The 56,557-nt window shown below is 60.2% G+C and carries 54 protein-coding genes and 2 tRNA genes (1 of these 56 cut by a window edge); 25 read left to right on the forward strand and 31 right to left on the reverse strand.

The genetic code is table 11. From position 1 onward, the window contains the following. Positions 1-247: 247 nt before the first annotated feature. From BFW87_RS05345 to colR, 5 genes are all read right to left on the reverse strand, one after another. Entirely contained in the window at positions 248-475 is a 228-nt protein-coding gene (locus BFW87_RS05345; protein WP_078738915.1) for a hypothetical protein, read from the reverse strand. After that, on the reverse strand, positions 472-1,191 hold the full coding sequence (locus tag BFW87_RS05350) for a lipopolysaccharide kinase InaA family protein (protein ID WP_078738916.1): 720 nt from the start codon (positions 1,189-1,191) through the stop codon (positions 472-474). The genes BFW87_RS05345 and BFW87_RS05350 overlap by 4 nt, the downstream gene beginning before the upstream one ends. 4 nt (positions 1,192-1,195) lie before the next feature. After that, a complete protein-coding gene (locus tag BFW87_RS05355) occupies positions 1,196-1,876 on the reverse strand; it encodes a class I SAM-dependent methyltransferase (RefSeq protein WP_078738917.1) in 681 nt (226 codons plus the stop codon). 188 nt (positions 1,877-2,064) lie between these two features. Beyond that, the gene (locus tag BFW87_RS05360) at positions 2,065-3,345 is read right to left on the reverse strand and encodes a sensor histidine kinase (RefSeq protein WP_078738918.1); all 1,281 of its coding nucleotides are present in this window, start codon (positions 3,343-3,345) and stop codon (positions 2,065-2,067) included. Continuing rightward, a complete protein-coding gene (gene colR, locus BFW87_RS05365; protein ID WP_003175870.1) occupies positions 3,335-4,018 on the reverse strand; it encodes a two-component system response regulator ColR in 684 nt (227 codons plus the stop codon). The genes BFW87_RS05360 and colR overlap by 11 nt, the downstream gene beginning before the upstream one ends. A 201-nt stretch (positions 4,019-4,219) precedes the next feature. Here colR and BFW87_RS05370 point away from each other — a divergent pair, with 201 nt between their 5' ends. The 4 genes from BFW87_RS05370 (at position 4,220) to BFW87_RS05385 (ending at position 8,844) form a co-directional block, all read left to right on the forward strand. Continuing rightward, positions 4,220-6,169: an LTA synthase family protein gene (locus BFW87_RS05370; protein ID WP_078738919.1), complete on the forward strand. Its 1,950-nt coding sequence runs from the start codon at positions 4,220-4,222 to the stop codon at positions 6,167-6,169. 78 nt (positions 6,170-6,247) lie between these two features. Further along, complete coding sequence (locus BFW87_RS05375; protein ID WP_078739004.1) at positions 6,248-6,946, forward strand: response regulator transcription factor; 699 nt, start codon at positions 6,248-6,250, stop codon at positions 6,944-6,946. Beyond that, on the forward strand, positions 6,936-8,234 hold the full coding sequence (locus tag BFW87_RS05380; RefSeq protein WP_078738920.1) for a sensor histidine kinase: 1,299 nt from the start codon (positions 6,936-6,938) through the stop codon (positions 8,232-8,234). The genes BFW87_RS05375 and BFW87_RS05380 overlap by 11 nt, the downstream gene beginning before the upstream one ends. A 232-nt stretch (positions 8,235-8,466) precedes the next feature. Further along, complete coding sequence (locus BFW87_RS05385) at positions 8,467-8,844, forward strand: hypothetical protein (RefSeq protein WP_254865852.1); 378 nt, start codon at positions 8,467-8,469, stop codon at positions 8,842-8,844. A 75-nt stretch (positions 8,845-8,919) separates the two neighbouring features. Here BFW87_RS05385 and groL read toward each other — a convergent pair whose 3' ends face one another. The 5 genes from groL to BFW87_RS05410 all read right to left on the reverse strand — a co-directional run bounded on the left by groL (position 8,920) and on the right by BFW87_RS05410 (position 13,559). After that, positions 8,920-10,566, reverse strand: coding sequence for a chaperonin GroEL (gene groL, locus BFW87_RS05390; protein ID WP_078738921.1), 1,647 nt, complete (start codon positions 10,564-10,566; stop codon positions 8,920-8,922). A 50-nt stretch (positions 10,567-10,616) separates the two neighbouring features. Continuing rightward, the gene (locus BFW87_RS05395) at positions 10,617-10,913 is read right to left on the reverse strand and encodes a co-chaperone GroES (RefSeq protein WP_003175874.1); all 297 of its coding nucleotides are present in this window, start codon (positions 10,911-10,913) and stop codon (positions 10,617-10,619) included. Positions 10,914-11,160: 247 nt separating this feature from the next. Next, the gene (locus BFW87_RS05400; protein WP_078738922.1) at positions 11,161-11,637 is read right to left on the reverse strand and encodes an FxsA family protein; all 477 of its coding nucleotides are present in this window, start codon (positions 11,635-11,637) and stop codon (positions 11,161-11,163) included. An 81-nt stretch (positions 11,638-11,718) separates the two neighbouring features. After that, the gene (locus tag BFW87_RS05405; RefSeq protein ID WP_078738923.1) at positions 11,719-12,435 is read right to left on the reverse strand and encodes a HugZ family protein; all 717 of its coding nucleotides are present in this window, start codon (positions 12,433-12,435) and stop codon (positions 11,719-11,721) included. Positions 12,436-12,551: 116 nt separating this feature from the next. Next, positions 12,552-13,559 carry a DUF481 domain-containing protein gene (locus tag BFW87_RS05410; RefSeq protein WP_078738924.1) on the reverse strand — a complete coding sequence of 336 codons (1,008 nt, stop codon included), beginning with the start codon at positions 13,557-13,559 and terminating at the stop codon, positions 12,552-12,554. 202 nt (positions 13,560-13,761) lie between these two features. Between BFW87_RS05410 and BFW87_RS05415 the strand changes: the two genes are divergently transcribed. From BFW87_RS05415 to BFW87_RS05430, 4 genes are all read left to right on the forward strand, one after another. Then, complete coding sequence (locus BFW87_RS05415; RefSeq protein WP_439848377.1) at positions 13,762-14,076, forward strand: MGMT family protein; 315 nt, start codon at positions 13,762-13,764, stop codon at positions 14,074-14,076. A 43-nt stretch (positions 14,077-14,119) separates the two neighbouring features. Then, positions 14,120-15,652: an AmpG family muropeptide MFS transporter gene (locus tag BFW87_RS05420; protein ID WP_078738926.1), complete on the forward strand. Its 1,533-nt coding sequence runs from the start codon at positions 14,120-14,122 to the stop codon at positions 15,650-15,652. A gap of 178 nt (positions 15,653-15,830) precedes the next feature. Further along, positions 15,831-17,546, forward strand: a complete 1,716-nt coding sequence (locus tag BFW87_RS05425) for a proline--tRNA ligase (protein WP_078738927.1) — start codon at positions 15,831-15,833, stop codon at positions 17,544-17,546. Between the two features lie 21 nt (positions 17,547-17,567). Then, complete coding sequence (locus BFW87_RS05430; protein ID WP_078738928.1) at positions 17,568-18,530, forward strand: hypothetical protein; 963 nt, start codon at positions 17,568-17,570, stop codon at positions 18,528-18,530. 122 nt (positions 18,531-18,652) lie between these two features. Here BFW87_RS05430 and dinB read toward each other — a convergent pair whose 3' ends face one another. Continuing rightward, the gene (dinB, locus tag BFW87_RS05435) at positions 18,653-19,711 is read right to left on the reverse strand and encodes a DNA polymerase IV (RefSeq protein ID WP_078738929.1); all 1,059 of its coding nucleotides are present in this window, start codon (positions 19,709-19,711) and stop codon (positions 18,653-18,655) included. 280 nt (positions 19,712-19,991) lie between these two features. Here dinB and BFW87_RS05440 point away from each other — a divergent pair. The 4 genes from BFW87_RS05440 to BFW87_RS05455 all read left to right on the forward strand — a co-directional run bounded on the left by BFW87_RS05440 (position 19,992) and on the right by BFW87_RS05455 (position 24,559). Then, positions 19,992-20,068 (forward strand) — tRNA-Met (locus BFW87_RS05440). 206 nt (positions 20,069-20,274) lie between these two features. Further along, positions 20,275-20,351, forward strand: a tRNA-Met gene (locus tag BFW87_RS05445). A gap of 279 nt (positions 20,352-20,630) precedes the next feature. Next, positions 20,631-23,273: a bifunctional lysylphosphatidylglycerol flippase/synthetase MprF gene (gene mprF, locus BFW87_RS05450; protein ID WP_078738930.1), complete on the forward strand. Its 2,643-nt coding sequence runs from the start codon at positions 20,631-20,633 to the stop codon at positions 23,271-23,273. Beyond that, positions 23,273-24,559 carry a virulence factor family protein gene (locus BFW87_RS05455; RefSeq protein ID WP_078738931.1) on the forward strand — a complete coding sequence of 429 codons (1,287 nt, stop codon included), beginning with the start codon at positions 23,273-23,275 and terminating at the stop codon, positions 24,557-24,559. Before mprF ends, BFW87_RS05455 begins: the two co-directional genes overlap by 1 nt. 202 nt (positions 24,560-24,761) lie before the next feature. Here BFW87_RS05455 and recJ read toward each other — a convergent pair whose 3' ends face one another. Next, on the reverse strand, positions 24,762-26,471 hold the full coding sequence (gene recJ / locus BFW87_RS05460) for a single-stranded-DNA-specific exonuclease RecJ (protein ID WP_078738932.1): 1,710 nt from the start codon (positions 26,469-26,471) through the stop codon (positions 24,762-24,764). Between the two features lie 175 nt (positions 26,472-26,646). Next, positions 26,647-27,189: a YaeQ family protein gene (locus BFW87_RS05465; protein WP_078738933.1), complete on the reverse strand. Its 543-nt coding sequence runs from the start codon at positions 27,187-27,189 to the stop codon at positions 26,647-26,649. Positions 27,190-27,337: 148 nt separating this feature from the next. On the opposite strand from BFW87_RS05465, the gene BFW87_RS05470 reads away from it, so the two are divergent. After that, positions 27,338-28,537: a CaiB/BaiF CoA transferase family protein gene (locus BFW87_RS05470; RefSeq protein WP_078738934.1), complete on the forward strand. Its 1,200-nt coding sequence runs from the start codon at positions 27,338-27,340 to the stop codon at positions 28,535-28,537. Continuing rightward, on the forward strand, positions 28,537-29,421 hold the full coding sequence (locus BFW87_RS05475) for a TIGR02285 family protein (RefSeq protein WP_078738935.1): 885 nt from the start codon (positions 28,537-28,539) through the stop codon (positions 29,419-29,421). Before BFW87_RS05470 ends, BFW87_RS05475 begins: the two co-directional genes overlap by 1 nt. A gap of 170 nt (positions 29,422-29,591) precedes the next feature. Here the strand turns inward: BFW87_RS05475 and BFW87_RS05480 are convergent, their stop codons facing one another. Beyond that, the gene (locus BFW87_RS05480) at positions 29,592-29,876 is read right to left on the reverse strand and encodes a DUF3509 domain-containing protein (protein WP_078738936.1); all 285 of its coding nucleotides are present in this window, start codon (positions 29,874-29,876) and stop codon (positions 29,592-29,594) included. A 314-nt stretch (positions 29,877-30,190) separates the two neighbouring features. Here BFW87_RS05480 and BFW87_RS05485 point away from each other — a divergent pair, with 314 nt between their 5' ends. Next, a complete protein-coding gene (locus BFW87_RS05485) occupies positions 30,191-30,412 on the forward strand; it encodes a hypothetical protein (RefSeq protein WP_078738937.1) in 222 nt (73 codons plus the stop codon). Between the two features lie 81 nt (positions 30,413-30,493). On the opposite strand, the gene thrC is transcribed toward BFW87_RS05485, so the two are convergent. The 9 genes from thrC to ffh form a co-directional block, all read right to left on the reverse strand. Further along, on the reverse strand, positions 30,494-31,903 hold the full coding sequence (gene thrC / locus BFW87_RS05490; protein ID WP_078738938.1) for a threonine synthase: 1,410 nt from the start codon (positions 31,901-31,903) through the stop codon (positions 30,494-30,496). A 67-nt stretch (positions 31,904-31,970) separates the two neighbouring features. Continuing rightward, the gene (locus BFW87_RS05495) at positions 31,971-33,275 is read right to left on the reverse strand and encodes a homoserine dehydrogenase (RefSeq protein ID WP_078738939.1); all 1,305 of its coding nucleotides are present in this window, start codon (positions 33,273-33,275) and stop codon (positions 31,971-31,973) included. Between the two features lie 129 nt (positions 33,276-33,404). Continuing rightward, positions 33,405-34,136: a disulfide isomerase DsbC N-terminal domain-containing protein gene (locus tag BFW87_RS05500; protein ID WP_078738940.1), complete on the reverse strand. Its 732-nt coding sequence runs from the start codon at positions 34,134-34,136 to the stop codon at positions 33,405-33,407. A gap of 151 nt (positions 34,137-34,287) precedes the next feature. Then, positions 34,288-35,184 carry a site-specific tyrosine recombinase XerD gene (xerD, locus tag BFW87_RS05505; RefSeq protein ID WP_078738941.1) on the reverse strand — a complete coding sequence of 299 codons (897 nt, stop codon included), beginning with the start codon at positions 35,182-35,184 and terminating at the stop codon, positions 34,288-34,290. A gap of 180 nt (positions 35,185-35,364) precedes the next feature. Further along, positions 35,365-35,715, reverse strand: a complete 351-nt coding sequence (gene rplS / locus BFW87_RS05510; protein ID WP_003175895.1) for a 50S ribosomal protein L19 — start codon at positions 35,713-35,715, stop codon at positions 35,365-35,367. Positions 35,716-35,760: 45 nt separating this feature from the next. Continuing rightward, the gene (trmD, locus tag BFW87_RS05515) at positions 35,761-36,534 is read right to left on the reverse strand and encodes a tRNA (guanosine(37)-N1)-methyltransferase TrmD (RefSeq protein WP_176159712.1); all 774 of its coding nucleotides are present in this window, start codon (positions 36,532-36,534) and stop codon (positions 35,761-35,763) included. Further along, positions 36,516-37,052 (reverse strand): ribosome maturation factor RimM, encoded by a 537-nt coding sequence (rimM, locus tag BFW87_RS05520; RefSeq protein ID WP_078738942.1) that lies wholly within the window; start codon positions 37,050-37,052, stop codon positions 36,516-36,518. The genes trmD and rimM overlap by 19 nt, the downstream gene beginning before the upstream one ends. Before the next feature lie 5 nt (positions 37,053-37,057). Beyond that, positions 37,058-37,309, reverse strand: a complete 252-nt coding sequence (gene rpsP / locus BFW87_RS05525; RefSeq protein WP_016971935.1) for a 30S ribosomal protein S16 — start codon at positions 37,307-37,309, stop codon at positions 37,058-37,060. Positions 37,310-37,560: 251 nt separating this feature from the next. Then, entirely contained in the window at positions 37,561-38,937 is a 1,377-nt protein-coding gene (gene ffh, locus BFW87_RS05530) for a signal recognition particle protein (protein ID WP_078738943.1), read from the reverse strand. A gap of 234 nt (positions 38,938-39,171) precedes the next feature. Here ffh and BFW87_RS05535 point away from each other — a divergent pair, with 234 nt between their 5' ends. The 3 genes from BFW87_RS05535 (at position 39,172) to BFW87_RS05545 (ending at position 42,903) form a co-directional block, all read left to right on the forward strand. Beyond that, positions 39,172-39,984, forward strand: a complete 813-nt coding sequence (locus tag BFW87_RS05535; protein WP_078738944.1) for a cytochrome C assembly family protein — start codon at positions 39,172-39,174, stop codon at positions 39,982-39,984. A 12-nt stretch (positions 39,985-39,996) separates the two neighbouring features. After that, a complete protein-coding gene (locus BFW87_RS05540) occupies positions 39,997-41,235 on the forward strand; it encodes a transporter associated domain-containing protein (RefSeq protein ID WP_078738945.1) in 1,239 nt (412 codons plus the stop codon). 357 nt (positions 41,236-41,592) lie between these two features. After that, positions 41,593-42,903, forward strand: a complete 1,311-nt coding sequence (locus BFW87_RS05545; protein WP_078738946.1) for an MFS transporter — start codon at positions 41,593-41,595, stop codon at positions 42,901-42,903. Between the two features lie 127 nt (positions 42,904-43,030). Here BFW87_RS05545 and purT read toward each other — a convergent pair whose 3' ends face one another. The 5 genes from purT to BFW87_RS05570 all read right to left on the reverse strand — a co-directional run bounded on the left by purT (position 43,031) and on the right by BFW87_RS05570 (position 46,287). Continuing rightward, positions 43,031-44,212, reverse strand: coding sequence for a formate-dependent phosphoribosylglycinamide formyltransferase (gene purT, locus BFW87_RS05550; protein WP_078738947.1), 1,182 nt, complete (start codon positions 44,210-44,212; stop codon positions 43,031-43,033). Positions 44,213-44,281: 69 nt separating this feature from the next. After that, positions 44,282-44,749, reverse strand: coding sequence for a VUT family protein (locus BFW87_RS05555; protein ID WP_078738948.1), 468 nt, complete (start codon positions 44,747-44,749; stop codon positions 44,282-44,284). Between the two features lie 163 nt (positions 44,750-44,912). Further along, positions 44,913-45,128: a DUF1289 domain-containing protein gene (locus BFW87_RS05560; protein ID WP_078738949.1), complete on the reverse strand. Its 216-nt coding sequence runs from the start codon at positions 45,126-45,128 to the stop codon at positions 44,913-44,915. Next, positions 45,125-45,649, reverse strand: a complete 525-nt coding sequence (locus BFW87_RS05565; RefSeq protein ID WP_078738950.1) for a gamma carbonic anhydrase family protein — start codon at positions 45,647-45,649, stop codon at positions 45,125-45,127. Before BFW87_RS05565 ends, BFW87_RS05560 begins: the two co-directional genes overlap by 4 nt. A 35-nt stretch (positions 45,650-45,684) precedes the next feature. Further along, complete coding sequence (locus BFW87_RS05570; protein ID WP_017736785.1) at positions 45,685-46,287, reverse strand: CoA pyrophosphatase; 603 nt, start codon at positions 46,285-46,287, stop codon at positions 45,685-45,687. Positions 46,288-46,433: 146 nt separating this feature from the next. Here BFW87_RS05570 and BFW87_RS05575 point away from each other — a divergent pair, with 146 nt between their 5' ends. The 7 genes from BFW87_RS05575 to nagE all read left to right on the forward strand — a co-directional run bounded on the left by BFW87_RS05575 (position 46,434) and on the right by nagE (position 54,934). Next, positions 46,434-46,982: an NUDIX hydrolase gene (locus tag BFW87_RS05575; protein WP_078738951.1), complete on the forward strand. Its 549-nt coding sequence runs from the start codon at positions 46,434-46,436 to the stop codon at positions 46,980-46,982. A 35-nt stretch (positions 46,983-47,017) separates the two neighbouring features. Continuing rightward, positions 47,018-47,521 (forward strand): L,D-transpeptidase family protein, encoded by a 504-nt coding sequence (locus BFW87_RS05580; RefSeq protein ID WP_078738952.1) that lies wholly within the window; start codon positions 47,018-47,020, stop codon positions 47,519-47,521. 262 nt (positions 47,522-47,783) lie between these two features. Continuing rightward, complete coding sequence (locus BFW87_RS05585; RefSeq protein ID WP_078738953.1) at positions 47,784-48,542, forward strand: GntR family transcriptional regulator; 759 nt, start codon at positions 47,784-47,786, stop codon at positions 48,540-48,542. A 10-nt stretch (positions 48,543-48,552) separates the two neighbouring features. Then, on the forward strand, positions 48,553-49,659 hold the full coding sequence (nagA, locus tag BFW87_RS05590) for an N-acetylglucosamine-6-phosphate deacetylase (protein ID WP_078738954.1): 1,107 nt from the start codon (positions 48,553-48,555) through the stop codon (positions 49,657-49,659). Continuing rightward, on the forward strand, positions 49,652-50,662 hold the full coding sequence (locus BFW87_RS05595) for an SIS domain-containing protein (RefSeq protein ID WP_078738955.1): 1,011 nt from the start codon (positions 49,652-49,654) through the stop codon (positions 50,660-50,662). Before nagA ends, BFW87_RS05595 begins: the two co-directional genes overlap by 8 nt. Positions 50,663-50,691: 29 nt before the next feature. Then, complete coding sequence (gene ptsP / locus BFW87_RS05600) at positions 50,692-53,202, forward strand: phosphoenolpyruvate--protein phosphotransferase (protein WP_078738956.1); 2,511 nt, start codon at positions 50,692-50,694, stop codon at positions 53,200-53,202. Between the two features lie 25 nt (positions 53,203-53,227). Beyond that, positions 53,228-54,934, forward strand: coding sequence for an N-acetylglucosamine-specific PTS transporter subunit IIBC (gene nagE / locus BFW87_RS05605; RefSeq protein ID WP_078738957.1), 1,707 nt, complete (start codon positions 53,228-53,230; stop codon positions 54,932-54,934). Positions 54,935-55,035: 101 nt separating this feature from the next. Here the strand turns inward: nagE and BFW87_RS05610 are convergent, their stop codons facing one another. From BFW87_RS05610 to BFW87_RS05620, 3 genes are all read right to left on the reverse strand, one after another. Then, a complete protein-coding gene (locus BFW87_RS05610) occupies positions 55,036-55,314 on the reverse strand; it encodes a DUF6124 family protein (RefSeq protein ID WP_078738958.1) in 279 nt (92 codons plus the stop codon). A gap of 364 nt (positions 55,315-55,678) precedes the next feature. Beyond that, the gene (locus BFW87_RS05615) at positions 55,679-56,131 is read right to left on the reverse strand and encodes a hypothetical protein (protein ID WP_078738959.1); all 453 of its coding nucleotides are present in this window, start codon (positions 56,129-56,131) and stop codon (positions 55,679-55,681) included. Continuing rightward, positions 56,115-56,557: the 3' portion of a DUF6036 family nucleotidyltransferase gene (locus BFW87_RS05620; protein ID WP_176159714.1), read on the reverse strand. It continues 196 nt past the right edge of the window; 443 of the gene's 639 nt are visible here — the last part of the coding sequence; its start codon lies beyond the right edge, outside the window — the gene reads right to left on this strand; it ends in the stop codon at positions 56,115-56,117. Before BFW87_RS05620 ends, BFW87_RS05615 begins: the two co-directional genes overlap by 17 nt.

Consider the following 56,557-nt stretch of genomic DNA (forward strand, 5'->3'; position numbering starts at 1 on the left):
CCAAGGATGGCCCATCGCGGCGGCCCACGGATTCAAGCCGGAGTGAGGGCACACCGAGCCTAAGCGAGGTGCCGAGTGTTGGGGCAAGAGCCTTTTGGTTACTTTTGGGCTCTTTTCAAAAGTGACCCGCCGTAAGGGCGGAACCAATCCAAGCCATCACCCAACCAACGGATATACCCCCCCACCAAAACCAAAGCAAAAAAAAGGGCCTCACATCGCAAGGCCCTTCCCGTTTTTTTGAATCGATTCAACTCTGCGGCCTCATGCCCTGAGACATCCCGAACATGAACAGCAACAACTCATGATCAGGTTTCGCCGCCACACTCACCTTCGCAACGCGTGGCAGCGGGCATTGCCCACCGCCTTGCACTGCATGAAGGACCTGTGTGCGAGGCAGTTCCCAAGCGACCAGAGCCAAGGCTGCAATGCCCAACGCCCCGACCAGGAACAAACCTCGTGCTATTTCTAGCTTCATCTGGTTAAACCCTTGATAGCGCTGCCAAACGCCGTCTCGTAAAAGTAGCTGAGTTTTTTCCAGTCGGTATCGTTGAACGACGAATGGCGGCGCAATTGCAGCATATCGTGGGAGGCCGCCCGATAAGCGGTCAGGCGCTGGCGGCACTTCTCAAAATCCAGCAGCGCCACTTCCACAGTCGCCGAGTCGCCTTCGCCAGTCACCCGTACAAAGACGTGCTTGATGTACAGGCAACCATGCTGCCAACGCCCCTTGTGCATACGCGCCAGGGTCTCAGCCATTTCCTTGAGCAAGCGCTCATGCACCGCTTCGCCAAACCGTTCGCGGCCACCGGCGGCGTACCAGTTTTCGATTTCGTCGAAACCATCGAGCGACGCGGTCACCAGCAAGGCTTTCCACTGATGCTCCGGGTCGCGACGTGCCTCGCAGAACACCATCTCCGGCACACGCACATTCAGCAAACGCAGGCCCTTGAGCGCATCGCGCTCACGCAACACGGTCGGACGCCCAAACGGGTGCAGCCAACTGCGGTAGATATGCCCGGTCTGGCGTTTGCTGTAGAGCAAACGGCCATTTGGACTTGTCACGCGTTGCACACCGCTTTCACCGCCGCGTCGACGGTTAGGCTCCTCGACCCACTCACCCTGCAGACGCCAGAAAAAATCAAATCGTTCTTCGGGAGCTACATGACTGCCTACTACGCACTCAACTGCCATCCTGTTACCTCTTACGCAATACATACACTCGCCACATGGCGTAGAGCGGTATGAAGTCCAGAGATTCCTGAACACGAAAACCGGCCTGCTCGAACTCTGCCTCAACAGTAGCAGCCGGTAACACAAACCGGTTTTGGTAACCTTCCTGCTCACCTTTTTTGCGACGCTTCACTTCGGCGCGCTTGCGTTTCCAGGCCTTGAAATTGCCATCGACCCACAGCGAAATAATCACGCTGTCGCGGCTAACACGCTGAAACTCCCGCAGTATCGCCAGCCTGTTTTCCGGATCGCCAATATGGTGCATCAAGCGCATACAGAAAATACTGTCGACCGAGTTATCTGGCAAATCGATATCAAAGGCAGAGGTGTGCAAGGGGCGTACCCGTTTCACCACGTCTGCGGGTTGAGCGCCTGTAGCGACTTTCAACATCGACTCCGAATTGTCGGCACCGATGATCACACGGTTGGGCTTCTCGGCCAACAACGGCCAGAAACGCCCTGCCCCACAAGGAAGATCCAGCACCAGGCCTGGCTCACCGGCCATAGCCAGTGCACCGCGCGCCAGTTGCTCGTCGCGTTTGTGGGACAACCGGCGAGCCAGATTATCCTGATGCTTGCGCAAATATTTCTGCGCATGCCGGTCGTCGTACTTTTCAGAAAATTCGAGCTTGGTCGGGGTAGACATCAACGGATCTCCAGTAGCTGATGCCTACAACCTTAAGCAGCCAACTGTGATCAACAGGTCAACCCGTTGTGAAAAACTTGTCCTGTCCAATCTCATACATTTCAAGACTTTACAGACACAAGAGATGGCATGGGGCCATCTTCGCCGAATTGCCGCGACCCTTGGCAGGATAGCGGCAAGGCGAACGGTCAGGGCTTGACCTGGCTTAACTCAACATGAAAGCGGCAGCCGTTAGGCTCCATGGTGCTCAAGCTGACGCTCCAGCCCTGGCTTTCACAGATGCGCTGCACCAGCGACAATCCCAGGCCCAGGCCATCACCGCGCTTTTCACTGCCACGTACGAAGGGCTCGAACATCGCTTCGCGTTTGTCTTCCGGAATGCCGACGCCGGAGTCTTCCACCACAAAACCGCTGGGTTCCAGAGTCAGGCGGATAAACCCCTGCTCGGTGTAATGCAGGGCATTGCGCAACAGGTTGCCCATCACCGCGTGCAGGAAGGTGGTGTTGTAGCGCGTATCCAGCGGGTTGCCCGGCTGATAGCTCAATTCCAGGCCTTTTTGCTCAATAGGATCACGCCAGATGCCGAGTAAGTCCTCGGCGACCTGAGTCAGGCTGACCTGCGGCGACATGGCCGAATCGTCGTGCTTGGCGCGCGCCAGCATGAGGAAGGTCTGCACCAGCTCACGCATTTCTTCGCAGGCACGGGCAATGCGCAGCACCTGGTTGCGGCCACGCTGATCGATCGCCGGGTTTTCCAGCAACAGCTCGCACGAGCTGGCCAGCACCATCAGGGGCGTGCGCAATTCATGGCTGACGTCGCTGGTGAACATTTGCTCGCGGGACAACGCCTGGCGCAAACGGCCCAAGGTGGCGTCAAAGGCCACGGCCAACTCGCCGACTTCATCAGCCGCGTAATCCGGCGCCAGGGGCGGGGCCAGGCCAAGCAATTGGTCGCGGTGCCGCACCTGGCGAGCCAGACGCACCACTGGCGCCATCACTTTGCGCGCCAGTACCCAGCCGAGAAACACCGCCAGCGCCAGGCTCAACACGAAGCCAACCAGTACGACCGCAAACAGCACGCGCTCGCGCTCTTCGAAATCGCTCTGGTCTTGCAGCAGCACGTACCGTCGGCCATCCACCACTTCGACCATGGCATGGTACGACAGCGCCTCGCGGAACACCTCATGAAAGCCGGGTTCCAGGTGCCGCAAATCCTTGGGCAGCTCGAAATCCCCGGGGCCGCCGCTGAAATAGAACAGTTGATCCGGCTCGGGTCGGTGGTTCCAGTCCTCGACGCTGTCCATCAGCAGCAAGCGCTGCAAGTCACCGCCCAGGCCCGCCGAGATCAGTTTCTCTTCCACCAGGTGCACGGTCGCGACGATGCCCATGGCGAATGCCCCCGCCACCAACGCACTCATCAAGGCAAACGCGATGATGATCCGTTGGGCAAGGCTTTGCTTAAACTCCATCACGCCCCTCAGCCAGGCGATAACCCACGCCGTGCACCGTTTGCAGCAACGGTTTGGCGAACGGTTTATCGATCACTTGGCGCAGTTGGTGGACGTGGCTGCGCAGGCTGTCGCTGTCCGGGCAGTCATCGCCCCACAAGGCTTCTTCGAGAATTTCCCGGCGCAGCACGTGCGGGCTTTTCTGCATCAACACGGCCAGCAGCTTGAGGCCAACCGGGTTGAGTTTGAGCAGGCGCCCTTCGCGGGTCACTTCGAGGGTGTCGAGGTCGTAGCTCAGGTCGCCGACTTGCAGCGCACGACGCCCGCCGCCTTGGGCACGGCGCAGCACGGCTTCAATGCGCGCAGCCAGCTCCGACAAGGCAAACGGTTTGAGCAGGTAATCATCGGCACCCGACTTAAAGCCCTGCAGCCGGTCATCCAACTGGTCGCGCGCGGTGAGCATGATCACCGGCGTGTCGCGGCGCGCGTCTTCGCGCAGACGTTTGCACAGGGTGTAGCCATCGATGCCCGGAAGCATGATGTCGAGCACGATCAAGTCGTAATGTTCGGTGGCGGCCAGGTGCAGGCCCGACAAACCGTCCTGCGCACAGTCCACGGTGTAGCCTTTTAGCCCCAGGTAATCGGCCAGGTTGGCCAGAATATCGCGGTTGTCTTCAACCAGTAGAATTCGCATGGGCAGTGTCTCCGTACGCGGTAACGGCCGTGTTGGCTCGCGCAGCTTAAGGCCAAGTGGGGCTCAGGGATAGACCTGAGACGGCCGCCTATAAAGGTTTTCAACCAATTGTCAGGCTGAACGAGATTTTCACTATAGCTTCACAAACTGACTACAGTGTCAGGGCGAAGATCGCCGCCCATCGATATAAGGAACATGGACATGGGGTTTCTCAAAACGGCGCCTGCGCGCTATTTGCTGTTGGTGACCGGTGCCTGGCTGGTAATTTTCCTGCTCACGCGCAGTGTGCTGCTCATCACGCACCTGGACGAAGTCGGTGGCAACCTGCTGCCGGTGTTTGGCGTGGGTCTGCTCTACGACTTGGGCTTTTTGGCCTACGCCGCCCTGCCGCTGGGCCTGTACCTCCTGCTCTGCCCGCCCGCCCTGTGGCGCCGCCGGGGCCATCGCTGGTTTTTGCAGGCGGTACTGACCGTCAGCCTGTTCGCCATGCTGTTTACTTCGGTGGCCGAATGGCTGTTCTGGGATGAGTTCGGCGTGCGCTTCAACTTTATCGCCGTCGACTACCTGGTGTATTCCGATGAAGTGCTGAACAACGTGCTGGAGTCTTACCCGATCGGCAAGCTGCTCAGTCTGTTGGCGATGCTCGCGATTGTGTTGAGTGTGGTCCTGCGTAAACCGTTCAACGCTGCGATGAGCGCCCCGCTCCCGCCACTGCGCGGCCGCTTGCTCAATGCCGTCAGCCTCTTGGTAGTCGCCGGCCTCAGCCTGCAACTGATCAGCCAGGACAGCCCGCGAGCCCAAGGCGGTAATGCCTATAAGAACGAGCTGGCAAACAACGGCCCGTATCAGTTTTTTGCCGCGTTCCGTAACAATGAACTGGACTACACCCAGTTTTACCAAAGCCTGCCCGCCGACGTGGTCGCCAAACAACTGCGCGCAGAGCTCAGCGAACCCAACGCACGCTTTATCGGCAAGGACCCGCTGGATATCCGTCGCGCCATCGACAACCCGGGCACGCTTCGCAAACCCAACATCGTGCTGGTGACCATCGAAAGCTTCAGCGCCAAATACATGGGCAGCAACGGCGACGGGCGAGACCTCACGCCCAACCTCGATGCCTTGCGCAAACAAAGCCTGTACTTCAATAATTTCTACGCCACCGGCACCCGCACCGACCGTGGCCTGGAAGCGATCACCCTGGCGATTCCACCCACGCCCGGGCGCTCGATCGTCAAGCGTATCGGCCGTGAAAGCGGTTTCGCCAGCCTCGGTCAACAACTCACCGCCATCGGCTACGACAGCGTGTTCGTCTATGGCGGGCGCGGTTACTTCGACAATATGAACGCGTTTTTCAGCGGCAACGGCTATCGCGTCGTCGACCAGAGCAGCGTGCCTGAAACCGAAATCTCCTTCAAAAACGCCTGGGGCATGGCCGACGAAGACCTGTACCGCCAGACCCTGAAACTGGCCGATGCCGACTACGCCAAGCAGCAGCCGTTTTTGCTGCAACTGATGACCACCTCCAACCATCGCCCCTACACCTACCCGGACGGGCGCATTGATATCAAATCCGGCAATGGCCGCGACGGCGCGGTGAAGTACACCGACCATGCCATTGGCGAGTTCCTTGAGGCGGCGCGTCACAAACCCTGGTTCGACAACACGATCTTTGTGTTCGTCGCCGACCACACCGCCGGCAGCGCGGGCAAGGAAGACCTGCCCATCACCAACTACCAGATCCCGCTGTTCATCTATGCGCCGAAGATGATCGATGCCCGGGAAACCGCGCAGCTGGCCAGTCAGATCGACCTGGCGCCGACCTTGCTCGGCCTGATTAACCTGAGCTACGAATCGACCTTCTTTGGCCGCAACCTCTTGCAAGACAACCCGTTACCACCGCGCGTGGTCGTCGGCAACTACCAGCACCTGGGGTTGTTCGACGGCAAGGACCTGGCAATTCTCAGCCCGCGCCAGGGCCTGCGCCGCCACGACCAGGCACTGGCCGAAAGCCAGGAGTTACGCGTGGGCAGCGATGACCCGTTGATCCTGCGTGCAATCACCTACTACCAGGCCGCCAGCTATGGGTTCAAACAGCAGTTGCTGAGCTGGAAAGCCCCGAAGGAAGCGGCGCCGGTGATTGGCGTACGCTGAAGGTAGGCCCTTGCCCTTGCCTACCCCAGGGCAAGGGCGTAACACTTGCGCCCATTCTCCGGCGACGACGCCCTGTTCATGTCCAATACCCTGCTGCTGATTGAAGATGATCGCCCGCTGGCCGCGCTGACGGCCGAGTTCCTGCGCGCCGAAGGTTTCACCGTTGCGGTGGAGCACCGCGGCGACCGCGCGGCCCAACGCATTCACGACGAACAACCCGCGCTGCTGATTCTGGACGTGATGCTGCCGGGCATCGACGGCTTCACCCTGTGCCGGCAGATTCGCGACAGCTACCCCGGGCTGATCCTGATGATGACTGCGCTGGATGAAAATGCCGAACAACTGACCGGGTTCGACGTCGGGGCGGACGATTACGTGGTCAAGCCCGTCGACCCGCTGCTGTTGCTGGCGCGCATTCGCTCGTTGCTGCGCCGTCACCCGCAAGCGCCACGCGCGTCTTACCAATGGGGCGGGTTTCGGCTGGACCTAAACAGTCATTTCGCCTGGCTCAACGACACGCCTTTGCAGTTCTCGGTGGCCGAGTTCGAGTTGCTCGCGATCTTCGCCCGCCATTGCGGCGTATTGCTGACCCGGGAAAAACTCCTGCAAAGCTTGCGCGGCCTGGAGTACGACGGCCTTAACCGCTCCGTGGATATGCGCGTCTCGCGCCTGCGCAAAAAACTGATGAGCCTGGAATGCCCGGTGACTATCCAGACCATCACGGCCCAGGGCTATCTGTTTGTCGAAATCCCCCAGGGCACCTCGCATGCTGACTAAAGTGCGCCCCTGGATGGCAGCCGTGGCGGGTACAAGCTGGGCCGCCGTGACGTTTTATCTGCTGTGGCTGTGCGCCAACGCGGCGGTGTACATCGGCGACTACAGCTTTTTGCGCTTGATGGCCGGGCCGGCGTACCTGGTGGCCGAAGAGATCAAAGCCCTGCCCGCCGAAAAGCGCGAAGCGCGTATGGATGCGCTGCGTGCACGCTTTCAGTACCCACTGAAGCTGGTGTCGATGGATGACCTCGAACTGCCACCCGAGGCGTTGGTGATGCTCAAGCATCAGCAACCGGCGCAGAACAGTGACGAGGACACCACCTATTTCCCGCTGGACGCCAACACGCTGATCCAGTTCGGGCCAATGTGGGGAACGGCCGCCGCCAAAGACCTGATGCAAATGCCCGTTTACTGGGTGACCGCAGGCGTCGCGAGCCTGCCGCTGGTGATGTTGCTGTGGCTCGGTTCACGTTCACGCCGTCGGCGGCGCACCGAACTGGCCGCGATCAACGCTTGCCTGGCCACGCTGGCACGCTCACCCAATGCCATGCTGCCGGCCATGGGCAAGGAATGGACGCCGCTACTGTTGACTCTGCAACAGCACGCCCAGGACATCAGCGCCATGAACGACCGTCATCGCGAAGTTTCCCAGGCCGTGTCCCACGAACTGCGCACGCCGCTGGCGCGCATGCGGTTCGCCTTGACGCTGCTGGGCAAAAGCGACGACCCGCCCACCCGCACGCGCCTGCAGGAACGCTTGCAAACCGACGTCGAAGAACTCGAAGCTCTGGTGCGCGCCAGCCTGGCGTTTGCTCGCCTGGCCAGCGCGCCCACCGATCTGCAGCATGAGACGATTATCCTGCGTGACTGGCTGCACCAGGAGTTTGCCTTGCTGGACGGGCACCATCGGCAACTTAGCCTGGAGACCGAACCTGCGGACCTCGCACTGATCGGCGACCGTGCCTTGCTGCACCTGATTGTGCGCAACCTGCTGAGCAACGCCATCACCTACGCCCGCGACCAGGTGTGCGTCAGCGCGGCCTACCAGGGCGAGCACCATTTGGTGTTGCATGTGGACGACGACGGCCCCGGCGTACTGGCGGAAAACCGCGAAAAAATCTTCGAGCCCTTTGTGCGGCTTTCCATGGGCGGTGACGAGCCCGGTGGCTTCGGCCTCGGCCTGGCGCTGGCCAAACGCGCGACCCAATGGCATCGCGGCGAACTGTCGGTGACCCGCAGCCCGCTGGGCGGTGCACGCATGAGCCTGATTCTGCCACTGCGGCCTTTGTAGTCTTAAGGCAACGAACAACCCGTGGCGAGCGGGCTTGCCCCGCGCTGGGCTGCGAAGCGGCCCTAAAACCTGACGACGCGAATCATCTGTTGCACCGCGCCGCTTTAATTGGGAGCGCTTCGCACTCCAACGCGGGGCAAGCCCGCTCGCCACAATGTTACAGCCTGTGACAGTGAGGCATTCCCATCTCTCGTAACCTGCGCACCAGAATTTAAGGTTGGAGAGCCCATTCATGCGTACCCCGAAAAAGCCTTTGCCACGGCTGATGTTGTCGCTGTGCATCGCAGCCAGCGCGTTGCTCGCTGGCCAGGCGTGCGCCCTTAACCCGGTGGCGCCTTTGCTGCCCACCCAATGCGGTGACCACCCTGCCATCAAGGTCAACGCCCAGGACTACTACGCCAGCACCTTGAAACGGCTGGGTATCGTGGTGGCCGGCAATTGGGAGCGTCCCAGGCGCGCCTGCTCTGAAAAACTCGCGCACCTGCCTGTCCCTCGCCCACTCAACCAAACTGTTGCACCGCAACCCCTGGCACTTATGCCGGCTGCCGGATTAACCCTGGCGCGCGGCATGACCTTCAAGAAGTTGCTGCGCCGCCGCTCAATCGGCTGAACGTTTGAACCCCCATAAAAAAACCCCGCCTGCATCACTGCAGGCGGGGTTTTTTAAGTGCCGGGTAAGGCTGGCTTACATCATGCCGCCCATGCCACCCATGCCGCCCATGTCTGGCATACCGCCGCCGCCAGCGCCTTCAGCCTTCGGCTTGTCGGCAATGGCTGCTTCGGTGGTCAGGATCAGACCGCCGATGGAAGCTGCGGCTTGCAGCGCGGAACGGGTTACCTTGGTAGGGTCCAGGATGCCCATTTCGATCATGTCGCCGTAGACGCCAGTCGCAGCGTTGTAACCGTAGTTACCTTTGCCGTTCTTGACTTCGTTGACCACAACGCTTGGCTCGTCGCCGGAGTTGGCAGCGATCTGGCGCAGCGGTGCTTCTACTGCGCGACGCAGTACAGCGATACCCACGTTCTGGTCAGCGTTGTCGCCGGTCAGGTTGGTCAGGGCTTCCAGAGCACGGATCAGTGCTACGCCACCGCCAGGTACCACGCCCTCTTCAACGGCTGCGCGGGTTGCGTGCAGGGCGTCTTCAACGCGGGCTTTCTTCTCTTTCATTTCAACTTCGGAACCAGCGCCAACCTTGATCACTGCAACGCCGCCGGACAGCTTGGCCAGACGCTCTTGCAGTTTTTCACGGTCGTAGTCGGACGAAGTTTCAGCAACCTGGGCACGGATCTGGGTGATGCGCGCCTGGATGTCAGCTTCTACGCCAGCACCGTCAACGATGATGGTGTTTTCTTTGGAGATGGTCACGCGCTTGGCACTGCCCAGGTTTTCCAGGGTAGCGCTTTCCAGGCTCAGGCCGATCTCTTCGGAGATAACGGTACCGCCGGTCAGAACAGCGATGTCCTGCAGCATGGCCTTGCGACGGTCGCCGAAGCCTGGAGCCTTGACGGCTGCGACTTTAACGATGCCACGCATGTTGTTCACAACCAGCGTCGCCAGAGCTTCGCCTTCAACGTCTTCGGAAACGATCAGCAGTGGGCGGCCGGCTTTGGCAACGGCTTCCAGTACTGGCAGCATTTCGCGGATGTTGGAGATCTTTTTGTCGACCAGCAGGATCAGCGGGCTGTCCAGCTCGGCAACCATGGTTTCCGGCTTGTTGACGAAGTACGGGGACAGGTAGCCACGGTCGAACTGCATGCCTTCTACAACCGACAGTTCGTTTTCCAGGCCAGTGCCTTCTTCAACGGTGATCACGCCTTCTTTACCGACTTTTTCCATGGCTTCGGCAATGATGTCGCCGATGGAGCTGTCGGAGTTGGCGGAGATGGTGCCTACCTGAGCGATTGCCTTGGTGTCAGCGCATGGTTTGGACAGGTTTTTCAGCTCGGCAACAATGGCGATGGTCGCCTTGTCGATGCCGCGCTTGAGGTCCATCGGGTTCATGCCGGCAGCGACGGCTTTGTAGCCTTCGTTGACGATGGCTTGAGCCAGAACAGTAGCGGTGGTGGTGCCGTCGCCTGCGTCATCGTTGGCACGGGAGGCAACGTCTTTGACCAGCTGCGCGCCCATGTTTTCGAAACGGTCTTCCAGTTCGATTTCTTTGGCGACGGAAACGCCGTCCTTGGTGATGGTCGGAGCGCCGAAGCTCTTCTCGATGATCACGTTACGGCCTTTAGGGCCCAGGGTCGCTTTTACTGCGTCAGCCAGGATGTTGACACCGGTGAGCATTTTCTTGCGGGCGGAATCGCCGAATTTAACTTCTTTAGCAGCCATGATCGATAATCCTTAAATACTTTGGAGTAACGGGAAAATGAGCGGGGAAATCAGTCTTCCAGAACGGCGAGAATCTCGTTCTCAGCCATAACCAGCAGGTCTTCGCCATCAACTTTCACAGTGTTGCTGCCGGAGTAAGGGCCGAATACAACCTTGTCACCGACTTTAACGGCCAGCGCACGCACATCACCGTTTTCCAGAGTCTTGCCTGGGCCTGCAGCGACGATCACACCGTGGTTGGCTTTTTCAGCAGCCGAACCTGGCAGAACGATACCGCCAGCGGTTTTCTTTTCTTCTTCGCTGCGACGGATTACGACGCGGTCGTGCAGAGGACGAAGCTTGCTCATTGTCGATCTCTCCTAATTGTGTTTTTCATCGGCCGGTATCGGTACCGGCGGGTTGTCTTCCGGCTGTGCCGGTCGCGGCTCGCAGAGCAAGTCGCGGAAGTCTGTCTGGTGTCGCCACCAGAAACCTTGCGGTGACCGTTACATAAGGGCGCATAAGCTTATTACAAGGGGCCATGGCGGAAATTTTTTGTGTCTGCCAACGGCTGAAAAAGGCACGGCACCCTGAGGTGCCGTGCCATTGAAGCGGTTATTTGCTGTCGCGGTGCTCGAACTCGCCTTCGATCACATCACCTTCACGCCCCAGCGGCTGGCGCGGAGCCGGGCCGCCACGGGGTTGCAGGTCGTCGGCGAACGCACGCTGACGAATCGCAGCCTCTTCGGCGCGCTGGCGCATCTTGCCGGCCAGCAGCTTGCGGGTCACCGGCAGCAACATGATCAGGCCGACCACGTCGCTGATAAAGCCCGGCAGGATCAACAGACCACCGGCCAGGGCCATCATCAGGCCTTCCAGCATGGTCTGAGCCGGCAGCTCACCGCGATTCAGGCTTTCACGGGCACGCAGCGCCGTGGCCAGACCGGCGACGCGCAGCACCAGAACGCCAAGCATCGAGCCGAGAATGATCAGCAACAGGGCCGGGAAAAACCCGATCGCGCTGCTGACTTGTACGAATACGAACAGCTCCAACACCGGGAATAGCAGAAAGAGCAATAAAAAAGGGCGCATCAAATGGTTCCTCAACGCAAGAATGCCTTGCCAGTCCACCTTAGATGACGTCGCCATTTCGTGAATTCAAGCGTTGGCGGGTTATTTTTTCGGCCAGACCTCGGCGTGAGCCAATGAAACCAGGGCTTCGCGCACTTGTGTCGGATTGTTGCAAGGCTCTGCAAACGGCAACCAATATAAGGATTGGCCTATACGCAAGTGCATGCCTTCGCTGTCGATACCGGCCAGCTGCGCAGGCTCGGTGGTCGGCAAACCGCTGAGTTCGACGTAATGGGCGATGGCCTTGGTGTGATCGCTGTTCATGTGTTCGATCATGCTGCGCTCGGCCTTGCCCGCGAATGGGTTGGCGAGGGTCAGTTGGTCAACCCAGTGAATCGCGCCGAAGCCGCCGATATAGCGGTGACGTACCGGCTTGAGCACCCAGAAATCAAAATCGTGGGCCTTGTGATAATTGGCCGAGTCCGGGAAGTAACGGTAATAACGCTCGGCTGCTGTTTCAATGGCAGCTTCATCTTCGATTTTCTCGGCTTCGGCCAGGTAAGTCAGGCGCCCCACCGCTTGCACGTCATCGGCCTCACGCTCACCCACCAGCAGCGAGCACTTGGGGTCTTTTTGCAGGTTATGGGTGTGCTGGGCGATGCGGCTGATCAGGATGATCGGCTTGCCCTGCGCGTCCAGGCAGTACGGCACGACCGAGCCAAAGGGAAAGCCGGGCATGGCTTTGGACAGTGTGGAGAGGGCCCCACGGTATTCCTTGAGCAACAGCTCTCGGGCGTTCTTGGCAACGTGCGCGCTCAACGTATGACTCCTCGGATATCGGGCCGCCCAAACCATATGGGAATGGATCTCAACACAAGGTAATCAATATCCGCGCAGGTTGCCAGAGGCCGTCCGGCAGGTTTTGCCAGGCCTTATTACCAGGCCACGCCAAAGCCTGCGGTGTAACGGGTCTTGCTCAGGCTGCTTTGCGAGTCGCCACTGATAATGTCGCGCTCGGCCTTGAGGTTGAGCGACGCCCATTCGGTGACTTTGTAACGCAGGCCCATCTCCGCATCCAGGGAGTAGGCGGCCGGCCCGTCGAGGGGCTTGCCCACTTCACCATTGGTGAAGAACTCCACGGTCTTGCCCACCAGGTAGCGGTTGTAGTTCCACTTCATGGCCAGGGAATAGAAGTTGTCCTTGCCGCCATCGGCATATTCGTAATCGGTGCGGTTAACCAGCGAGCCGAGGGAGAACGCGCCGAGCTCATCATCCCAGAACTGGTAGCCTGGGCCGGTACCCACGGTACGCTGACGGGACAGGTCTTCGACCTTGTCACGCTTGTAAGTCAGGCGGCCTTGCCAGAACCAGTGTTCGGTGATGAAGCGGTCCAGGTCATATTCCAGCGCCCAGTTGTCTGTGGTGGTCACGTCATCCTGGAACTCACGGTTGTATTCGCCTTGAGCGGTGTGGCGCCACTGGCCGTGACGGGCGGTGGTCTTGAAGTCGACGTCGTAATCGTTGGTGTCTTTGTCGGCGCGTTTGTAGTCCAGCGCCAGGTCAACGTTGCCCTTCCACACCAGGTCTTCGATCACAGGTTTGGGTTTGAGGATCTGCTGGATGCTTGCCAGTTCAACCGTCTTGGGCGCCTCGCCGTTGGCCAGCACCACCTTGCCATCATCCGCCGCTTTCAGCGATTTGGCTTTCTCACCGGTGTAGGCGTCCTGCTTGACCAGCAACTCCTGGTCGCTTTCCAGGGTTTTGACCTGCTTCCAGTCCACCGGAATGGCCCCGGCGTAGTCGGTCTGGATCAGCAGTTTACCGCCGTCGAAGACCTTGATCTTGCCGGTCAGGCGATCGCCGTTCTTCAACCAGACGGTGTCGGCCAGCAAGGGCGTGGAGGCACTGAAAACAGCAAGGCACAGCAGGGTTCTGGACAACATAAGCAAGTTCGGGGCTCAAGTTTGACAAAAAAGGCGGCATTATCGTGTTAGATAACGTCTTAGCAAGGACTGACTCAGGTATTTGTATTCAGTTCAGTACTCGCCGCGATATTTACAGACGTTTCTGACAAAAATGCCGACGATCTCAACGGATGTGCCCACAGTGATTCAACCCGCCGAACCCCCGCAAAGCCCCGCCGAAATGCGCCGTACGGCGCTTTACCTGACCCTGGCGCAAGTGCCTGAAGGGTGCGTGGTAAGTTACGGCGAATTGGCGCACCTGGCAGGGCTGGGTCGCGCAGCCCGCTGGGTCGGGCGCACATTGAGCCAGTTGCCGGACGACACAAAGCTGCCCTGGCACCGCGTGCTGGGTGCCGGTGGTCGGATAAGTCTGCCGGTGGGCAGTGCCTCCGGCGACGAGCAACGTGCGCGTTTACGCAGCGAAGGTGTCAGTATCCTGAACAATCGCGTTGATATTCAGCGCCATGGCTGGCGCCCGGTAGAGCACAGCGGTTAGAGTGCGCGCTTTGTTTCCGCAAATCTGAGGCAGACTCCAGCCCATGCCCCGTAAAACCTGGCGCGCCGCGCTCGCCGCCTATGCCAGCCCCTCGACGTTAGTACTGTTGTTGCTCGGTTTCGCCGCCGGCTTGCCTTACATGTTGGTGTTCTCGACGCTTTCCGTGTGGCTGCGTGAGGCCGGTGTGGCCCGCGAGACCATCGGCTATGCGAGCTTGATCGGCCTGGCCTACGCCTTTAAATGGGTCTGGTCGCCGCTGCTCGACCAATGGCGCCTGCCGCTGCTCGGTAAACTGGGGCGTCGTCGCTCCTGGCTGGTGCTTGCCCAGACGCTGGTGATCCTCGGGTTGATCGGCATGGGCTTTTGCGACCCGCAAAAGCACCTGTCCTGGCTGATCGCCATTGCCGTCATCGTCGCGTTCGCTTCGGCCACCCAAGACATCGCGGTAGACGCTTACCGCCTGGAAATTGCCGACGACAGCCGCCAGGCCGCCCTCGCCGCCAGCTATATGTCCGGTTATCGCATCGCCGCCCTGCTCGCGACCGCCGGCGCGCTGTTTTTTGCCGAAGGCTTCGGTTCGACGGGCTTCAACTATAAGCATTCGGCGTGGACCGGCACCTACGTGCTGTTCGGCGTGCTGATGATTCCCGCACTGCTGACCACCCTGTTCATGCGCGAACCCAATGTGCCACTGCGCACCCAGTTGCAGGCCGGGCGCTACAGCTTTGCGCACCAACTGGTCTCGGTATTTGTGCTGATCGTGTTGCTGGTGTCAGTACCGGCGATGTTCACCCAGCTGTACAACACTGATTTTGCCAGCGTGCTGTTCCACGGTGTCAGCCTGTGGGAACTGCTGATGGAAGACCGCGCGTTCCTGCGCGCCATCCTCTATATCATCCTGACCACGCTGTGCCTGTCCGCCATGGGCCGCCGCGGTTTGGCGCCAGTGCTCACACCGGTCAACGACTTTATCCTGCGCTACCGCTGGCAGGCGTTGTTGCTGCTTGGGCTGATCGCCACCTATCGCATGTCCGACACGGTGATGGGCGTGATGGCCAACGTGTTCTACATCGACCAGGGCTTTACCAAGGACCAGATTGCCGGGGTCAGCAAGATCTTCGGCCTGATCATGACCCTGCTCGGCGCGGGCATGGGCGGCTTGCTGATCGTGCGCTTCGGCATTCTGCCGATCCTGTTTATCGGCGGCGTGGCTTCGGCGGCAACCAACCTGTTGTTCGTGATGCTGGCCGACATGGGGCCGGATCTGCAGATGCTGATCTTCACCATTTCCCTGGATAACTTCAGCTCGGGCCTTGCGACGTCGGCGTTTGTCGCCTACTTGTCGAGCCTGACCAACCTCAAGTTCTCCGCGACCCAATATGCGCTGCTCAGCTCGATCATGCTGTTGCTGCCACGTTTGATCGGCGGCTATTCGGGGGTGATGGTGGAGAAGTTCGGCTACCACAACTTCTTCCTGATTACCTGCATGCTGGGTGTGCCGACGTTGCTGCTGATTGCGTTGCATTGGTTTCAGGAGAATCGGCGGGCGAAGTTGAACCCACCCGCCGAGGACTGATCCGACGCGGTCAATGTGGGAGCTGGCTTGCCTGCGATAGCGATGGTGAATCCAACGCCGCTATCGCAGGCAAGCCAGCTCCCACAGACCCCTCTGCATTCTGATGCCTGTACTCCGGCAGCCCACGCCCGTACAATCCAGAGTCATTTCAAGTTCAAGCAACCGACAACGGCCTACCATGCGCACCAGTCAATATTTGCTCGCCACACAGAAAGAAACGCCTTCCGACGCGGTCGTGATCAGCCATCAGCTGATGCTGCGCGCCGGTATGATCCGCAAGCTGGCCTCGGGCCTGTACACCTGGCTGCCCATGGGCTTGAAGGTGATGCGCAAGGTCGAAGCCATCGTTCGTGAAGAAATGAACGCCGCCGGCTCTCTCGAAGTGTTGATGCCGAGCACCCAACCGGCTGAACTGTGGCGGGAATCCGGGCGCTGGGAAGAGTACGGCCCTGAGTTGCTGCGCTTCAAGGACCGTCATGGCCGCGATTTCTGCGCCGGCCCGACCCACGAAGAAGTGATCACCGACCTGATGCGCAACGAGCTGAGCAGCTATAAGCAGCTGCCGCTGAACCTGTATCAGATCCAGACCAAATTCCGTGACGAGATCCGCCCACGCTTCGGTTTGATGCGCGGCCGCGAATTCATCATGAAGGACGCCTATTCGTTCCACGCTGATCAGGCGTCCCTGCAGGTCACTTACGACCGCATGCACCAGGCCTACTGCAACGTGTTCACGCGGCTGGGCCTGAAATTCCGCCCGGTTGAAGCGGACAACGGCTCCATCGGCGGCGCCGGCTCCCACGAATTCCACGTATTGGCCGAGTCCGGCGAAGACGACATCGTGTTCAGCAACGGTTCCGACTACGCAGCGAACATCGAAAAAGCCGAAGCCGTGCCACGGGAAACTTCCCGCGCCGCACCGGCTGAAGAGCTGCGCCTGGTGGACACACCAGAGACCAAGACCATCGCGGCCCTGGTGGAAAAATTCAATCTGCCGATTGAAAAGACCATCAAGACCCTGATCGTGCGCGCCGAAGAAGAAGGCAAGCTGATCGCCCTGGTGATCCGTGGCGACCACGAACTCAACGAAATCAAAGCCGCCCAGCAACCTGGCGTCGCCAGCCCGCTGGTCATGGCCACCGATGCCGAACTGCGCGACGCCATTGGCGCCGGTGCCGGTTCCCTCGGCCCGCTGAACCTGCCTTTGCCGATCATCATCGACCGTTCGGTCGAGCTGATGAGCGACTTCGGTATCGGTGCGAACATCGACGACAAACACTACTTTGGCGTGAACTGGGAGCGTGATCTGCCGGTTCCGACCGTTGCCGACCTGCGCAACGTGGTGGCCGGTGACCCAAGCCCGGATGGCAAGGGCACCCTGGAAATCAAGCGCGGCATCGAAGTCGGGCACATCTTCCAGCTGGGCAACAAGTACAGCAAGGCGATGAAGTGCGAAGTGCTGGGCGAGAACGGCAAGCCGATCACCCTGGACATGGGCTGCTACGGCATCGGTGTTTCCCGCGTGGTTGCAGCTGCCATCGAGCAGAACAACGACGAGAAAGGCATCATCTGGAGTGACGCCCTGGCGCCGTTCCAGATCGCGCTGGTACCGCTGCGCTACGACAACGAGCAAGTGCGCGAAGCCACCGACAAGCTGTACGCCGAACTGACGGCGGCCGGCTTTGAAGTGTTGCTCGATGACCGGGACAAGAAAACCAGCCCGGGCATCAAGTTCGCCGACATGGAACTGATTGGCATCCCGCACCGGATCGTGGTCAGTGACCGCGGCCTGGCTGATGGCAATCTGGAATACAAGAGCCGGACCGAAGCCGAAGCCCAACCGTTGCCGGTGGCTGACGTGCTGTCTTTCCTTCAGGCGCGTATTCGTCGCTGAAAAACCAGATCAAGAGAAGTCATGTTCAAGCGAAACACCAGAGCCCTGGGGGGCGCCGCCTTGTGCGGCGCCCTGCTGGTCAGTGGCTGCGCCAACCAGATGTCGCAACGCAGTGAGCACGAGGAGCGGGTCGAGCGTAAGTTGCTCGACCACAGCCTGCAGATTGATGTAGGCGAACCCAAAGTGCTGGAACTGCCGCAACGCCGGGTGCGCATTCACGAGCAGAAGACCTTTGAGGTCACCGAGTTCGAAGTCACCCGCCGTTACGATCGTTACACCCCCTATCAGCCCTGGCGCAAACTCTATGAGATGCCCCTGGGAGCGGTCGCCCTCGTGGCGGGCGCGGGGGCAAACGTGGCCAACATTTTTGCCCTCGGCAACTTGCCCACCAGCATGACACGTGACTGGCTGAGCTACGGCGTGGACGGCATCAACCCATTCATGAACGTGCAAAGCCACGGCCGTGCGCAACAAAACCTGGCGGGCATCGATGAAGTCCAGCGCGACAAGCGCACGGAGTATTCGAGCCTGCCCTGGAGCGAGCGCCCGGTGCAGGTCACTGCCGGCAAACAAACCTTTGACCTGACCACCGACCGTAACGGCGTGCTGCGCCTGAACCTGTTGGACAGCCCCTTTGCCGAGCACGATCTGAATCGCATCACCACCCTGAAAATCAGCGTGGAAGATGGCCAGGACGACGTGCATTCGGACTCGACCCTGGCGATCAGCAACACCCTGCGCGGCAAGTTGCTGGAAGCCCATGGCCTGATCTATGACGACCTGGAAGATGACGAGGTGAACCAGTGGGTGCACCGGGTCAAGCGTCTGTCGGAGTTGGGCCTGGAAGAAGAGGCCAGCGAGCTGGAACAAAGTTTGATCGAACTGACGCGTAATGATCCGGAGTTGCAGCAGGAGTTTCTGCAAGCGCTGACCAAGGATGCAGGACGGTTGGTCGCGGATCCTGGCGCACGCCAAGCCCCCTGATCAGATGAATGTCTAAATGTGGGAGCTGGCTTGCCTGCGATAGCGGTGGGTCAGCTTGCATTTGTAGAGGCTGACACACAGTCATCGCAGGCAAGCCAGCTCCCACAGGTTTGACCCGGTGTTTACCAGGGAAATTGGAGCTGTTCATTGCCGCTGCTGAGGTCGAGTAGCCTCACGCCAATGCCTAATAGCCGCACCGGTTTGCCCCCGCGATTAAACGCCTGCGTCAGCAGCTGTTGATAACTCTCCAGATCCCGCCCTGCCCCGGCCTGCTCCAACGTCGTCTGGGTAAAGTCATGAAACTTCACCTTCACAAACGGCTTGCCCGCGCGGTAACTGCTGTCGATGCGCGCCATGCGCCCGGCCAGGGTTTCCATCAGTTCCGGCAGTTTCGCCAAACAACTTGAAAGATCCGGCAGGTCCACGTCGTAGGTATTTTCCACACTGATCGATTGCCGACGGCTGTCGTTTTGCACTGGGCGGTCATCAATCCCACGGGCCAGGCTCCAAAGCCGCTCGCCAAAACTGCCGAATTCGCGCACCAGCGCCAGCTTGTTCCACTCACGCAGCTGCAGGCAGTCTTCAATACCCAGCCGCGCCAGCTTGTCTGCAGTCACTTTACCCACGCCGTGCAACTTGCTCACGCGCAGTTGGGAAACAAAATCTTCGACCTGGTCCGGGGTAATCACAAACAGGCCGTTGGGTTTTTTCCAGTCACTGGCGATCTTGGCCAGGAACTTGTTTGGCGCCACACCTGCAGACACGGTGATATGCAGTTGGTTGGAAACACGGCGGCGGATGTCCTGAGCGATGCGCGTGGCACTGCCGCCAAAATGCGGGCTGTCCGAAACGTCGAGAAAAGCTTCGTCCAGCGACAGCGGCTCGATCAAATCGGTGTAATCGCGAAATATCGTCTGGATTTCTTTCGACGCTTCTTTATAGGCATCCATGCGCGGCTTGACGATGGTCAGGTCCGGGCACAGCTTCAAGGCGTGGCGCGATGACATGGCCGAGCGCACGCCATACGCCCGCGCTTCGTAGTTACAGGTGGCGATCACCCCGCGCCGATCCGCCGAACCACCCACCGCTAAAGGCTTTTGCGCCAGGCTCGGGTCATCACGCATCTCGATGGCGGCGTAGAAACAGTCACAGTCGACGTGGATGATTTTGCGCTGCGTCATATAAACAGAGGGTGTAAACCAACGGACGGCCAGTATCGCATTCACCCCTGTATATAGCACCAGTAGTTTGAATCTTCCGCGTAAGCGGTAGGAAGATTCAGCGATGAATTTATTTTCTCAATCGAAATTGGCATCCCGATAGAGCTGAAACCCTCGGCCCGACTGGCTCGGCGCTCTTTTCAAGCCAACCTTGGAGAGCTAACCAATTGAACCACAAGCGCTTTTCTTCAATTCACAGGTTGACACACCTGCGTTCCTCTGTAGAATGCCGACACACAGACGCGGGATGGAGCAGTCTGGTAGCTCGTCGGGCTCATAACCCGAAGGTCGTCGGTTCAAATCCGGCTCCCGCAACCAAACATCAAAAAAGGCTACTCTAAAGAGTGGCCTTTTTTGTGCGCCTCTGTTTTACCTTTGTACAAAATTGTAAGACAAAAAAATCTTTGCCCGTCGCGCACTTACTGCATGCGGGTCACGCAAAGCGGCTATTTCACACTTATTTGACCCATCAGCTTATTAACGGTTGACACCTCGCCGCTGGACTGTAGAATGCCGCCCACAGACGCGGGATGGAGCAGTCTGGTAGCTCGTCGGGCTCATAACCCGAAGGTCGTCGGTTCAAATCCGGCTCCCGCAACCAAACATCAAAAAAGGCTACTCGAAAGAGTGGCCTTTTTTGTATCCGGTAAAAAAGTTCTTCTGAAACAATGACATGGCATCTTTCATGAAACCGTACACGGTTTGTAGAGTCCATCTCATTGCAAGCTATGCTCAATGCTCAAGCGCTACCCTCTACGACCAATGGCCGCAGTCGCCGCACCCGGCGATACGCGTTAATATTTGTAATTATTTTGTCCATAGGGATTGGTAACTTGGCTGGATACCTCCATCCTGTCGCGCACAATCCACGAGGTGATTGATGCGCGCCAACTCGTCTGAACCACAAGACACCGTTACAGCAGAACAACCGATCACTCCCACCCGTTTGCGTTGGCTGGATCTGTTGAGCAAATACCGTCAGCCAATCGGGCTGGCCGTTACCCTGTTGCTGTTCGCAATCGCCCTGATCGCCTGCCGACACCTGTTGCTGGAACTGGACCTTTACGCCCTCCACGACTCGATCCTGGAAGTGCCCAAGCCTGCCCTGCTCGGCGCATTCGGCGCAGCGGTCGCCGGTTTTATCATTCTGTTGGGCTATGAGTTCTCCGGCGCGCGCTACGCCGGGGTGAAACTGCCGGCCAAAACCCTGGCCATGGGCGGTTTCACAGCCTTCGCCATCGGCAACGCGATTGGCTTGTCGATGCTGTCGGGCGGTTCAGTGCGCTACCGTTTATATGCACGCCATGGCATCGGCGCTTCGGAAGTGGCCCACATGACCGTGTTTGCCAGCCTGGCGCTCGGCACTGCCCTGCCGCCGCTGGCCGCATTGGCCACGCTGAGTAACTTGCCGGCCGCCTCCACCTATTTGCATCTGTCCCAGGGTTTGCTTGGCGGCATTGCTGGCGCAGTGCTGCTGTTGTCGATCGCGCTGTGCATCGGCATTTATCGCCGTCGCCTGCCGGATCAGCCTTACCCGGACAACCTGCTGGTCAAGGCCGGGCGCCGTACGTTGCGCTTGCCTGGCCGACGCCTGACCTTCCTGCAATTGATCATCACTGCACTGGACGTCGCCGCTGCCGCCACCGTCCTTTATATGCTGCTGCCGGAAGCGCCACCGTTCGGCCCGTTCCTGCTGGTGTACCTGCTGGCTTTGGCCGCCGGTGTACTCAGCCATGTGCCGGGTGGCGTCGGTGTGTTCGAAGCGATCCTGCTCGCCGCATTCGCCGATAAACTCGGCGCCGCGCCATTGGCTGCCGCCCTGTTGCTGTACCGGATGATCTACGTGGTGCTGCCGCTGTTGATCGCCTGCGTGTTCCTGCTGGTCAACGAGGCCCAGCGCTTGTTCCAGACCCAGCAGAGCCTGCGGGTCGCCTCGGGCCTGGCAGCGCCGGTACTGGCCGTACTGGTTTTTTTGTCCGGCGTGGTCCTGCTGTTTTCCGGCGCCACGCCGGAGATCGATTCACGCCTGGAAAACATCGGCTTCCTGATTCCCCACCGCCTGATTGATGCCTCGCACTTTGGTGCCAGCCTGATCGGCGTGCTGTGCTTGCTGCTCGCTCAGGGCTTGCGTCGACGTCTGTCGGCGGCCTGGATGCTGACCATGGTGCTGCTGCTGACCGGCGCCCTGCTTTCGCTGCTTAAAGGCTTCGACTGGGAAGAAGCCAGCCTGATGATCATGACCGCGGTGCTGCTGGCGATCTTCCGTCGCTCGTTCTACCGCGCCAGCCGCCTGACCGAACTGCCCTTCTCGCCGCTGTACCTGGTGGCCAGCGTGTGCGTACTGGGTGCGTCGATCTGGCTGCTGCTGTTTGCCTATCAAGACGTGCCCTACAGTCATCAACTATGGTGGCAGTTCACCCTCGACGCCAACGCCCCGCGTGGCCTGCGCTCGTTGCTGGGCGCCGCAGTATTGCTGGTGATCGTCTCGCTGACCTGGCTGCTGCGCACCGCGCGCCCGATCATTCACCTGCCGACCCCGGATGAACTGGAGCGCGCCACCAAGATCCTGATGGCCTCCTCCCAACCTGACGGCGGCCTGGCACTGACCGGTGACAAGGCGCTGCTGTTCCACCCCAACGACGAAGCCTTCCTGATGTACGCCCGCCGTGGGCGCAGCCTGGTGGCCTTGTACGACCCGATCGGCCCGACCCAACCGCGCGCCGAGATGATCTGGCAGTTCCGTGACCTGTGCGACATCCATCACGCCCGCCCGGTGTTCTACCAGGTACGCGCCGAGAACCTGCCGTACTACATGGACATCGGCCTGACCGCGATCAAACTGGGCGAAGAAGCCCGCGTGGACCTCAAACGCTTTGACCTGGAAGCCAAGGGCAAAGAGATGAAGGATTTGCGCTACACCTGGAACCGTGGCACCCGGGACGGCCTGTCCCTGGAGATCTTCGAACCGGGCCATGCGCCGATGGATGAATTAAAAGTCATCTCCGACGCCTGGCTGACCGGCAAGAATGTGCGGGAAAAGGGCTTCTCCCTGGGACGTTTCAGCGACGACTACCTCAAGCACTTTCGCATTGCGATTATTCGCTTCGAAGGGCGCCCGGTGGCCTTCGCCAACCTGCTCGAGACCTACAACCACGACCTGGCCAGTCTCGACCTGATGCGTGCGCACCCGGACGCGCCGAAGCTGACCATGGAATTCATGATGGTTGGCCTGATTCAACATTATAAGAACCATGATTACGCCCGCTTCAGCCTCGGCATGGTGCCGTTGTCGGGCTTGCAACCACGCCGTGGTGCCCCGCTGACCCAACGTTTGGGCTCAATGGTGTTCCGCCGTGGCGAGCAACTGTATAACTTCCAAGGTTTGCGCCGCTTCAAAGACAAGTTCCAGCCTGACTGGGAACCCCGTTATATGGCCGTGCCCGCAGGACTTGATCCGCTGGTGGCACTGGCCGACACCGCTGCCCTGATCGCAGGCGGCTTGACTGGATTGGTGAAACGCTGATGATTCGACGCTCCTGGCGGTATGTATTGGCCGTTGTAGTGCTGCTCGCGCTGATCGCGGGCGCTGGCTTCTGGTACTGGAACCGCCCTGCCCCGCAGCCGACCCTGGAGCAATTGCCCCAGGCCGACGGCTCGGTGATGACCCGTGTAACGCCGAACGGCTCGGCAAAAGCCCGCGTGGCCGTCGCCGTGCTGGCCGACGAAACCCTGACCGACAGCCAACTGATTGCCTTGAGCCAGGGCGGCTCGGCGCAAATCGTTCAAGTGATCCTGCCAAAGGACGACTGCAAGCTGCAGGAACAAGCGCTGCAAAGCGCTCTGGCCCAGCTTAAAGGCCCGGCGACCCTGGTCAGCGGCATCGGCCCGGGTGCAAGTCTGGCCTGGCGCTGGTTGGCAGCACAGAACGACGACAAGGCCAACGCCATCTCCGTCGGCTTCGCCATGACGCAGGAAGGGTGTAAGGACCCCCTGCCGAAAACGTCCGCACACGGCAATTGGCTGGTGGCATGGAACGACAACCCTGACGATGATGCCGCCAGCTTCGTACGCGATACCCCGCGTGCAACCACCAGCATCAGCGATTACGACATTCACTACCCGCAAGTGCTGAACAACGAGCTGCGCAAGCAGCTGGTCGGTTCGGACAACGGCGGCCTGGCGATTCCAGTAGTGGAAGTTCCTGCTGGCCAAGCCAAGGACACCGTCACCCTGTTCCTCTCCGGTGATGGCGGCTGGCGCGACCTGGACCGCGACGTGGCCGGTGAAATGGCCAAGATCGGTTACCCGGTCGTCGGTATCGACACCTTGCGCTACTACTGGCAGCACAAGACCCCGGAACAAAGCGCCAAGGACCTCACCGAGCTGATGCAGCACTACCGGCAGAAATGGGGCACCAAACGCTTCGTGCTGACCGGTTACTCGTTCGGTGCCGACGTACTGCCTGCCATCTACAACCGCCTGCCGGAAAACGAACAGCAGCGCGTCGACGCAATCATCCTGCTGGCGTTCGCTCGTACCGGCAGCTTTGAGATCGAAGTGGAAGGCTGGCTGGGCAACGCGGGTAAAGAAGCCGCCACCGGCCCGGAAATGGCCAAGCTGCCGGCTGACAAAGTGGTGTGCATCTATGGCGCCGAAGAAGTCGACGAGAGTGGCTGTACCGACAAGACCGCCGTCGGTGAAGCGGTGAAGTTGCCTGGCGGGCACCACTTTGATGAGAACTACCCGGCGCTGGCTCAGCGGTTGGTGGACATCATCGTGAAGCATCAGGCCAAGGATAAAGCCGAGTAATCTCCACCGCTGTGGCGAACGGGCTTCCGTGGCGAGCGGGCTTGCCCGCGTTGGGCTGCGAAGCAGCCCTAAAACCAGACGCCGCATTCTGCCTGACAGAATGCGGCGTTTTTTATTGGGGCGGCTTCGCCACCCAACGCGGGCAAGCCCGCTCGCCACAACAAGCCAGCTCCCACATTTGTTTTTGCGGTGCCAACAAGATCTAGCGCGGTTCGATGTGCGCAATCATCAACTGCACGGTTTCATTGCCACGAAACTCGTTCACATCCAGCTTGTAGGCCAATTCCACCCACTTCACCGTCGGGTTTGGCCACACCTCGCGGTCCACGCCAAACGCAATGCCATCGAGCTTCACAGCCCCGCATTCGCTCTTGAGCACCACCTTCAGGTGCCGCTCCCCTACCACCCGCTGCTCCACCAACTGAAACACACCGTGAAACAACGGCTCGGGAAAGTGTTGCCCCCAAGGCCCGGCATGCCGCAATGCGCGCGCCAGCTCCAGGTGAAACTCTTCCACCGCCAGCGTGCCATCGGACAGCAGCCGGCCGGTCAGGTCTTCTTCACGCAGTTGCCGACGCACCTCAGCATCAAAGGCTTCGGCAAACAGCGGGAAATTTTCCTCAGGCAATGTAAGGCCTGCCGCCATGGCGTGACCGCCGTACTTGGCGATCAGGTTGGGATGCTGGCTCGCGACCACTGCCAGCGCATCACGGATGTGAAACCCTTGCACAGAGCGCCCTGAGCCCTTGAGCAGGCCATCACCGGCGTCGGCGAAGGCGATGGTCGGGCGGAAATAGCGCTCTTTCATGCGCGACGCAAGAATACCGATCACGCCCTGGTGCCATTCCGGGTCGAACAGACACAAACCATACGGCATTGACTCCACCGGCAAGTCCTTGAGCTGGGCGAGCGCCTCGCGCTGCATGCCTTGCTCGATGGATTTGCGGTCCTGGTTCATGCCGTCCAACTGCGCTGCCATTTCCCGCGCGGCGGCAACGTCGGTGGTGAGCAGGCACTCAATGCCCAGGCTCATGTCATCCAGACGCCCGGCGGCATTCAGCCGTGGACCGAGGATAAAACCCAGGTCGGTGGAGGTAATGCGCGAGGCATCGCGCTTGGCGACGTCGAGGATCGCCTTGATCCCCGGCCGCGCACGCCCGGCGCGAATGCGCTCCAGGCCTTGATGCACCAGGATGCGGTTGTTGGCGTCCAGCGGCACCACGTCGGCGACGCTGCCAAGGGCAACCAGGTCAAGCAGCTCGCCGATGTTCGGCTGCGGTGTGTTGGCGTACCAGCCGAGGCTGCGTAAACGCGCGCGCAAGGCCATCAGCACGTAAAAGATCACGCCCACGCCGGCCAGCGCCTTGCTCGGGAACTCGCAGCCTGGCTGGTTCGGGTTGACGATGGCGTCTGCCGCCGGCAACTCGTCGCCCGGCAAGTGGTGGTCGGTGACCAAGACTTGCAGCCCCGCCGCTTTCGCCGCCGCCACGCCTTCGACGCTGGAGATGCCGTTGTCCACGGTGATCAGCAACTGCGGCGCGCGCTGCAGCGCCACAGCGACGATTTCCGGGGTCAGGCCGTAGCCGTATTCGAAGCGGTTGGGCACTAGATAGTCGACATGTGCTGCACCGAGCAAGCGCAGGCCCAACGTGCCCACCGTGCTGGCTGTGGCGCCATCGGCGTCAAAGTCGCCCACGATCAGAATGCGTTGGCGCTGTTCCAGGGCCGTCACCAGTAAATCCACCGCTGCATCGATGCCTTTAAGCTGCTGATAAGGAATCAACCGCGCCAGGCTTTTGTCCAGCTCGGCTTCGGACTGCACCCCGCGTGCGGCGTAGAGACGGGTCAGCAGCGGTGGCAATTCACCGAGAAACGGCAGGACAGCAGGCAACGGGCGGGGATCGATACGCATGGGGTGACGGAAGCTTCTCTTCTGATAAAACGGTTAAACAGCAATTCTGAACACAACACAGATCAACTGTGGGAGCTGGCTTGCCTGCGATAGCGGTGGGTCAGGTGGCACATCTGCTGCTGATACACCGCTATCGCAGGCAAGCCAGCTCCCACAAAAGCCCGCTTAAGCAGGGTTAATCGCGTTCGCCGACCAGCCATTCCAGCTGCACTTCATGCTGGCCACGGTCGTCGGTCACGAAAATCGTGCCTTCACTGATCATCACGTCCCACTTGATCACGCGGGGCATGTCCTTGGCCAGGGTCTCGAGGACTTCCTGCGGCACAGCGGCGATGTGAACGTTTTTCAGGTTCTTCGCCACCGGCACCACCTTGCCTTCCCACACACGCAAGCTGCCGTAGGCCAGCAGGCTGGTGCGCTCGGTGCGGCGCGAACACCAGGTGAGGCGGTCGGCGTCGGGCTGGCCGACTTCGATCCAGTGCAAAACCCGGTCATCCAGGCTTTTTTCCCACAGGGCTGGTTCGTCTACATCTGACAGACCACGCCCGAACGCCAGTTGCTCGTTGTAAAACAGGGCGTAGGCCAGCAGGCGCACGGTCATGCGCTCTTCGGTTTCCGAAGGGTGGCGAGCGATGGTCTGTTTAACGCTCTCGTACACCGAACGATCGAGGTCGGTGAGGTTGAGTTCGAACTTGTAGGTCGTGGACGGCTGGGCCATGAACGGGCTTCTAGAGACAGGGAAAGGCGGCCAGTCTAACCGATGGTGAGGTCATTCAACGAATACTGCGCTGCATCATCCTTATCCCTGCGCTGCTCGCCTATGTTAAAAGGCATCACACCACCGCACCTGCTTGCCAAGGATCCTCATGTCGTTTAATGCCAAACCGCTTGCCGGCCTGAAAGTCATCGAACTGGGCACCCTGATCGCGGGACCGTTTGCCTCCCGTATCTGCGCCGAATTCGGCGCCGAGGTGATCAAGGTCGAATCCCCGGACGGCGGCGACCCGCTGCGCAAATGGCGCAAGCTGTATGAAGGCACCTCGCTGTGGTGGTTCGTGCAGGCGCGCAACAAAAAATCGTTGACCCTGAACCTCAAGCACCCGGACGGTCTGGCGATTCTCAAGCAGTTGCTGGCAGACGCCGACATCCTGATCGAAAACTTCCGCCCCGGCGTCCTGGAAAAACTTGGATTGAGCTGGGAAACCTTGCACGCCCTGAACCCGAAACTGGTGATGGTGCGCCTGTCGGGTTTTGGCCAGACCGGGCCAATGAAAGACCAGCCGGGCTTCGGCGCGGTGGGTGAGTCCATGGGCGGCTTGCGCTATATCACCGGCTTCGAAGACCGCCCGCCAGTCCGCACCGGGATTTCCATCGGCGATTCGATTGCCGCCCTGTGGGCGGTGATCGGCGCGCTGATGGCGTTACGTCACCGCGAAGTCAACGGCGGGCTGGGCCAGGTGGTGGATGTGGCGCTGTACGAAGCCATCTTCGCGATGATGGAAAGCATGATTCCGGAGTTCGACGTGTTCGGTTTCATTCGCGAACGCACGGGCAACATTATGCCGGGCATTACGCCGTCATCGATCCATACCAGTGCCGATGGCAAGCACGTGCAGATCGGTGCAAATGGCGATGCGATCTTCAAGCGGTTCATGTCAGCCATTGGCCGCGAGGACTTGGCCAACGATCCGGTGCTCTCCAGCAACGATGGGCGTGACAGCCGCCGTGATGAGCTGTACGGCGTGATTGATCGTTGGGTTAACTCGTTGTCGCTGGATGAGGTGGTCGAGGCGCTGAACAAAGCCGAGGTGCCCGCCAGCCGCATCTACAGCGCCGAAGACATGCTGGGCGACCCGCAGTTTCTGGCGCGGGAAATGTTCCTCAAGGCCCAGCTGCCGGGCGGCAAGGACTTCAAAATGCCGGGAATCGTGCCCAAACTTTCCGACACGCCCGGCAGCTGTGAATGGGTCGGGCCGCAACTGGGTGAACATAACAGCGTGGTGCTCAATGACTTGGGTTACGACGCAGCCGCCATTACCCGTCTGCGCGAGGATGGCGCCATTTGATGGTTCGCCATGCCCCGCGCTGGCTGGTTCAGCTGTGCTTCGCCGGCGTGATGGCGGGCGGCTGGCCGGTGCCCGCGAGCGCCGAGCAAACGCTGACCTGGTTGCTGCGCGACTTGCCGCCCGTGACCATCTTCGACGGGCCACAAAAAGGTCTTGGCGTGCTGGATCAGCTGTTGCCGATACTCAGCGAGCGCCTGCCGGAGTACCGCCACGAAGTGATGCACGTCAACCGCGCCCGTGGCATTCAAATGTTACGCGCAGCGTCCCTCACCTGCGACCCATCATTGCTGTGGACGGCCGAGCGCGCCCAGTACATCGTATTTTCCGCTCAGGCCTTCGTAGTGGCCAGCAATGGAGTCACCGTCCGACGCAGCCAGCAGGAAGCAATGGCGCCCTTTATTAAAGAGGGCCAATTTGACTTGCAAGCCTTGCTTCGCGCCCATACAGCGCGCGTGGGTGCAACCGCAGAGCGCAGCTACGGCCCGGTCATTGATGAACAACTCAAGCACGCCGCACCGGATTCAGTGGCGCTGCATTACGGCAATGATGCCCTTGGCAGCCTGCTGCAAATGCAGCGCCTTGGGCGGCTGGAGGCAGTGTTGGGGTATGCGCCCGAAATCCGCTACCACGCGGCGCAGCAGGGCATCGCGACTACAGAGCTGATGTTCTATCCCATCAAGGGCACGGCGCCTTACCAGCACACGCACATCGGTTGCTCGAACACGCCTGAAGGTCGCCAGGCCTTAAAGCGCATCAATCAGGTGTTACGCGACATCCCGCAGGAACCGCTGCAGCAATCCTACGCGGCATGGTTGGACCCGGTGATGCGTGAGCACTACCTGCGCGATAACCCGAGCTTTTTCCAGGATTCTCCTGAGCCGTGACAAATCCCGGGCAAAAAGAAACCCCGAAGAGTGGGGAGACACTTCGGGGTTAAACGTGGCCAACAAAGACCAGTACAACAAGCCACAAACACCGGAGCACAATGTTTGCTCTTGCTGTTAAAAAATCTGACCGGCCATGCTGTAGGAAGTTTCCTCAGATAAACATTTCTTCATGCGCAGGCAGCGCCACGGGTCTGAGCGGCATTACGCAAAGCGGCGATGACCGAGGGTTCCAGGCGCCCTTCGGCGATCTTCAAGTCGCGCAGCAAGCAATCCACCACATCCACCAATACGCGTTTATCCGTCAATTGCGCCCGGTCAACTTCACGCTCGACGACGATAGCGCCAGCGGGGTTCTTCACGGTCACCAAGCACTCGCCCTGCACACCGGAGGTGGTCAGCGTAACCTGATAAGGGCTCAGTGCTTCTTCGAGCAATAGGCTGATACTTTCCATCTCGATCACCACTCAATAGTTCGGGAACAATCGTTTCAACGGGAGCTGCATCTATCCTAAGTGACTGGTTCTGACGTAGGAAAGTTCGCTTTATCGTCTTTATGGGTTCGTCAGGGGGTGACGTAATCCAGCATGCGCTTGCAACATGACAGCCAGAAAACGGCGGCACATAACTGCTTACTCAATAGGTAGGCGTTTTGGGGGGTGCTGGAGGCTGAGACCGAGGGTCGATCCTATACTCGGTGAGTGCTGGTCATGCTGCCAGGCAGAGGAAAGCGCATGTCAAATGGCCCTTATTGCGAAGGATGAAGATGATGGTGGAAAACAAAGAGCAACAGGCAACGATGGAGAAAATGAATGCCGATGTGTGGCGTATTTATGCCGAAATATCACGCATGCAGGCTGAACAAGACAAACTCAAATCTGAATCTTTGAAGATTAATTGCGAGACTTTCTGGTACCCGGTGGCTATCGCAACAGGCTTCTATGCCGCCGTCGGCACCGTGATAGTGGTCGCGCAGAAACTCTTCTCGTAACGCTCGACCGGGCCTGCCATAAACAAAAAACGCCGCTGACCCAAGGAAGGGAAAGCGGCGTTTTTGTCTGTGCAGTTTGCCTTACAACGGCTTACCCCGATTCCCATGCTGGCTCACAAACGCCTGCACAGCCTTCAGGTCATTGGCCAATACAGTGCAACGTTCTTCACGCTCAAACAGATCAGCCAAATGCTCCGGCAACTCCAGCGCCTTGCCGACACCCGCCTTCTCCACTGCTTCCGGGAATTTGACCGGGTGTGCGGTACCGAGAATCACCATCGGGATATCCAGGCTGCGACGGCATTCACGTGCAGCCTTCACGCCGATGGCAGTGTGCGGGTCGAGCAGCTCGCCGGTCTGGGCGTAGACCTCGGCGATGGTTTCGCAGGTCTGCGCATCGTCCACAGCCAGGGAGTCGAATAGCTTGCGAGTTTCGGTCCAGCGCTCTTCCTCCACGCTGAAACCGCCACCGCTCTTGAAGGAATCCATCAAACCAGCAATGGCTGCACCATTGCGGCCGTGCATGTCGAACAGCAAACGTTCGAAGTTCGACGACACCATGATGTCCATCGAAGGCGACAGGGTGGCGTGCAGGGTTTCCTTGACGTACCCATTGCCGCTCATGAAGCGGTGCAGAATGTCGTTGCGGTTGGTGGCGACGATCAACTGGTTGATCGGCAGGCCCATGTTGCGTGCCAGGTAACCGGCGAAGATGTCGCCGAAGTTGCCGGTCGGCACCGAGAACGACACCGAACGCGCCGGGCCGCCCAGCTGCAAGGAGGCGTGGAAGTAGTAGACGATCTGGGCCATGATCCGCGCCCAGTTGATCGAGTTCACCGCAACCAGGCGCGTACCTTTCAGGAAGCTCTGGTCAGCGAAGCTGTTCTTGACCATTTCCTGGCAGTCATCGAAGTTGCCTTCGATGGCGATGTTGTGGATGTTCTCACCGAAGATGGTGGTCATCTGGCGACGCTGTACTTCCGACACACGCTTGTGCGGGTGCAGGATGAAGATGTCGACGTTTTCGCAGTGCTTGCAGCCTTCAATGGCGGCCGAACCGGTATCACCGGAGGTGGCGCCAATAATGACCACGCGCTCGCCGCGCTTTTGCAGCACGTAATCGAGCAGGCGGCCCAGCAGCTGCAGGGCGAAGTCTTTAAACGCCAGGGTCGGGCCGTGGAACAGTTCCAGAACCCACTCATTGCCATTCAGTTGGCGCAACGGCGCGATGGCATTGTGCGAAAACACGCCGTACGTCTCTTCCAGAATCTTCTTGAAGTCCGCATCCGGAATGCTGCCGGTGACGAACGGGCGCATCACCCGGAACGCCAGCTCGTGGTACGGCAGGCCAGCCCAGGAAGCGATTTCTTCCTGGGTAAAGCGTGGCAGGTTTTCCGGCACGTACAGGCCGCCGTCAGTGGCAAGGCCTGCCAGCAAAACGTCTTCGAAATTCAGGGCCGGTGCCTGGCCGCGGGTGCTGATGTAACGCATGACTGGCTCCTCTACAACATTCTCGAACAGAGGCCGCCGCACACACGGGGCCTCTGGAACAGATCGGTTAGTTCAAGTGCTCGACGCGGATGCGCACCACCGGGCCGACCACGCCTTGCAGGGCTTCAAGGGCGGCGATGGCATCGTTCATGTGCTGCTCGAGCACGCGATGGGTCAGCAGGATCATCGGCACCTGGCCGTTTTGCTCCTCGACTTCCTTCTGCATGATCGACTCGATGTTGATACCGCGCTCCGACAGAATGCTCGCCACCTGGGCCAACACGCCCGGGTGGTCCTGAGCCTGGATGCGCAGGTAGTAGGCGCTTTCACAGGCTTCGATCGGCAGGATCGGATGGGCCGACAGCGAATCAGGCTGGAAGGCCAGGTGCGGCACGCGGTTTTCCGGGTCGCTGGTCATGGCGCGAACCACGTCCACCAGGTCGGCGATTACCGACGAAGCCGTCGGCTCCATGCCGGCGCCGGCGCCGTAGAACAGGGTCGAACCGGCAGCATCACCGTTAACCATCACGGCGTTCATCACGCCATTGACGTTGGCGATCAGGCGGTCGGCCGGGATCAGCGTCGGGTGCACCCGCAGCTCGATACCCGCTGGCGTACTGCGCGCCACACCGAGGTGCTTGATGCGGTAGCCCAGGGCTTCGGCGTAGTTCACGTCGGCCGTGGTCAGCTTGGTGATGCCTTCGGTGTAGGCCTTGTCGAACTGCAGCGGGATGCCAAAGGCGATGGACGCCAGAATGGTCAGCTTGTGCGCCGCGTCGATGCCTTCCACGTCGAATGTCGGGTCGGCTTCGGCGTAACCCAGCGCCTGGGCTTCGGCCAGCACGTCTTCGAAGGTACGGCCCTTCTCGCGCATTTCGGTGAGGATGAAGTTACCGGTGCCGTTGATGATGCCGGCGACCCAGTTGATACGGTTGGCGGACAGGCCTTCACGGATCGCCTTGATCACCGGAATGCCACCGGCCACCGCCGCTTCGAACGCCACGATCACGCCCTTCTCGCGGGCCTTGGCGAAGATCTCGTTGCCGTGCACGGCGATCAGCGCCTTGTTGGCGGTCACCACGTGCTTGCCGTTCTCGATGGCCTTGAGCACCAGCTCACGGGCCACGGTGTAGCCGCCGACCAGCTCGATGACGATATCGATTTCAGGGTTGGTTGCTACTTCGAAGACATCGTTGGTAATCGCAATACCGGTCGTTTGGAACTGAGGCTTTGGCGAACGCGTGGCAATTTGCGCCACTTCAATCCCGCGGCCTGCGCGGCGGGAAATTTCCTCAGCATTACGCTGAAGTACGTTAAAGGTGCCGCCACCGACGGTCCCTAACCCACAGATGCCTACTTTGACCGGTTTCACTGAAGAACTCCCCATGAAACGGCCGACGCTAGGTCGGCCGTGGAAAACAGCCGCACAACTGCGGCTTTCAATTAATGACTCGCTGACTGATCAACGGGCCATGATCGTCAAAGGTTCGACGATGCTGGTTTATTTGGCACTCAACGCCAGTTTGGCAACTTGCGGTGCCGGCTGGTAGCCCGGAATCACCTGGCCGTCAGCCAAAACGATGGCCGGTGTACCGTTCACGCCGATCGACTGACCCAGTGCGAACTGCTTGGAAACCGGATTGGCACACTTGGCCGCCTTGATTTCCTTGCCATCGACCATTTTGTCCATGGCAGCTTTCTTGTCGGCCGAACACCACACGGCTTGCAACTGCTCGTCACCCGGCGAACCCAGGCCCTGGCGCGGGAAGGCTACATAGCGCACTTCCACACCCAGCTTGTTCAGCGCAGGCACTTCGGCGTGCAGCTTGTGGCAATACGGGCAGGTGGTGTCGGTGAACACGGTGATGTGGGTCTTGGTCTCGCCGATGGCCGGGTACACCACGGTTTCAGCCACTGGAATGCCGTTGATCAGCTTCGACACACCCAGGCGCTCGGCCTTCTCGGTGAGGTTGACCGGCTTGCCGTCTTTGAGCTGGAACAGGTAACCCTGAACGATGTACTGGCCGTCAGCGCTGGCGTACAGCACGCGGCTGCCCTTGAGTTTGACTTCATACAGGCCGGCCATCGGGCTGGCGCTGATGCTTTCGATCGGGGTGTCGAGCTGCAGGGCGGCCAGGCTCTTGCGGATGGTCTGCTCGGCAGCGTCATCGGCGAAGGCAAGGGTGGAAACCAACGCAATGGCTGCGGCGGCAATAATCTGGGTCAAGCGCATGGGAACTCCTGAAGGCAGATGCAGGGACGGGTGAGGAACACCGCTTGGAAACACGGGCCAGGACCGTCCCCTTTGCTAACCGGCAAAGCCTACCACAATTGGGCCCAAGGGCAGCCCGTGGCGGGCTAATTTGGGTTTTTACAGGATGTTTTCAGCCGCGTGGGTGATGCTTGGCGTGCATATCCTGCAAACGTGCGCGTGCCACGTGGGTGTAGATCTGGGTTGTGGATAAATCGCTGTGGCCGAGCAGCATTTGTACCACGCGCAAATCCGCGCCATGGTTGAGCAAATGGGTGGCAAATGCATGGCGAAGCGTGTGCGGCGAAAGGCTCTTGCCGATCCCGGCGACCCTGGCCTGATGCTTGATCCGGTGCCAGAACGCTTGGCGGGTCATCTGCTCGCCGCGCAAGCTGGGGAACAATACATCGCTGGGCCGCCCGCCGAGCAATTCCCCACGAGCGTCACGCATATAGCGCTCCACCCACACGATCGCCTCCTCGCCCATCGGCACCAGCCGCTCCTTGCTGCCTTTGCCCATCACACGCAGCACGCCCTGGCGCAAGTTGACCTGCTCCAGGGTCAGGCTGATCAGCTCAGTCACGCGCAGGCCGCAGGCATAAAGCACTTCGAGCATGGCACGGTCACGCTGGCCGATGGCTTCGCTCAAGTCGGGGGCGGCGAGCAACGCGTCCACGTCAGCTTCCGACAGGGATTTGGGCAAGGGCCTGCCGAGTTGCGGCATGTCGACTTGCAGGGTCGGGTCGAGAGCGATCAGTTTTTCCCGCAGCAGGTAGCGATAAAAGCCACGCACACCCGAGAGGAATCGCGCCGTCGAGCGGGGTTTGTAGTTCTGCTCCAGGCGCCAGGCCAGGTGGTCGAGGATCAGCTCGCGGCCTGCATTGATCAGCTCGAGGTTTTTTTCCTGCAGCCAACCGTTGAACAGGGCCAGGTCACTGCGGTAGGCCTGACGGGTATTGTCTGACAGGCCTTTTTCCAGCCACAGGGCGTCGAGGAAGCGGTCGATCAGAGGGTGGTCAATGGCGGGCATGGGGACTCAAGCTGATTATTGGGGGCACGGGCAGATCCTATCGCAGGCAAGCCAGCTCCCACAGGGAAATGCATTCCACCTGTGAGATGGCTTGCCTGCGATGGCCGCGACGCTGCAGACAAATTTCAGGCACAAAAAAGCAGCCCGTAGGCTGCTTTTTTCTGCATCGGGAAGCTGGACTTAAGCCAGTTTTTCCTTGATGCGAGCTGCTTTACCGGACAGGTCACGCAGGTAGTACAGCTTGGCTTTACGTACGTCACCGCGACGTTTAACGGCCATGCTGTCGATTTGCGGGCTGTAGGTCTGGAAAGTACGCTCTACGCCAACACCGTTGGAGATTTTACGAACAGTGAAAGCACTGTTCACACCACGGTTACGCTTGGCAATTACCACGCCTTCGAACGCTTGCAGACGCGAACGGTCGCCTTCCTTCACTTTCACCTGAACGACAATGGTGTCGCCCGGGGCAAAGGTAGGGATCTCTTTGGTCATCTGCTCTGCTTCGAGTGCAAGGATGATTTTGTTAGTCATGCTGTGCTCCTAAGGTAAGTCAATGGACCTACCATCGATACGTTGTTAACTATCGTCCCGCGCGAGGATGTATTCCTCGAGCAGCTTCTTCTCTTCTCCAGAAAGCGAGCGGCTTTCCAGAAGATCGGCGCGTCGTTCATAGGTCCGACCAAGGGACTGCTGTAAACGCCAACGCCGGATGTGTGCGTGATTGCCACTTAGCAATACGTCGGGAACACGCTGATCCGCATACACCTCCGGTCGGGTGTAGTGCGGGCAATCCAGCAAACCATCCGTGAAGGAATCTTCCTCCGCGGAGTCCGCATGCCCTAAAGCTCCAGGCAGCAGTCGTGTAACCGCATCTATCAGGACCATCGCCGGCAGCTCGCCGCCAGACAGGACATAGTCCCCAATCGACCACTCTTCATCGACATGAGCTTCAATAAAACGCTCGTCAATGCCTTCATATCGACCGGCAATCAGGATTAAGGCCTCCTCATTCGCCAGTTCGCGGACCCCAGCCTGTTTCAGCTGACGGCCTTGAGGGGACAGGTAAATTACCTTCGCCTTCTCCCCGGCGGCGGCCTTGGCCTGAACCAACGCGTCTTCCAGGGGCTTGATCTTCATCACCATGCCCGGGCCACCGCCAAATGGGCGATCGTCCACAGTGTGATGTCGATCCGTCGTGTAGTCTCGCGGGTTCCAACAGGTGAGCTGCAACAGCCCCTGTTTCACCGCCCGACTGGTGATGCCGTACTCGCTGATGGCGGAAAACATCTCGGGAAACAAACTGATCACTTCAATGCGCAGATTAGCCACGCTTAGAAGTCCGCATCCCATTCCACCTTCATCTCGCCCGCTGCCAGGTCGACGGCCAACACGCATTGCTTCGTATAAGGCAACAGGCGTTCGCGATCATCCAGGCTGCCAGCGCAAGGCTTGACCACCATTACATCATTGGCGCCGGTTTCCAGAAGATGATCGATTTTCCCGAACAATTGCCCGAGTTGATCAATAACCTTCAGACCTTCCAGCTGGTACCAGTAGTACTCGCCGTCGGTCAATTCAGGGAACAGGTCTCGCGGCACGCAGATCTCATAACCGGCCAGAAGACGAGCTTCTTCACGATCATCAAGACCCTTGAGCTTTGCGACCAGGAACTTATCGTTCCCGCGTCCACTGACCAGCTCGACCTGTTTCACGCTACCTTCGCGCTTAAGCGTCCAGGTTTTGTACTGCAACAGGTTTTCAGTCGGATCAGTAAAGGAATACACCTTCACTTCGCCGCGAACGCCATGAACCGAGTAAATCTTGCCGATAACGATCAAATCATCAGCAACAGCTGGCGTCGCGTTCATATTGCTCAGGCTGCGGCCTTAGCCGAGTCCTTCAACAACTTGGCAACACGCTCAGAAGGCTGTGCACCAACGCTCAGCCAGTAGGCTACGCGCTCTTGGTTCACGGACAGGCGGACTTCTTGACCACGAGCGATCGGGTTGTAGAAGCCAACTTGTTCCTTGTGAGAGCCGTCACGTGGGTTGCGGCTGTCAGTTACGGTCAAGTGGTAAAACGGGCGCTTTTTGGAGCCGCCAAGGGCAAGACGGATTGTTAGCATGTGAACATCGTTCCTGTAGTCGGTGCTGCAAATCTAAATGCACAGCGGGCATAGGTGCCCGAAAGGCCGCATATTCTAAGGAATATCCGGACTTTTGCAAATGTCTTTTTCTGGCGCCTATCAGCGTGCCACTCAGATCTGCTATAGAGCCGTCGGTTAAAACGGCTGATCAGCTCCCGCCAGACGGCGGGTTTGCTGGAGATCCCACATCCCTGTGGGTCGGAGCAGGAGTGAACTCCCGCTCGAATTCTTTACATTTTGGGCATGCCGCCGCCGGGCAACATACCGCCCATGCCGCGCATCATCTTGGCCATTCCGCCTTTTGCGGAGAATTTCTTCATCATCTTCTGCATCTGCTTGTGTTGCTTGATCAAGCGACCGATGTCCTGCACCTGGGTGCCGGAGCCCATGGCGATCCGGCGTTTGCGCGAACCGCTGATCAGCTCAGGGTCGCGGCGCTCGGCCGGGGTCATGGAGTTGATGATGGCTTCCATCTGCTTGAACTGCTTCTCTGCCGCGCCCTGGGCGTTGCCCATCTGCGCCAGGTTCACACCGCCGATGTTCGGCAGCTTGTCCATCAGGCCGCCGAGGCCGCCCATGTTCTTCATCTGCTGCAGCTGATCGCGGAAGTCTTCAAGGTCGAAGCCCTTGCCCTTCTTCAGCTTCTTGGCCAGCTTGTCGGCCTTGTCCTTGTCGAGCGTCGCTTCGGCCTGCTCGATCAGGCTGAGCACGTCGCCCATGCCGAGGATGCGCGAGGCAATACGCTCCGGGTGGAACGGCTCGAGCGCTTCGCTCTTCTCGCCCATACCGATGAACTTGATCGGCTTGCCGGTGATGGCCCGTACCGACAGCGCGGCACCGCCACGGGCGTCGCCGTCGACCTTGGTCAGAATCACACCGGTCAGCGGCAGCGCGTCGCCGAAGGCCTTGGCCGTGTTGGCCGCATCCTGGCCGGTCATGGCGTCGACCACGAACAGCGTCTCGACCGGGTTGATCGCGGCATGCAGCGCCTTGATCTCGCCCATCATCTCTTCATCGATGTGCAGGCGACCGGCGGTATCGACGATGAGCACATCGATGAATTTCAGCTTGGCTTCTTTAATAGCCGCGTTGGCGATGTCGACCGGCTTCTGGCTCAGGTCGGACGGGAAGAAGGTCACGCCTACTTCGCCTGCGAGCATTTCCAGCTGTTTGATAGCGGCCGGACGGTAAACGTCAGCCGACACCACCATCACGGACTTCTTCTTGCGCTCTTTAAGAAAGCGCGCGAGCTTGCCGGCGGTGGTGGTTTTACCCGCACCTTGCAGGCCGGCCATCAATACGACGGCCGGTGGCACGGCGCTGAGGTTCAGGTCTTCGTTGGCCGCGCCCATCAGGCTTTCGAGTTCGGCCTGGACGATCTTCACAAACGCCTGGCCCGGCGTCAGGCTGCGGGACACTTCGGTGCCCACTGCGCGCTCTTTGACCGAGTTGACGAAGTCTTTCACGACCGGCAGGGCCACGTCGGCTTCCAGCAACGCCATGCGCACTTCACGCAGGGTGTCTTTAATATTGTCCTCGGTCAGCTTGGCCTTGCCGGTTACGTGGCGCAGCGTCTGCGAGAGACGGTCAGTCAGGTTTTCAAACATGCGCGATCCTTTCAGGCCCTATTCATCGAAGTGCATCGGTAGACCAAGGTAATGACGGCCCAGGCTGTGGTAAATCGCTATTAAAAACAGCGCTCGGCGAGCCTGCGGCGTGGGCAGGTCGCGGATTATAGCGAAGACTGCGCCGGTGCACACCCGCTGTCTGGCCCGGGAGTCTTTCGTGGAACGCAGGGGTATGCCAAACTCAGCGCCTTTCGGGCTTGTCTATCAGGATTTATGGTCCCCTTGTCACCCAGTTTGCTACCCAGCCTCGCCGCCGCCCTTTTGTATGCCGCTGCGACCCTCTATCAGGGCACTCGTCTTGCCCAAGGCACCAAGGCGGACAAACGCCTGCTGGTCGGCCTTGGCGTCCTGGCCCTGCTGGCCCATGCCGCGAGCCTGTTTACTCACTTGATGACGCCGGTCGGCCTGGGCCTGGACTTTTTCAGCGCCGCCAGCCTGATCGCCGCCGCCGTGATCGCGCTGACGCTGATGGCCTGCTACCGGATTCCCGTCGAAAACCTGTTGGTGCTGCTGTTCCCGCTGGGCATGCTGACGGTCCTGCTCGCGCAATTCGCGCCGACCGGCACCGTGCAAGTCATTGATGAAGAGCCGGGCATCCTCGCCCATATCCTGCTGTCCCTGCTCGCTTACGGCATGTTCACCATCGCGGTGTTTCAGGCGCTGCTCCTGCTGCTGCAGGACCATCAGCTGAAAAACAAGCACCCGTCCGGGCTGATCAAGAACTTCCCGCCGCTGCAAACCATGGAAAGCCTGCTGTTCGGCTTCCTGTGGGCCGGCTGGACGCTGCTGTCGCTGTCGCTGATTTCCGGCTGGCTGTTTGTCGAAAACCTGTTCGCCCAGCACCTGGTGCACAAAACCTTGCTGGCATGCCTGGCCTGGGTGGTGTTCAGCGTGTTGCTGTGGGGGCGCAACCGCCTCGGCTGGCGCGGGCACAAGGCGATTCGCTGGACCCTGGCCGGTTTCTGCCTGCTGATGCTGGCCTATTTCGGCAGCAAGCTGGTTCGCGAATACATCCTGCATATCTGACGGGCAGCGATCATGGACAACTTGCCCTTGGGGCCGATGCTCGCAGTAATCGCCTTGCTGGTGTTATGGGCGGCGCTGTTTACCGCCATCGAAGCCGCTCAACAGCACCTGCTGGCCCTACGCCCCGGTACACGCCAGGGCGACAAGGCCGCCGCCCGCCTTAGCTTTCCGCGCAACAGCCTGATCCTGTGCAACAGTCTGTGCCGCGCCGCCGTGGTGATTCTGTGCACACTGCTGGCGATCTATGCCTGGGCGCTGAACGGTCCATGGCTCGGCTGGCTGATCTCCTGCGCGGTGTTGCTGATCCTTGCCGACTACCTGCCGCGCGCCCTGGCCATCCGCCACCCGCACGCCGTGCTGGGCTTTGGCAATACGCTGCTCGGCGTACCGCTGAAAATCCTCTACCCGCTGGCCTGGCTGCTCAATGGCATCAGCCTGATGCTGCTGCGCCCTTTCGCGCGCAAATCCGGCGTGGTGAAAAAAAGCGACGAGCCGCAGCCCGACCATGACGACGAACCCGAGCCCGAGGCCGACGACAACCGTACGCCCGGCATGCCCGGCATCCATGCTCTAGATAACATTACGGTCAACGACATTCTGGTGCCGCGCAGCGAAGTGGACGGCATCAACCTGGATGACTCGGATGAAGAGATCATCGAGCAACTACGCACCTCCCAGCGCACGCGCCTGCCGGTTTTCCACAGTGACATCAACCAGGTTCAGGCGGTGCTGAATACCCGCCAGATCCAGCACTTGCTGCCCGACGCCAGCCTGACCAAAGAGGCGTTGCTCGCGGCCTGCCATGAGCCCTACTTCGTACCGGAAAGCACGCCCCTGCAACTGCAATTGCTGAATTTCCACAAGCAGCAGCGGCGCCTGGGCATGGTGGTGGACGAGTACGGCGAAGTGTTGGGCATCGTCACGCTGGAAGACATCCTCGAAGAAATCGTCGGCGAATTCGAAAGTGATCAGGCTGTGGATAACCCGCATATTGAAGCGCAACCAGATGGCCGCTACATCATCGACGGCGCCGCCTCGATCCGTGAGCTGAACAAGAGCCTGGGCTGGCACCTGCCCAGCGACGGCCCCAAGACCCTCAACGGCCTGGTGACCGAAGCGCTGGAGACCATTCCGGATTGCGCGGTGTGCCTGAAAATCGGGCGCTACCGCCTGGAAATCCTCGAGACCGAGGACAACCGCGTCAGCAAAGTGCTGATCTGGCACACCAGCCGAGTGCCGGTCGCCGTCTGACTCAAGCCAGTTCATGTGAGCACTGGCTTGTGTGGGAGCTGGCTTGCCTGCGATGCAGGCACCTCGGTGTATCAGTGACACTGAGGTGATGCTATCGCAGGCAAGCCAGCTCCCACATTTTGATTTGCGGCGCTTGAGCTACTTGTTGGATCCGCAAACCCCTTCCTATAATCGCCCGGGCTTACCAAAGCCCCGCCCGACCGTGTGCTACCCGCACTCAACGTGTCCCGGCAACGCCTTACCGTCTGACCGGTGTTTGCTCCCATCCCGAGCCACCCCGCTGACACCCCTGATCCTTGGGTGTTCGACCAATAATAATCCGCGACCACACGCGCAACGACCGTCAGGGATACCTCAATGAGCACCACCTATAACGAGGCTGCCACCGCCGCCCCGACCAACTCCACCGCACGGGTGGCGACGGCGAGCATCGTCGGCACCGCGATCGAGTTCTACGACTTCTATATCTACGCCACCGCCGCCGCGCTGGTGATCGGGCCGGTCTTCTTCCCGCAGACCTCCGGCACCGCGCAGATGCTCGCGTCGTTCCTGACCTTCGGTATTGCCTTTATCGCCCGCCCGCTGGGCTCGGCGCTGTTCGGCCACTTTGGCGACCGCATCGGGCGTAAGTCCACGCTGGTAGCCTCCCTGTTGCTGATGGGCGTGTGCACCACGCTGATCGGCTTGTTGCCGGGTTATGACAGCATCGGGGCCTGGGCGCCGATCCTGTTGTGTGTGCTGCGTTTCGGCCAGGGCCTGGGCCTTGGTGGGGAATGGGGCGGCGCTGCGCTGCTCGCGACCGAGAACGCACCGAAAGGCAAACGCGCCTGGTTCGGCATGTTCCCGCAGTTGGGCCCGTCGATTGGCTTCCTGGCAGCCAATGGCCTGTTCCTGATCCTGGCCATGAGCCTGAACGACGAGCAATTTCGCAGCTGGGGCTGGCGCATCCCGTTCATCCTCAGCGCCGCGCTGGTGATGGTCGGCCTGTATGCACGACTGAAGCTGCATGAAACCCCGGTATTCGCCAATGCCGTGGCCAAAGAAGCGCCAGTGAAGGTGCCGTTGGTGGAATTGTTCAGCCAACACTGGGTGCCGGTATTGCTGGGCGCAGCGTCGATGGTGGTGTGCTACGCACTGTTCTATATCACCACGGCGTTTTCCCTGAGCTACGGCGTATCAACCCTGGGCTACAGCCGCGAAACCTTCCTCGGCCTGCTGTGCTTTGCCGTGCTGTTCATGGGCCTGGCGACACCGATTGCCGCCTGGGCCAGCGACCGTTTCGGGCGCAAGCCGGTGCTGATTGTGGGTGCGGTGCTGACCATTCTGTCGGGCTTCACCATGGAACCGCTGCTGACCCACGGTTCAACCTGGGCCGTGGCGTTGTTCCTGAGCCTGGAGCTGTTCCTGATGGGCGTGACGTTCGCCCCGATGGGCGCGATGTTGCCGGAGCTGTTCCCGACGCGCGTGCGTTACACCGGTGCTTCGGCGGCGTATAACCTGGGCGGGATTGTCGGCGCCTCGGCGGCACCGTTCTTCGCGACCAAGCTGGTGGCGATGGGTGGGCTGAGTTATGTGGGCGGGTATGTGTCGGCGGCAGCGGTGCTCAGCTTGATTGCTGTGTTGTGCCTGAAAGAGACGCGTAACAACGATTTGAACAGCGTCGCCTGATAGACCGCTATCGCAGCGATGCGGCGACCCGACAAGCCAGCTCCCACATTAGAAAGCATTCACACATCAAACTATGTGAACCCGATCAAATGTGGGAGCTGGCTTGCCTGCGATGGGCGCGACTCGGTTACAGCTCTACAACGACAGCCTTCGAAGCCCGGGTAGCCTTCGCCCGAGCCGCTTCAATCGACTCATCCCTCGCCAGCGCCACACCCATCCGACGCTGACCATTCACTTCCGGCTTGCCAAACAACCGCAACGCCGTGTCCGGCTCGCTCAACGCCGCACCAAGGTTGGCGAATGCCGTCTGGGTCGACTGCCCTTCCACCAGAATCACCGCCGAAGCCGAAGGCCCGAACTGACGGATCAACGGAATCGGCAGGCCCAGAATCGCGCGGGCGTGCAGGGCGAACTGCGACAGGTCCTGAGAAATCAGAGTCACCAACCCGGTGTCATGCGGGCGCGGCGACACTTCGCTGAACCACACCTGATCACCCTTGATGAACAACTCCACGCCAAACAGGCCACGGCCACCCAGCGCTTCGGTTACCGCTTTGGCTACGCGCTCGGATTCAGCCAGGGCAATCGGGCTCATGGCTTGCGGCTGCCAGGATTCCTGATAGTCGCCCTTCTCCTGACGATGGCCAACCGGCGCACAGAACGTGGTGCCGCCAATGTGGCGCACGGTCAGCAGGGTGATTTCGTAGTCGAAATCGATAAAGCCTTCGATGATCACGCGGCCTTTACCGGCGCGGCCGCCTTCCTGGGCGTAATCCCAGGCTTTCTGCACGTCATCATTGCTGCGCAGCAGGCTCTGGCCCTTGCCCGACGAACTCATCACCGGCTTGACCACGCATGGGAAACCCAGGTCTTGCACGGCCTTGCTGTAATCTTCAAAGGTGTCGGCGAAGTGGTACGGCGAAGTCGGCAGGTCCAGCTCTTCGGCGGCCAGACGGCGGATGCCTTCGCGGTTCATGGTCAGCGAAGTAGCGCGCGCGGTCGGGATCACGGTGAAGCCTTCGGCTTCCAGTTCGACCAGCGTGGCGGTGGCGATGGCTTCGATTTCCGGCACGATGAAGTGCGGCTTCTCGGCTTCGATAACGGCACGCAAGGCGGCGCCATCAAGCATGTTGATCACGTGGCTACGGTGCGCAACCTGCATGGCAGGAGCGTTCGCGTAGCGATCCACGGCAATCACTTCAACGCCCAGGCGTTGCAGTTCGATTACCACTTCCTTGCCCAGCTCACCGCAGCCACACAGCAAAACGCGGGTCGCGGTTGGCGACAATGGAGTTCCGATTCGGGTCATCTCAGGTCCTCAGGGGAGCGGATCATGGGGAGAAAGGCCGGCATTTTACATGAACTGTAAAAATTGGCCTTAGTTGACGACGGCCCGTTTGCGCAGGCGCCAGGCCATGATCAGCCACACCACCGTGACCCCGGCGAATTTCGACACCAGCGCAGTGCCCGCCACAGCAGGCGTGAGCGCGCCGATCAGGCCGAAGAAGATAAAGGTGTCGAGGGGAATGCTCAGCGCCGAACTGATCCACAGGCGATCGTGCAACGGGCGCTTGGTGATGCTGAACACCAGCCAGTCAATGCACTCGGACACCGCGAACGCCGTGGCGCTGGCCAGGGCAATGGCCGGGTCGGAGGTCACATAGGAAAGCACCAGCGCGGCCAGCATGGCGATGATTGCACCGTGGCCGAAGCGGGTTTGCACCATGTCGCGCAGGATGAAGACCAGGCCACCCCAGGCGGACCAGATGACATCCAGGTGTGGGGCGGTGGAGAAAGCGAAGTTGATCAGCACGACGCTGCTGATGTAGGCGATCAGGAAGAGCATGGGGGATGGACCTGTGAGCAATCGGCACAGGGTACTTCACAATTGGAAATATGTCGTCTGGGCGGGCCTCATCGCAGGCAAGCCAGCTCCCACATTTGACCGAGTTTATCCTGTAAGAATGCGGTCAAATTGTGGGAGCTGGCTTGCCTGCGATAGCAATCTCTCAGCCGCCGGATTTCCCCGAAACCATAAACATCATCCCCCCCGCCACCGCCCGCTCATGACACAACCCCAACACCACCCGGCGCTCGGCATTGTCCATGCGACTCCAGCGCGTAATCTCATCCACCGTCCGCTGGCAACCCGTGCAAATATCATCGTCATCCAGCGCGCAAATGCTCACGCACGGCGAGGCGACGGGGCGTTCAATCGGGTTCATTCTTCCTGCTCAACCAGATCACGCGCATAGCGCTGCGCGTTGTGCACATAGTGCGCGGCGCTGGCTTCGAGCATGCGTTTCTGCGCCTCGGTCAACTCGCGCACCACCTTGCCCGGCGAGCCCATCACCAGCGAACCATCCGGAATTTCCTTGCCCTCACCGATCAGCGAGTTCGCGCCGATGATGCAGTGTTTGCCAATCTTCGCGCCGTTGAGGATCACCGCGTTGATGCCGATCAGGCTGTAATCATCCACCGTGCAACCGTGCAACATGGCGTTATGGCCGATGGTCACGCCGGTGCCCAGGGTCAGCGGGTAACCCATGTCGGTGTGCATCACGCTGCCGTCCTGCACGTTGCTGTTCTTGCCGATCAGGATCAGCTCGTTGTCACCACGCAATACCGCGTTGAACCAGACGTTGGCGCCCTCCTCCAGCTTGACCTTGCCGACCAGCGTGGCATTCGGCGCCACCCAGCTCTGTGGATGCGTCTCGACGCGGGCGTCGCCCAGGCGGTATTTCATGGTTTTTCCTCACGGCTGGCCATTCAAGCGATGGCTTAGATATTGATGAAGCTCTTGGGTGGCTGATGCAGGCTGATCTTGGCGTCGTCATAGAGCAGGTTGATCAGCTCGACGATCATGATCGCCGTCAGCCCCCAGATCTTGTATTCGCCGAACCGGTAACTGGGCACATACCAGCTGCGGCCCTGGTAATCGATTCTGTGGGTATGTTCGCGCGGGTCCTGTCGAAAAAACTCCAGGGGCACGCTGAAAACAGCGGCTATCTCGGCATCGTTGGCCAGGTACTCGACGTAATCGGGAATCACCCCGACATAAGGCGTGACCCGAATGCCATGCAAGGAGATCAGCGGGCTCAATGGGCCGATGACTTCAACCAGGCCGGGCGGCAGGCCGATTTCTTCTTCGGCTTCGCGCAAGGCGGTAAAGATCAGGTCGGGGTCTTCAGGGTCGCGGCGCCCGCCGGGGAACGCCACTTCGCCGCCGTGGGTCGACAGGCCGCTGGCGCGCAGGGTCAGGATCAGCTCGGGTTCGTCACTGCGGGTAATCGGCACCAGCACCGCGGCCTCGGGGAAACGCCCGTCGGTTTCCAGCGTGTGGGGGGTGTGGTTGCTTACCCGGCGAAGTAGCTCGTCCAGCATGAGTCATCTCGGTCTGTTGGCTACCTTGCATCATGCACCAAAGCTGGCGGGCGCCCAACCCCAAAACCCGGTGCATGTCGCGAAACGACAACTTGCAGGGCCCTGCCCGCCACGCCAAGATAGGCCGACTTTCCAGGAACCCCAGCATGAACTTCTGCAGCCAGTGCGGTAAACCGGTTACCCAGCGCATTCCCGAAGGCGACGGCCGCCTGCGTTATGTGTGCGACCACTGCTCGACCATTCACTACCAGAACCCCAATATTGTCGCCGGCACCGTGCCGGTCTGGGGCGATAAAGTGCTGCTGTGCCGCCGCGCCATCGAGCCGCGCCTGGGTTACTGGACCTTGCCCGCAGGCTTTATGGAAAACGGCGAAACCGTGGAACAGGCCGCCGCCCGCGAAACCCTGGAAGAAGCCTGCGCCCGCGTGCGCAACCTGAGCATCTATACCCTGATCGACGTGCCACACATCAGCCAGGTGCATATTTTCTACCGCGCCGAGCTGGTCGACCTCGACTTTGCCGCCGGCCCCGAGAGCCTCGAAGTGAAGCTGTTCGATGAAGCCGACATCCCTTGGTCCGAGCTGGCTTTCCGCACGGTCGGGCGTACTCTAGAATACTTTTTCGCTGACCGTCGGCAACAGGCGTTCCCGGTGCGCAGCGAAGCGGTACCGCCCATGGGCAAACCCACCGAATAAGAACCGGCCGATCGCCATCAAGGGAAACTGTGTCAATGCGTCTGTTGCTCGCTCTGATCTGCCTGTGTTTCGCGACTTTTTCTTCAGCCTCCACGGTGCAAATCCTCGGCGGCAAACCTGTCGAAAAAATTCTGGTGCTCAAGTCCGCCCACCAGTTGCAGCTGATCAACGACGGCAAGCCGCTCAAGACCTATCGCATTTCCCTCGGTAAAAACCCCAAAGGCACCAAGCAGTTCGAAGGCGACCGCCGCACACCGGAAGGCTTCTACTGGATCGACTGGCGCAAGACCAGCGACCGTTTCAACCTGGCCATGCACATTTCCTACCCGAACATCAGCGACGCCGCCCGCGCGCGCCGCGAGGGTGTGCGGCCGGGCAGCATGATCATGATTCACGGCACGCCCGACACCGAGGACTACCCGGAACAGTGGTTTCACACCCTGGACTGGACCGACGGCTGCATCGGCATGCGCAATGTGGACATGCGTGAAGTCTGGAACCTGGTCAAAGACGGCACCATGATCGAGATCCGGCCGTAATCCGCGACCGTTCGTAAAATAATTCAAAAATAATTCCTGCCCCACGCAGCGCCTGCCGGTGAATACCAGTGCAGCGCGCCGGGCTGCGCAGTTCTGCGCGCGATACAGACCTCTCTAATACCACTTCATACCAGGCCCCATTGCAGGGCCCTAAAACCCTTGCTTGCACCGTTTTGGCTGCATTGACATGGTATTTAAGTGGTATTAATTTTCGGCCAATACCGGGCGACAACATTCCAATAACGCATCGGAAACCTTAACGATGAATCCCATCCTGGGCTTACGCCCCGACGACAAAAAATCCACGCCGCTGTACCTGCAATTGGCGCGCAAGCTGGAAGCGGCGATCCACGCCGGCCAGTGGACGTCCGAACAGGCACTGCCGTCAGAGCGCGCCCTCAGTGAACAACTGAGCATTTCGCGGGTGACCGCCCGCAAAGCGCTGGAAGTGCTGTTTGAGCAAGGTCTGATCCGCCGCAGCCAGGGTTCCGGCACGTTTATTACGCCGCGCCTGGAACAACCGCTGTCGCGCCTGTCGGGGTTCAGCGAGATGCTGCGCCTCAAGGGTTTTGTGCCCAGCTCCCTGTGGCTTGAGCGCGATATCACCCCGCCGACCCACGAAGAACTGATCCGCCTGTGCCTGTCGACCAGTGACAAGGTCGCGCGCATGAAGCGCTTGCGCAAAGCCGACGACACGGTGATGGCCATTGAAATGACCGTGGTCCCCGCCTCAGTTCTGCCACAACCGCAGGCCTTGGGCAGTTCGCTATACGAATACTTTGAAAGCATCGGCAAGCCCATCGTCCGCGCCTTGCAGCATGTGCAGGCAATCAACGCCTCGGACGAGTTCGCCAGACTGGTAGGCATCGCCCCCGGCACCGCCATGCTGTTGATGACCCGGGTCGGCTACACCGCCGACAACACGCCGATTGAAATCACCGACACCTACTGCCGCAACGACTACTACGACTTCGTCGCAGAGCTGCGCCGCCACGACTATTCCGCTGAACTGCGACTTTAGAGAACTGCCCATGTCCGAAGACAACATCCTCACGCCCGGCGGCTGGATTCGCGGCCGCCTGGTGCACGAGCACGGCAAGGTGACCGCCATCGAAGGCGTGCCTTGCGACCCGGCTGACAACGATTTGCCCTACCTGCTGCCCGGCTTTATCGACCTGCACGTGCACGGCGGTGGCGGCAAAGACATCATGGAAGGCGTCAGCGCATTCGAGACCATCACCCGCACCCACGTGCGTTTTGGTACGACTTCGCTGCTGGCCACCACCATGACTGCACCGGTGGACGAAATCTCCAGCGTGCTCGGCCAGCTCGGCACCTTCTGTGAGAGGCGCCCTACAGGCAGCGCGCGTGTTCTCGGCGTGCACCTGGAAGGCCCCTACATCAATCCGGGAAAACTCGGCGCCCAACCCAACTTCGCTCACACCGCGTTGATGGAAGAAGTGGAAGCCTACCTGCGCCTGGCGCCGATCCGCGTGATCACCATCGCGCCGGAAATCGCCGGCCACGACGGCCTGATCCGCGCCCTCAGCGCACGCGGCATACGCATGCAGATCGGCCACACCCTGGGCAGCTATGAAGAAGGCGTCGCCGCCCTCGCCGCCGGCGCCACCAGTTTCACCCATTTGTATAACGCCATGAGCCCGCTGCATCACCGCGAGCCAGGCATCGTCGGCGCCGCCCTGGCCCACGCCAAATACGCCGAATTGATTCCGGATTTGCTGCACGTGCACCCCGGCGCCATGCGCGTGGCCCTGCGCGCGATCCCCTGCCTGTACTGCGTCACCGATTCCACCGCCGCCGCCGGTATGCCCGACGGCGAATACAAGCTGGGCAGCCACACCGTGACCAAGTGCCTGGGCGGCGTGCGCCTGGCCGACGGCACCCTCGCCGGCAGCACCCTGACCATGGATCAGGCACTGCGCAACCTGGTGAAAATCGGCCTGCCGATCAGCGAAGCCTCACAACGCCTGTCGCAATTTCCTGCGGACTACCTGGGCCTGGAAGAACGCGGCCGCCTGCAACCCGGCAGCTTTGCCGACTGCGTGCGCCTGGACCGCTCCCTGACACTCACCGACGTAATGGTCGAAGGAGAAACCATTGACTTCAAAAATGCTTGAAGAGGCCCTGGCCTCCTCGGACGCCGTCGCGGCGCAACTGCAACGCCTCAGCCCGATGCTGGAAGAAGTCGCCGGCCGCCTGCGCCGTCAGCCACCGCAAGTGGCAATGACCATCGCCCGTGGCAGCTCGGACCACGCCGCCAGTTACTTCGCCTACATCGCTATGCAGCACGTGGGCATTCCGGTGGCGTCGCTGCCGATGTCGGTGGTGACCTTGTTGCAGGCGCCGCTGAAAGTCAGCGGTCAGGTGGCGTTCGGTTTCTCGCAGTCGGGGCAAAGCCCGGATCTGGTCAACAGCCTGCGCCTGCTGCGCAAACGCGGCGCCCTGAGCATTTCGCTGGTCAACGCCGAAGACTCGCCGCTGGAAGCCGCCTGTGAATTCCACGTGCCACTGTGCGCCGGACCGGAACTCAGCGTTGCCGCGACCAAAAGTTTTATCGCCACCCTCAGCGCCAGCGCGCAGTTGATCGGCCACTGGAACCAGGACCTGTTGCTGCTGCAAGCCTGCCAGGCGTTGCCCGAAGGTTTGCGTGAAGCGGCCAGGCAGGATTGGACCCCCGCCATCAATGCCCTGCGCGACAGCGAGCGCCTGATCGTAATCGGCCGGGGCGCCGGTTTTGCCATCGCCCAGGAAGCCGCGCTCAAGCTCAAGGAAACCTCGGCGATCCAGGCCGAAGCCTTCAGCAGCGCCGAAGTGCGCCACGGGCCGATGGCCTTGATCGACGAAAACTACCCGTTGCTGGTGTTTGCCCCACGCGGCGCCGAGCAGGCTGGCCTGTTGAGCCTGGCGGCCGACATGCGCCAACGCGGTGCCCGCGTGTTGCTGGCCGCGCCGGACGATGTGGCCGAGCGCGACCTGACCCTGAGCCGCGCCGAGCACCCAAGCCTGGACCCGATCCTGGCGATTCAAAGCTTTTACGTCATGGCTGCAGGCCTGGCGGTTGCCCGGGGCATGGACCCGGACCAACCGCGCCACCTGAGCAAAGTTACCCGCACTCACTGAGTCGCGTTTTCCTGATGAGTACCGTGCCCATGTCTTACAACAATAATGAATTGACCCTAAGCGCCCCCCTCAGTGGCCCGGTGCTGACCCTGGGCAACGTTCCCGACGAAGTGTTCGCCAGCGGCGCGATGGGTGACGGCATTGCCATCGACCCCTTGAACGACTGCCTGCACGCACCGTGCGACGGGGTGATCATCCATGTCGCGCGCACCGGGCATGCACTGACGATTCGTGCCGAGAATGGCGCCGAAGTGCTGATGCATGTGGGCATCGACACCGTCGAGCTGAATGGCGAGGGCTTCGCGTTACTGGTGAAGGAAGGCGCGCGGGTCAGCCAGGGCCAGGCGCTGGTGCAGTTTGATCTGGACCGCATCGCGCGCCAGTGCAAAAGCCTGATCAGCCTGATCATCCTGACCAATGGCGAAGGCTTTGAACTGCGGCCGATTGCCGGGAACAACGTCAAGCTCGGCGAACCGTTGTTGCAGATTGTGGCGCGTTCAACCTCCGCCACTCAGGCGCCTGTGGATAACTCGGCCGCTGAAGTACGCGCCAGCGTGCGCATCACTCACCGTGGCGGTTTGCATGCGCGCCCCGCTGCATTGATCCGCAAGACGGCGCAGGGTTTCAGCAGCCAGGCCCATCTGCATTTCGCCGGGAAGTCGGCCGCGTGCGACAGCCTGATTGGCTTGATGGGGCTGGGGATTGGCGAAGGCGATGAGGTGCGTGTGAGCTGTCGCGGCAAAGACGCCGAGGCTGCGTTGCAGGCGTTGGTTGCCGCGTTGTCCGTAGCCGTTAAAGAAGAACATCACGCACCGGTTGCCGTCGCTGTGCGCCGGGCGAACACCGAAGCCGGTGTGCTGCAAGGTGTGTGCGCCGCACCCGGACTGGTGTGCGGGCCGTTGTTTCGTCTGACCGGCATTGAATTACCGGAAGACACCCGCAACCACTCCGCCGACGAACAACTGCAACATCTGGACACGGCCCTTGAGCAAGTGCGCGGCGAAATTCGCAACACCCTGACCCACGCCCGCCAGCGCAAAAACGTCGAGGAAGAAGAGATCTTCGCGGCGCACCTCGCCTTGCTGGAAGACCCGGCCCTGCTGGACGCGGCCACCGGCGCCATCGAACAGGGCAGCGCCGCTACCCATGCCTGGCGCGATGCAATTCAGGCGCAGTGCGCGGTGTTGCTGGCCTTGGGCAAGCCGCTGTTTGCCGAGCGTTCCAATGACCTGCGCGACCTGCAACAGCGTGTGTTGCGCGCGCTGCTGGGTGAGGCCTGGCACTTCGAATTGCCTGCGGGCGCGATCGTCAGCGCCCATGAATTGACCCCCTCGGACCTGCTGCAACTGAGTGCACAAGACGCTGCCGGTATCTGCATGGCCGAAGGTGGCGCGACGTCCCACGTGGCTATTCTGGCGCGCGGTAAAGGCTTGCCCTGCATCGTCGCGTTGGGCAGCGACGTACTCGACGTGCCGCAAGGCCAGCGCGTGGTACTCGACGCCGCCAACGGTCGCCTGGAACTGGCACCCAGCGACGCGCGCCACGCCGAAGTGCACCAGATTCGCGACGCGCAAAAGCTGCGCCGCCAGCAGCAACAGGCCCAAGCCCGGCAGCCCGCGCGCACCACCGATGGCGTGACTATCGAAGTTGCCGCCAACGTTGCCTCCAGCGCCGAGGCTCAAGTGGCGTTTGAAAACGGCGCGGACGGCGTTGGCCTGCTGCGCACCGAATTTCTCTTCGTCGACCGCCGCACCGCGCCGGACGAGCAGGAACAACGCCACGCCTATCAAGCCGTGCTCGATGCCATGGGCGACAAGTCGGTGATCATCCGCACCATCGACGTAGGCGGTGACAAACAGCTCGACTACCTGCCACTGCCGGTTGAAGCCAACCCAGTGTTGGGCCTGCGCGGCATTCGTCTGGCCCAGGTGCGCCCTGACGTGCTCGACCAGCAACTGCGCGCGCTGCTGCAAGTGTGCCCGCTGGAGCGTTGCCGCATCCTGCTGCCGATGGTCAGCGAAGTGGATGAGCTGCTGCAGATTCGCCAACGCCTGGATGAATTGTGCGTGGAGCTGGAACTGACCCAACGCCCCGAACTGGGCGTGATGATCGAAGTGCCCGCCGCCGCGTTGATGGCCGAGCAACTTGCGCTGTATGCAGACTTTTTGTCGATCGGCACCAACGACCTGTCGCAGTACACCCTGGCCATGGACCGCGACCACGCCGGCCTCGCCGCGCGGGTCGACGCCTTGCACCCGGCGCTGCTGCGGCTGATCGCCCAAACCTGTGCCGGCGCGGCGAAACACGGTCGTTGGGTCGGCGTGTGCGGCGCCCTCGCTTCCGACCCGCTGGCCACGCCCGTTCTGGTGGGCCTGGGGGTCAGCGAGCTGTCGGTGAGCCCGCCGCAAATCGGAGAAATCAAGGACCGCGTCCGCCATCTGGACGCGGCGCAATGCCGGCAAATCAGCCAAGGCCTGCTCGACCTGAGCAGCGCCAAAGCCGTTCGCCAAGCCTGTCAACACCACTGGCCGCTGAGCTGACAACAACAAGAAAAGGAGACTCGCCATGTACCAACATTTCATCGAAGGCCTGCAACGCCTGGGCCGTGCACTCATGCTGCCGATCGCGATTCTGCCGATCGCCGGCCTCTTGCTGCGCCTGGGCGACACCGACCTTTTGAACATCGCCGTGATGCACGACGCGGGGCAGGCGATCTTCGCCAACCTCGCACTGATCTTCGCCATCGGTATTGCCGTGGGTTTCGCCCGCGACAATAACGGCACGGCGGGCCTGGCAGGCGCCATCGGTTATTTGGTGATGATCTCCACGCTCAAGGTGATGGACTCCACCATCAACATGGGCATGCTTGCCGGTATCGCCAGTGGGTTGATGGCGGGCGGGCTGTATAACCGCTTCAAGGACATCAAGCTGCCGGAGTATCTCGCGTTCTTTGGCGGGCGACGGTTTGTGCCGATTGTCACCGGGTTCAGCGCGGTCGGATTGGGCGTGATCTTCGGCCTGATCTGGCCGCCGATCCAGCACGGCATCAACAGTTTCGGCGTGTTGCTGATGGAAAGCGGCAGCTTCGGCGCGTTCGTGTTCGGCGTGTTCAACCGCCTGCTGATCGTCACCGGCTTGCACCATATCCTCAACAACATGGCGTGGTTTGTGTTCGGCAGCTTTACCGATCCGGTGACTGGCGCGGTGGTAACCGGCGACCTGACCCGTTACTTCGCCGGTGACCCGAAAGGCGGCCAGTTCATGACCGGCATGTTCCCGGTGATGCTCTTTGGCCTGCCCGCAGCATGCCTGGCAATGTACCGCAATGCGCTGCCGGAACGCCGCAAGGTGATGGGCGGGATTTTCCTGTCGATGGCACTGACCTCTTTCTTGACTGGGGTGACGGAGCCGATTGAATTTGCATTCATGTTTCTTGCGCCGTTCCTGTACCTGATTCACGCCGTGCTGACGGGCCTGTCGATGGCGGTCACCAACCTGCTGAACATCCACCTGGGCTTTACCTTCTCCGGCGGGTTTATCGACATGGTGCTGGGTTGGGGCAAGTCCACTAATGGCTGGCTGGTGTTCCCGGTCGGGCTGGCGTACGCGTTGATTTACTACAGCGTGTTCAACTACTGCATTCGCCGCTTCAACCTGAAAACGCCGGGGCGTGAAGATATTCAGGTGGTGCAGGCTGAGGCGATGACCGATAACCAGCGGGCCAGCGCGTATATCCGTGCGCTGGGTGGTGCGGCCAACTTGCTGAGTGTTGGCGCGTGCACGACGCGCCTGCGCCTGGACATGGTGGATCGCAATAAAGCCGTGGATGCCGAGCTGAAAGCGCTGGGCGCCATGGCTGTGGTTCGGCCGGGGAATGGCGGGAGTTTGCAGGTGGTGGTGGGGCCGATGGCCGACAGCATTGCGGATGAGATTCGCTTGGCCATGCCTTCGTTTGTTGCCAGTGCGCCGGTGAGCGTTGCGCCTGTGGATAAGCCGGTGGCGGTGAATGTGCAGGAGGCCGAGAAGTGGCTGAATGCCTTGGGTGGCCGTGGGAATGTGCGCCAGCTGGAAGCGGTGGCGATGACCCGGTTGCGGGTGGAGTTGGGGGATGATTCGGTGTTGTCTGAAGCTGACCTCAGTGCGCTGGGTTGCCAGGGAGTGAGCCAGTTGGATAGCGGTGTTTGGCACTTGTTGATTGGTGACAAAGCCAGCGGATTGGGTGAGGCGCTGGAGCGGTTGGTCAGTGGCCGTGAAGTAGGCGCCAGGGTGTAAATCATCACTGCTTGGACTGACCTCATCGCAGGCAAGCCAGCTCCCACATTTTGAACTGTGAATACATTCAAATGTGGGAGCTGGCTTGCCTGCGATTGGCCTTAACTGGCGCCTGATGATTTGAGTTCGGGCACCTCATTCAAATCCAACACTCGCTCCACCATCAACTGGATACCTTCAAGCATCCGGTGAGCTGCCAGCGCGATATTTCGTTGGACGCCATTGACGTCAAAGGCCAGATGCCCCGTTAGAGCCAGTACTGACTCAATATCCTGAGCGGCATTGGCGAGCAGGGTTTCACTATCGAGGCTGAGCCTTACGGTGAAGAGTTGGTCAGCGGGTAGAGAATCAGATGGGGGATTTGGGCTGTCTTTGATCATGGTAAAACTCCTAACAAAAGTGGGAGCTACCGACATCACTTGCAGATGATGGGTGGCAGCTGTGTACGGGTCTGCAAGACCGAGTTGTTAGGAACCCCGGCAGACCCAGAGATCTCCCGCACACAGCCACCATAAATCAATGATCGCTTCGTCAAAGCGGCACGATTATAGGTGCACTGTTGGTCACTAACAAATTATCGGCGGGCTTGCAGTCCCGGTCGCCACATTGGCAGCGACCCGAGAAGATTAGTGACGCCAGTTCCGAGGGACAACCTGAAAGACTTGTAAGAAACCTCCGAGAGCTGAAGAAATAGCAGACAACAAAAACCCGGCCTAAGCCGGGTTCTTGAATCGCTATCCGCACCTAAGCAAATGCTCCACGCTGCTCAGCTTCGTAATGCCGAGTCTGAAAAGGCATCAGCGCTTGAACCTTCAAACCCAGCCCCTCACTCAGCCCCCAGGACAGCGCCAGCTCATCACGGCGACTGCGCAGCGCAACAACGCCCTGAGGCTTCACCTCCCGTTTGGAAGCAGTCGCCGTAAACAGCTCAAGAGCGTGCAGCGCTTCCACTACCCGGTTATCTGTCACACATGAAAAACGCGTGAAGCGCTCCAGCAGATAGCCCGCGCGACGAAGCTCCAATTCACTGGAGTGAGCATCCAGAAAATTCTTCACTTCACCCACAAGATTCGCGTCCGAGTACCAAACGGCTTTCGCTGCGCTCACCAACGCATCGTCATCAGCCTGATTCAAAGGGCTTTTGACGAGCGTGTCCAAGGCGGATGATAAGACGGGACCGTTAAAAGGCTTCGCCATCTGCAGGCTCCAGATAATCGTGCAAGATATTGTTCAAAATGGATCTGGGTGGTTCTTTGTTGCCAACATACATATCAATCGCCTGCAACGCCAGCCGACGGAGCTCAGTGGTCAAGATGAAGCCAGCCCTCAACAACGCCATGATGTCGCTTACATCCTGATCAGTGGCTCTGCCCAATTTGGAGATTGCAATATCGATCGGCGCAGCTATATGCAGATGCAGTACGGACTCCACAGGAAACTCTTCCAAAGGAAGACTTCGCTCCCAGTAATCTTCGTGAAGTGGGCCGAAGCTGGTGTGGTATTGAAGGTCATAGTTCAACTCCATCACACGGCCGGACTGCTCATCGAAAAACTGTTCAGGGAATTCCGCCAACAGTGTCTGAAGGCGCAGCTTGTTTCGAAAACTGGCGCAGTAAATCTCCG

The sequence above is a fragment of the Pseudomonas fluorescens genome (assembly GCF_002022275.1).
Classification (GTDB): domain Bacteria; phylum Pseudomonadota; class Gammaproteobacteria; order Pseudomonadales; family Pseudomonadaceae; genus Aquipseudomonas; species Aquipseudomonas fluorescens_AJ.

Bases quoted from the DNA above. Each gene is read 5' to 3' on its own strand.
- BFW87_RS05345 (WP_078738915.1), bottom strand. From the start codon at position 475: ATGAAGCTAGAAATAGCACGAGGTTTGTTCCTGGTCGGGGCGTTGGGC.
- BFW87_RS05350 (WP_078738916.1), bottom strand. From the start codon at position 1,191: ATGGCAGTTGAGTGCGTAGTAGGCAGTCATGTAGCTCCCGAAGAACGA.
- BFW87_RS05355 (WP_078738917.1), bottom strand. From the start codon at position 1,876: ATGTCTACCCCGACCAAGCTCGAATTTTCTGAAAAGTACGACGACCGG.
- BFW87_RS05360 (WP_078738918.1), bottom strand. From the start codon at position 3,345: ATGGAGTTTAAGCAAAGCCTTGCCCAACGGATCATCATCGCGTTTGCC.
- colR (WP_003175870.1), bottom strand. From the start codon at position 4,018: ATGCGAATTCTACTGGTTGAAGACAACCGCGATATTCTGGCCAACCTG.
- BFW87_RS05370 (WP_078738919.1), top strand. From the start codon at position 4,220: ATGGGGTTTCTCAAAACGGCGCCTGCGCGCTATTTGCTGTTGGTGACC.
- BFW87_RS05375 (WP_078739004.1), top strand. From the start codon at position 6,248: ATGTCCAATACCCTGCTGCTGATTGAAGATGATCGCCCGCTGGCCGCG.
- BFW87_RS05380 (WP_078738920.1), top strand. From the start codon at position 6,936: ATGCTGACTAAAGTGCGCCCCTGGATGGCAGCCGTGGCGGGTACAAGC.
- BFW87_RS05385 (WP_254865852.1), top strand. From the start codon at position 8,467: ATGCGTACCCCGAAAAAGCCTTTGCCACGGCTGATGTTGTCGCTGTGC.
- groL (WP_078738921.1), bottom strand. From the start codon at position 10,566: ATGGCTGCTAAAGAAGTTAAATTCGGCGATTCCGCCCGCAAGAAAATG.
- BFW87_RS05395 (WP_003175874.1), bottom strand. From the start codon at position 10,913: ATGAGCAAGCTTCGTCCTCTGCACGACCGCGTCGTAATCCGTCGCAGC.
- BFW87_RS05400 (WP_078738922.1), bottom strand. From the start codon at position 11,637: ATGCGCCCTTTTTTATTGCTCTTTCTGCTATTCCCGGTGTTGGAGCTG.
- BFW87_RS05410 (WP_078738924.1), bottom strand. From the start codon at position 13,559: ATGTTGTCCAGAACCCTGCTGTGCCTTGCTGTTTTCAGTGCCTCCACG.
- BFW87_RS05415 (WP_439848377.1), top strand. From the start codon at position 13,762: ATGCGCCGTACGGCGCTTTACCTGACCCTGGCGCAAGTGCCTGAAGGG.
- BFW87_RS05420 (WP_078738926.1), top strand. From the start codon at position 14,120: ATGCCCCGTAAAACCTGGCGCGCCGCGCTCGCCGCCTATGCCAGCCCC.
- BFW87_RS05425 (WP_078738927.1), top strand. From the start codon at position 15,831: ATGCGCACCAGTCAATATTTGCTCGCCACACAGAAAGAAACGCCTTCC.
- BFW87_RS05430 (WP_078738928.1), top strand. From the start codon at position 17,568: ATGTTCAAGCGAAACACCAGAGCCCTGGGGGGCGCCGCCTTGTGCGGC.
- dinB (WP_078738929.1), bottom strand. From the start codon at position 19,711: ATGACGCAGCGCAAAATCATCCACGTCGACTGTGACTGTTTCTACGCC.
- mprF (WP_078738930.1), top strand. From the start codon at position 20,631: ATGCGCGCCAACTCGTCTGAACCACAAGACACCGTTACAGCAGAACAA.
- BFW87_RS05455 (WP_078738931.1), top strand. From the start codon at position 23,273: ATGATTCGACGCTCCTGGCGGTATGTATTGGCCGTTGTAGTGCTGCTC.
- recJ (WP_078738932.1), bottom strand. From the start codon at position 26,471: ATGCGTATCGATCCCCGCCCGTTGCCTGCTGTCCTGCCGTTTCTCGGT.
- BFW87_RS05465 (WP_078738933.1), bottom strand. From the start codon at position 27,189: ATGGCCCAGCCGTCCACGACCTACAAGTTCGAACTCAACCTCACCGAC.
- BFW87_RS05470 (WP_078738934.1), top strand. From the start codon at position 27,338: ATGTCGTTTAATGCCAAACCGCTTGCCGGCCTGAAAGTCATCGAACTG.
- BFW87_RS05475 (WP_078738935.1), top strand. From the start codon at position 28,537: ATGGTTCGCCATGCCCCGCGCTGGCTGGTTCAGCTGTGCTTCGCCGGC.
- BFW87_RS05480 (WP_078738936.1), bottom strand. From the start codon at position 29,876: ATGGAAAGTATCAGCCTATTGCTCGAAGAAGCACTGAGCCCTTATCAG.
- BFW87_RS05485 (WP_078738937.1), top strand. From the start codon at position 30,191: ATGGTGGAAAACAAAGAGCAACAGGCAACGATGGAGAAAATGAATGCC.
- thrC (WP_078738938.1), bottom strand. From the start codon at position 31,903: ATGCGTTACATCAGCACCCGCGGCCAGGCACCGGCCCTGAATTTCGAA.
- BFW87_RS05500 (WP_078738940.1), bottom strand. From the start codon at position 34,136: ATGCGCTTGACCCAGATTATTGCCGCCGCAGCCATTGCGTTGGTTTCC.
- xerD (WP_078738941.1), bottom strand. From the start codon at position 35,184: ATGCCCGCCATTGACCACCCTCTGATCGACCGCTTCCTCGACGCCCTG.
- rplS (WP_003175895.1), bottom strand. From the start codon at position 35,715: ATGACTAACAAAATCATCCTTGCACTCGAAGCAGAGCAGATGACCAAA.
- trmD (WP_176159712.1), bottom strand. From the start codon at position 36,534: ATGGGATGCGGACTTCTAAGCGTGGCTAATCTGCGCATTGAAGTGATC.
- rimM (WP_078738942.1), bottom strand. From the start codon at position 37,052: ATGAACGCGACGCCAGCTGTTGCTGATGATTTGATCGTTATCGGCAAG.
- rpsP (WP_016971935.1), bottom strand. From the start codon at position 37,309: ATGCTAACAATCCGTCTTGCCCTTGGCGGCTCCAAAAAGCGCCCGTTT.
- ffh (WP_078738943.1), bottom strand. From the start codon at position 38,937: ATGTTTGAAAACCTGACTGACCGTCTCTCGCAGACGCTGCGCCACGTA.
- BFW87_RS05535 (WP_078738944.1), top strand. From the start codon at position 39,172: ATGGTCCCCTTGTCACCCAGTTTGCTACCCAGCCTCGCCGCCGCCCTT.
- BFW87_RS05540 (WP_078738945.1), top strand. From the start codon at position 39,997: ATGGACAACTTGCCCTTGGGGCCGATGCTCGCAGTAATCGCCTTGCTG.
- BFW87_RS05545 (WP_078738946.1), top strand. From the start codon at position 41,593: ATGAGCACCACCTATAACGAGGCTGCCACCGCCGCCCCGACCAACTCC.
- purT (WP_078738947.1), bottom strand. From the start codon at position 44,212: ATGACCCGAATCGGAACTCCATTGTCGCCAACCGCGACCCGCGTTTTG.
- BFW87_RS05555 (WP_078738948.1), bottom strand. From the start codon at position 44,749: ATGCTCTTCCTGATCGCCTACATCAGCAGCGTCGTGCTGATCAACTTC.
- BFW87_RS05560 (WP_078738949.1), bottom strand. From the start codon at position 45,128: ATGAACCCGATTGAACGCCCCGTCGCCTCGCCGTGCGTGAGCATTTGC.
- BFW87_RS05565 (WP_078738950.1), bottom strand. From the start codon at position 45,649: ATGAAATACCGCCTGGGCGACGCCCGCGTCGAGACGCATCCACAGAGC.
- BFW87_RS05570 (WP_017736785.1), bottom strand. From the start codon at position 46,287: ATGCTGGACGAGCTACTTCGCCGGGTAAGCAACCACACCCCCCACACG.
- BFW87_RS05575 (WP_078738951.1), top strand. From the start codon at position 46,434: ATGAACTTCTGCAGCCAGTGCGGTAAACCGGTTACCCAGCGCATTCCC.
- BFW87_RS05580 (WP_078738952.1), top strand. From the start codon at position 47,018: ATGCGTCTGTTGCTCGCTCTGATCTGCCTGTGTTTCGCGACTTTTTCT.
- BFW87_RS05585 (WP_078738953.1), top strand. From the start codon at position 47,784: ATGAATCCCATCCTGGGCTTACGCCCCGACGACAAAAAATCCACGCCG.
- nagA (WP_078738954.1), top strand. From the start codon at position 48,553: ATGTCCGAAGACAACATCCTCACGCCCGGCGGCTGGATTCGCGGCCGC.
- BFW87_RS05595 (WP_078738955.1), top strand. From the start codon at position 49,652: ATGCTTGAAGAGGCCCTGGCCTCCTCGGACGCCGTCGCGGCGCAACTG.
- ptsP (WP_078738956.1), top strand. From the start codon at position 50,692: ATGTCTTACAACAATAATGAATTGACCCTAAGCGCCCCCCTCAGTGGC.
- nagE (WP_078738957.1), top strand. From the start codon at position 53,228: ATGTACCAACATTTCATCGAAGGCCTGCAACGCCTGGGCCGTGCACTC.
- BFW87_RS05610 (WP_078738958.1), bottom strand. From the start codon at position 55,314: ATGATCAAAGACAGCCCAAATCCCCCATCTGATTCTCTACCCGCTGAC.
- BFW87_RS05615 (WP_078738959.1), bottom strand. From the start codon at position 56,131: ATGGCGAAGCCTTTTAACGGTCCCGTCTTATCATCCGCCTTGGACACG.